The organism is Amycolatopsis sp. WAC 01376 (assembly GCF_003947415.1).
GTDB lineage: Bacteria > Actinomycetota > Actinomycetes > Mycobacteriales > Pseudonocardiaceae > Amycolatopsis.
On sequence record NZ_QHKL01000014.1, the window covers coordinates 115,343 to 156,438 of the forward strand.

The window sequence follows — 41,096 nt, forward strand, 5'->3', positions numbered from 1 at the left end:
GAGCCTGCTGCGCGACCAGCCCATCTTGTCCGCCTGCTCCCCCAGGCTGCTGGTGTTCCCCCGTCGCTCCGAGAGCGTGCTGAGTACCTCGTAGTCGGCCTCGGACAGACCCCGTTCAGCCAGGTCGCGGGCCGTTCCGGTCTTGACCGCGACCGTGATCCGGAGGAAAGCCCGCCATGCCCGTTCTTCATCGGCGGTGAGCCAGCGCACTGTCGTTGACATGTAAACAACCTAGCATCTAGGTTCGTTTCCATGTCAATGAAATCGACGCGCGTCCTTGTCCTGACGTGCAGCACCCGACCCGGGGCGCTGGGCCCGGCAGTGACGCGGTGGTGGCTCGACACGGTCGCCGAGCGGGCCATGGAGTCGGGCGCCGAGCTCGTGCCGGTGGCGCTCGGCGACCTCGCCCTGCCCTTTCTCGACGAAGAGGAGCACGCGTCCTCCGGGATCTACCGGCAGGAGCACACCAGGCGGTGGAGCGCGCTCGTCGACTCGGTGGACGCGATCGTCGCGGTCATGCCGGAATACAACTTCGGCATGCCGGCGACGCTGAAGAACGCACTGGACTACCTGAGCGCCGAATGGGCGTGGAAGCCGATCGGGTTCGTCAGCTACGGCAACACCTCGGCGGGCACGCGAGCCGTGCAGCACGCCAAGCAGATCGTGACCACGCTGCGGCTGGTCCCCCTCGGGGCCACCGTCGCGATCCGCATCGGCGAGGCGGTGACGGCGGGCCGACTGCGAGCGGACGCATCCCGGGACGAGGCGGGCGTCGCCCTGCTCGACGAACTCGTCCGTGTCGCCAACGCGCTGCGGCCGCTGCGCGAGCGGCTGCGCGACACGACGTCCGCAGGCCCGCTCGCGGGATCCCACGCGCGACGGCTGACCCCGGACGACGCCGAAGAAGTGGCCGTACTGCAGCGATGCTGCTGGGTGGACGAGGCCTTGCTCAACGACACCCTCGACATCCCGGCCCTGCACGAGTCTCTCGACGAGGTGCGAGAGTGGCTCGCCGGCTGGCACGTCACAGGCGTGTGGCTCGACGCGCGGCTGCTGGGGATGGTGCGGGCGCGTGCCGTCGACGGTGACTGGCATATCGGCAGGCTCGCCGTGGTGCCCGATCTGCGCGGCCGGGGACTCGGCCGCTGGCTGCTTCGCGGCGCCGAGTCCGTCGCGGGCGCGGACACGCGGCGGGTCCTGATGTTCACCGGCGCCAAAAGCACGCGCAACGTCGAACTCTACGAAAGTGAGGGCTACCGCCGGATTCCGGCGGCCGGACCGGAAGGGACCGTATGCCTCACCAAAGCCATGCCGCGGGAGGGATCACGGTGATCGACGCCTGTATGCGGGTCGCCGCGCGAGAAGGGCTGCACGCGGTCACGATGCGGGGCGGTGGCCGCCGAATCGGGACAGTGCCGACCCATCCCCCGTGAGAGCTACCCGGATCGTCCGCTCGCAGGTGATTCGCCGGCGTCGGCGCGCTTCTAGCGTTTCCAGTGCGTCGCCCAACCGTGCGGCCGTGGTTCTTCTGGAGGTCACCATGCACCCGAGCTCGATCGCGCCTGCGGATCACCAGCCTGGGCGAGCGAGCCGCATTCTGCGGTTCCCGCTCGTCTGGATGCTGGTCGGGATCGTCGGTGTCGGCGGGGTGTCGGCGCTGTCCTCGGGTGGGTCGCCGGTGCCGGCGGTCGTGGGCGCGATCGCCGCGGTTGCCGTCTACTGGGCGGTGATGCGCTACGTCGCGCGGCGAAGCACGCCGGAGATCGCGAGGGCACGGGCCGGGATCCTGGCGTTGCTCGGCATCGGGCTTGGCTTCATGTTCATCGCCGTTTCCATGCTCATGGTGATGACGGAGTTCTCGTTCACCTGGGCGTCCGGTAGCGCCGTGGCGACCGTCGTGAGCATCGCGGCGGTGCAACTCGGCGCGGCGGTGACCGAGGAACTGCTCTTCCGCGGCCTGTTGCTGCAGGGGCTGGAACGGCTGGGAGGCAGTTGGTTCGCGCTGACGAGCACCGCGGTGCTGTTCGGTGCCATCCACCTGGCCAACCCCGGCGCCTCGTTGTGGACCGGGTTCGCGATCGCCGTTGAGGCCGGTGTCCTGTTGGGCGCCACTTTCCTGTGGCTGCGCAGTATCTGGGCGGCCGTGGGCCTGCACTTCGCCTGGAACACCACCGTCGGGCTGCTCGGCCTCCCGGTCTCGGGTCACGCGTCGCCGGGTCTGCTGATCGCCGAACCGACGGGCCCGGAGTTGGTGACCGGCGGCCAGTTCGGCATCGAGGGGTCGATCGTTCCCGTCGCCGTGAGCCTGCTGCTCGCCGTGCCCATGCTCATCGCCGCTCACAAGCGCGGCGACCTCGTGCCCATGCGACGGCGCTAAGCTCGCCGAATGCTTGCCAGCGCGGCATCCCGCCTCGGTACCGCACTCAGCGGGTGGCGAGACCTCCCATCGTCCATAAAAGACAGTGTGTTGGCGGCGGTGGTGACCGTGCTGGCCTTCGCGCCGACCGTCGCCCACATCGGCCCGGAGATCGGCGATCTCCCCCGGCGCTCGACGGGCGGCATCGACGTGGTGGCCGGTGCGGCGCTGACGCTGGCGATGTGCCTGCCGCTCGCGGTACGCAGCCGCATGCCGGCCGTCTGCCTGTCGGTCATCGGTACCGCGTTCGCGATCGGCCAGGTCCTGAGCTACCCGGACACGTTCGGCAAGGTGGGGATTCTCCTCGCGTTGTACGCCGCCGGCGCGCACCTGGCGCGGTTCCGCCGGGGGCTTGCCGCGGTGCTGACCGCGAGCTATGCGGCGCTCACCGTGGCACTGCACAACCTTGGCTCACCGCAACGGTTTCCGGATTTTCTCGCGTTCTATCTCGTCTTGGTGGTGATCTGGCTGGCCGGCACCGGCATGCGTCGATGGCGCGCGGAAGAGGCTGAACGGAGACGGCTGGCGGCCGAGGTGGCCGCGGCCACCGAGCGGGCTCGTATCGCCCGGGACCTGCACGACGTGGTCACCCATCACGTGACCGCGATGGTGGTCCAGGCCGACGCGGCGCAGTTCCTGCTCGACTCCGCGCCGGAACGGACCGGCACCGGCCTGCGCGCCATCAGCGACACCGGACGCCGGGCGTTGACAGAGCTGCGGACCCTGCTCGGCATTCTCGAGGCGACCGGCGAGCCCAGGGCCGCGGACCGGACACCGGCCATGGGAAAGGTCGCCGATCTGGTCGAACAGGCCCGGCTGTCGGGTCAGCCCGTCGAGTGGACCGAGCAGGGCGAGCAACTACCGCGGTCCGTCGACGTGGAGCTGACCACCTACCGCGTGGTGCAGGAGGCGCTCACCAACGCGCTCAAGCACGCGACAGGAAACCCGACCAAGGTCCTGGTCCGGCACGGCAAGGACCACATCGAGGTCGAGGTGATCACCCTCGGTCCCGCGGTCGGCGACACGGCCACACCATCCGGCGGCCGAGGCCTGACAGGACTGCGGGAACGTGTGCGAATGTCCGGCGGGGACCTGGTTTCCGGTGCCCTGCCCGGCGACGGCGGCTTCCGTGTCTGGGCCATGATTCCTGGGAGCCCCACATGACCGAGCCGATCCGGGTGCTGATCTGCGAGGACCAGGAACTGGTGCGCACCGGGTACGTCACCATCTTCTCCGCACAGCCCGACATCGAGGTCGTCGGCGAGGCGGCCGACGGCCGCGCTGCGGTGGAGGCCGCGCGGCGGTTGCGCCCCGACGTGATCGTGATGGACATCCGCATGCCCGTCCTGGACGGCATCGAGGCGACCCGCCGGCTGACCGGCCCCGGCGTCGAAGCACCGATGAAGGTGCTGGTCGTCACCACGTTCAACGTCGACGAGTACGTGTACGAGGCACTTCGCGCCGGCGCCAGCGGTTTCCTCCTCAAAGACACGCCGCCGGCGCAGCTGGTCGACGGCGTCCGCACGATCGCCCGCGGCGAGTCCCTGCTGGCCCCCGCGGTCACCCGAAGCCTGATCGGCCACTTCGCCGAACGGCTCCGCCCCACCGACACCTCGCGCCCGGCGCGAGACACCGTCGTGCGGACACTGACGCCCCGCGAACTGGAAGTGCTCGAACACCTCGCCGCCGGCCTGTCCAACGCCGAAATCGCCGCGGAACTGGTGATCTCCTCCGAGACTGTGAAGACCTATGTGTCCCGAATCCTCACTAAACTCGACCTACGGGACCGCGTACAAGCAGTCGTCCTCGCCTACCGGATCGGCCTCGTGTCCAACACGGACTGAAACCCGCCCCGGAGAACGCGGAGGCCAGTTGTGCTTCTGCCGCGAGTCGTCCATCGAATCACGTGTGTCGTCCATCCAGTCACGCGAAACCGCCACCACCACCCCGTCGGAGGAGTCGGAACGCATCCTGCGCGGCCACGTCTCCGCCGCCCTGTTCGACTCGGGTCTGCTCCGGCATCGAGCTTGACGGTGCCGCAGTAGGGTCTTTGACGACCCGGCCGGCACCGGGGCCGGGGCTTCGACAAGGTCACCTCTCCGAGCCGGTTCGCCCCGAACTGCCCGACCGAGGAAGAGTTGACCCGTGAGCATCCCGGAAGGCCCGAACTGGGCCGAATTCGCCGTGAACCTCGGCGAACTGCTGTACGAGTTGCCGCCGACGGCGAAACTGATCATGCACGCGGAGGGCAACCGCTTCGTTCAGTTCTCGGCGGAGCAGGACCAGCAGCACCCCGACCTCGTCACCGATATCTACGCGGGATTGGTGAGCAACGAGTTCATCGACGAGCGGTGGCGAATGTCGCCCGTCGACCACGAGAACCTGGTCGCGGCCGGATGGACGCCGCCGTCCGATGGCCTTCCTGAATGGAACAGGAGCATTTTCGCGGGCGGCCCGGAAGGCTGCACCGAACTGGCGCGGCAGGTCACCACCGCGCTACAGACCGCGCTGCGCGTCACGCGGCCTGCCGACCTGGTGGTCGACGGCTGGGTCGACCGGTCCGACCGTGCCCTCACCCTGACCGGATTGGGGCTGGGGCCGGGAAAGATCAGCGAGAGCAACGCCCGCGCCATGGTCCACTACCACCTTCGGCGGGAGCGGCTCGGCGGCTCGACCAAGGGGATCAAGGCCGTCCGGATGGACACCGGCTGGGTGCTGCACTACCCGCCGGGCACCCCGGCCCCCGGCGAACCGGACGACTTCGGCGATCGGAACTTCTACGTCTCCGACGACCACCTCATCGAACGCCGCCCCCTCAACGCGGTCCCCGCCGCGTTCCAGGCAGACTTCGAACAGCGCTACCGCACCCGCAACGGCCTCCGCCTCGATGCCGGTTAGACCCGGAATCAACGGCACCCGGCCACCTCGGTGAGAGTCGGCCGGGCGCGGAAGTGGCCGGGAGCGGGACACGCTCCCGGCCACCGATCTGCTACTTGGGCAGGGTGTCAGTCCACTCGGCGTTGATATTGACGCCGGCGGGGTTCGCCACCTTGTACACCGCCCCGTCCATGGTGACGAAGACCGACGTCCCGTTCACCCGTCCGGTCGCCGGATCGACGACGAGCCGCTCGCCCGTTGGCAGCAACAGGCCGTGCCCGCCCGGCACCGTGCCGAGGTTTTCGACACCTGGATGGTTGGCGATCGCCCGGAAGGCCGCGGCCCGCACCTCCGGCGTGGCAGGCAGTGTGGACACCAATGAGATCAACGACTGGAAGCCGGCTTGCTCCCGGTCGCTCGCGGTGAACTCGCCCGCGCTCGTCCTGGCGTCGCTGCGCTCGTGGGCCTCGGCGATCCAGGCCTTCAACGCGTCCGGGTCCGTCGGCAGGGCACGCAACTGCTCGAGCGTCAGATCGACGGCGACCAGCGAGAACGGGGTGGCCGAACTCGCCTTCAACGGCATGACCTTGCCGCCCGTCTTCGCCCCCCGCATCCACAACTGACCGTCCGGCTTGATCCAGTACTCGTAGTCGGTCGAAGCGGCAGCGCCGTCCGCCTCGGCCACCTTCACATGCCAGTAGGTACCAGTGCTCTCGGGGGAACGCTCAGCGGCGGTGGCCGCGGCGAGCAGGATCTCCTGCCCACTGAACGTTTGTACCGGCGGACCGTCGACCGGTGCGGCCGGCATGACCGCGATCGCCACGGCGGCGGCCGCGGCCGCCGCCGTGAGCCCGGCCCCCGTGACCAGCCATCCGGTCCTCCGCCGGGCGGCCCGGCCACCGCGAATCCGGTTCTGGAGCTGGTGCCGACTGCGGTCGACCACGTCCTGGGACGGCTCCTCCGGGGTCAGCGCGGCGCGAAGCGTCTGCAGGTCATTCATCGAGTGCCTCCGGGGTGAGAACGAAGTTGAGCTTCTTGCGTGCACGGTTGAGCCGGGAACCCACCGTGCCGGAGGAGATACCGAGCGCCGCGGCCACTTCCTCGTACCCGAGCTGGCCGAGCGCCACGAGCAGCAGCACGTCCCGTTCCCCGGCGGACAGCCGCGACAGCGCGTTCGCGAGTTGGGGAAGCAGCCGCCGGGCGGCCACCGACGCGACCACCCTGCTCTCGTGCCCCTCGACCACTGGTGCGACGCTCACCCGTGCCAGCGCCCGATAGTGGCGAGCCTCTTTGCGGCGGTGCCTGGCCACCAGATTCGTGGCGATGCCGAACAGCCAGACCCGCACATCACCGCGTTCGGCGTCGAACGTGCCGCGCCGGTCGAACGCGACGAGGAACGTCTCCGCGGCGATGTCCTCCGCGGTCTGCGCGTCCAACCGGCCGGCCACATACCGGTAGATGGCCGCGAAGTAGCGATCGTGCACTTCGGTGAACAGTTCCGGGTCCTGCGGCAGCCGGGCGGCCAGGTCGGCCTCGGTCACCTGCTCGCCCGTTCCCGCTCTCATAGGTCCGCCTCTGACATGTGGATCCTTCCCGTCGACTGTCAGCTTTCACCACCACTTCGCCGCCGACCGGTTTCTTCTTCCCACCCAGCTGTGACGTGCCGCCCGTTCAGCGACACCGAAGCCGGACAGTGCCACGAATACCCGTGAGTCAACCGGTGGCCCTGCCCGCCGACACACCGGTCCGCCAAGCCGCGCAAGCGATGCGCGACAAGGACATCGGCGACGTCCTCGTCCTCGACGGCGACCGGCTCGCCGGGATCGTCACCGACCGCGACATCGTCATCAGGGCCGTCGCCGGCCAGGACAATCTCGCCGACTGCCGCCTCCGGGACGTATGCAGCTCCCAGGTCGTCACCGTCTCCCCGGACGAGGACGCCGACACCGCCATCTCCCGGATGGCGCGCAACGCGGTGCGACGCATCCCCGTCGTCGACAACGGACGCCCGATCGGCGTGTTGTCCCTCGGTGACGCCGCGATCGAACACGACCCGAACTCCGTGCTCAGCGAAATCAGCGCCGCCGAAGGCGACCGGTGACACCGGTCGCCTTCGGCGGGAGTCAGCCCGTTCCCCGCCGCGCGGCGAGGCGGCTCCTTCAGCCCAGAACCGTGATCAGTTCCCGGCAGGCCCGCTCACACCGTCGGCACGCCTGCGCACAGACCCGGCAATGCTCATGCTCGTGGCGTTCGCATTCGTCAGCGCAGCTTTTGCAGGCAGCCGCGCACGCTTCGAGGGTGTGGCGGACGGTGTCGATGTCGAACCCCGTATGCCGGGACAGCAGCCGTCCGGTGGTGTCGCAGAGATCGGCACAGTCGAGATTGCCGCGGATGCACCGGACCAGCCCGGCCGGATCCCGCTCGCTCAGGCAGGCGTCCGCGCACGCCGTACAGACCTGCGAGCAGGAAAAGCATTCCTCGATGCAGTGGACGAGAGCGGCGCGGTTCACCCGTCCGAGGTCCGCCGGGAAGGTATCGAGCATTTCGGCTGCCTGTGTCACGGTCACTCCTCCTTGAGCGCGGTCATCCTGTGTCCCCGCGGAAGTTCTCCAGCGCCTCGGGATGTCCTGGATTCGAGCGCGCCTTTTCAAGCCAAGGAGTGTCTGCTCTTGAAGGATCTTCCCGGCGTGACGCTCGACGAGACCGGCGACGGCGCCGCTCATCGATGGGCCACCGATCCGGCACTCGGCGGCGTTCCTGTTCAACTGGTCGAGTCGGTTCGTGAAGTGTTCGAAGATTCAGGACTCGCGGTGACTCGTCCCGCCGTCCGGGAAGTCGAGAGTGCGGAATACGGCGCATGCCGACTTGCTGTCGACGATCGAAGTATCGCGTTCCGTGTCGCCAAAACCACGCCTACCAAGGTCGGACAGTTCGTGACGATTTGGACGAGAGCCGACCCGGCCAGTGAGATCGCACCGTTCGATACCACTGACTCGATCAGCTCGATCGTGATCGCGGCCTTCACCAAGGATCATCGCGGGCTCTTCATATTCAACAGCCGGGAACTGGTGCGTCGCGGCATCATGTCGGTCGAAGGGAAAGGGGGCAAACGTGCGATGAGGGTCTACGCGCCTTGGGTTCAGGTGGAGTCCAAGCAGGCGGTTCGGACAAAGCGATGGCAAGCCGAACGGTTTGTTCAGATCCAGCCCAGGATTCCGTTTACCCCGGATCTACTACGACAGCTTCTGTAGGAGGATTGAGTCCATTCCGTCGCGCGTGGAGGACGGCTTGCCAGCGGGCTTCGATCTCCGTCTGTGAGGTGAGGGGGCGGAGGTCGGGATCGAACATCGACCCGAACTCGTGCAGGGTGGTCTTCCATGGGATCCCTACCGCGTGATCCAGGATCCGCATGAGGGTCAGCGGAGACAGCCGGAACGTTTCGTGTGCTCGGAGGAACTCGATCAGCTCGACGAGGTCGCATCCACGCTGGACCATCCGGTCGACCGCGCCTCCTACGGAATCCACGTGCCCAGCCTACGCCGCTAGACGGGCGGCTGGTCCGCTCGCAGGTTCTCGAGGATCGTGGTGGCGATGTCGGCGAACTGGTCGAGTTCTTCGGGCGTGAGCCGGTCGATGACAAGGCGCCGGACCTCCTGGGCGTGGCTCGGCGCGGCTTGCTTGAGCGCGGTGAGGCCTTTCGCCGTGATCACCGCCTCCATGCCGCGCGAGCCGCATCGTTCCCGCGTGACCAAGCCTCGCTTGCACATCCGGGTGAGCTGGTGGTGCATGCGGCTCTTCTCCCAGCCGGCCACCCGGCCGAGCTCGTAGGCGCGCATCCGCCCATCCGGCGCCTCGGACAGCAACGCGAGGACGGTGTAATCGGCGTTGGACAGGCCACTGCTGGCCTGGAGCTGCTGCTCGATGCGTGTCCGCAGCAGCTCCAGCATCTGAAAGGACACCCGCCACGCGCGGAGTTCGTGTCCGGTCAATCCCTGCTGCTTCATGGCGTCACTATATCCCGCGAGTTGACAAATCAACTCCCCGGCGTAGCCTTCGGTTGACACATCAACTCACTGCCATTCCACGCAGGAAGGCACACCATGACCGAACGACGTGACGATGGTGAGCGGATCGCTCCGCGAACCGGGCGGCGCGACTTTCTGAAGACGGCCACGGTGGCCGCCGCGGGAACGAGCTTGTTCGCGGCAGGCCCGGCCGCCGCTGCCGAGACACATGCCGGTGGACGGCCGCCGAAGGACAGCGGGCAGCGGGGACGCCGCTACGTCATCCGTGGCGGCGCGGTGATGTCCATGGATCCGAACGTCGGCAACTTCGCGACCGCCGACGTTCTGGTCGAGGGCAGCAAGATCGTCGAGATCCGGCCAGGCATCCACGCCCCGCACGCCGGCGTGATCGACGCGCGGGGGCGCATCGTGCTGCCGGGTTTCGTCGACACACACCACCACCTGTTCGAGACCGCGGAGCGTGCGTTTCTCGCCAACGGTCTGCTCCTCGACGATCACTCGGGCTCGCCGAGCGCGTACCCGAACTACGGTCAGCACATCCTGCAGGGGTTCGCGCGGGCCTACCGGCCGGAAGACGTCTACATCAACTCGTTGTTCGCAGGGCTTTCGCAGCTCGACACCGGTGTCACGACGGTGCTGGACGTGTCGCAGATCCATCACTCTCCAGAGCACACCGATGCGGCGATCCAGGCGCTTGTCGACACCGGGCGTCGTTCGGCGTTCGGGTTCTTCGAGGGCGACGGCCGCACGGGAGCCCGGTATCCACAGGACGCCTACCGCATCAAGGACCGGTGGTTCTCCTCGAGCGACCAACTGGTGAGCATGGTCATGGGCGGGGAGCTCCACCTCGGCCGTCAGGTGTACACCCGCGCATGGGCGATCGCCCGCGAGCTGGGTCTCAAGATCGCCGCGCACTCCGTCGGCTCGTGGGGCATGCGGCCGGTCTTCGACGACCTCGCCCATGGCGCCGCCGGGGTCGAGGTGGGGCCGGACAACCTGTTCATCCACATGACCGGCATGTCCGACCAGACCTGGCTACGGTTGCGGGACGCCGGTGCGCAGGTCTCGCTGGCCTTCCCGATCGAGATGAGCATGCGGCACGGCACGCCGCCCATCCTCAAGATGCAGCAACTCGGCATGGAGCCCTCACTGAGCTCCGACGTCGAGACGACGATGGCCGCGGACCCGTTCACACAGATGCGCTCCGCGATGACCATGCAGCGCATGATCGTCAATCAGCTGATCCTGGACCAAGGCGACCTCGTACCGCCGAACAACTGGCCGAAGCCGGCCCCGGGCACGCCCGACCTGCTCACGGTCCGCGATGTGCTGCGATACGCGACCGTCAATGGTGCCAAGCACCTCGGACTCGACGGCAAGACCGGTACCCTGACGCCTGGCAAGGAAGCCGACCTCGTCCTGCTCGACGCCACCGCGCTCAACGTGGCCCCGCTCAACAGCGTGCCGGGAGCGATCGTGTCGCTGATGGACCGCACCAACGTCGAGACGGTGATCGTCGCCGGCAAGGTGCGCAAGTGGAAAGGGCAACTGCTCGACGCGGACCTGGCCCGGTTGCGCCGGGAACTCGAAACCTCCCGCGATCACCTCTTCGCGGCGATGAACCTCACGCAGGACCTGTTCGCCTGGAGTTGAGAAGCCGGCGCAGCGAGGCCTCGGCTCCGGTGTGGTGTTCAGTGCGATCGAACACCGAAATGTCTGGCGGTCCCATTCAGCGGCACGCCAAAATGTCGTAAACGTCTGCGAAAAAAGAGAAACAAAGCCTTCGGGAACCGGGTCGGTGCCTATGCGTGCCGGTTGACGATGAGTCGTTTCAGGAAACTGCGGCGCCGGTGCGTCGAGCACTGCCATGATCTAGCCGACATCGGACACCGGATCCAGGGAGTTTCCATGATGAACCGGACAATCAGGCTCTTGGGCGTGGGCTCGCTCCTCATCGCAGGCGCCGCTGTCGCGGCACCAGGGGTAGCGACCGCCGCACCCACCGGGTGCTCGTCGCAGTACATCACGAACGGGACCGGCGCGGAGGCCACATGCACCGGCGGCACCGGTACCTTCCGGATCAGAATCGACTGCCGCAAGCCGGGACAATCCAACACCTACCCGCGGACCGGGATCTGGGCGCACCCGGGGCTGCAGAAGAGCACCATCTGGTGCTACTCCGGCGACCTGGCGTCCGGCAAGACCATCAACTACAACACCTGAGCACGCAGGTTCGGTATCCGCTCCCGGCGAAAAGCGTGCTGCCGCCGGGAGCGGCCGGTTATCGAGGAGTAAGGCGAACGTGTCGTGTCTCGGGCGAGACGGCGGTCTGGGCGACCCGACACGGCACTCGCGTGCTCAGACCCGGATCTCGTGTGTTCACAGACGTAACTCGCGTGTTTAGAGACGTAACTCGCGAGTGCGGCATTCAGTCACAGCCGCCCCAACGGTCACCAGGGACGCAGGCTTGCCCGGGTCGGCTGCCTCACCGCATCGAGCGCGGCCAGCAGCGGGGGTTCCGGTCGGCAACCGAGGAGCCGGACCTGTCGCACCGATGGTACGGCTTGCTCGCGGAACACACCCGTGATGTCCCCGCAGGTGCCGCAGGACGTCCCGTCCCAGGTTGCCAGGGCGAATTCGTCGACGTCGCGGGGACGTACCACCGCATCCGTGCGATGACCGACGTGGACGAATCCGTCGAGGTCGATGTCGACTTTTCCGGGCACGGTCGCATTCGGTCGCTGTCCGAGTACGACGACGTCGCACAGATCCTCTCCCCACCACGACTGCGATGGCGTGAGCGCGCTCAAGGAAATATTGCCCAGCCACGCCCGTTCGGTACCGAGGGCTTCGACAGGCAGCCGGCCGAGGAGATCGGCGAGCATTCCTGCCGGGGCGCAGCCGGCAAGCGTGAACCGCTCCCGCTGCCGGGGCGGCAGGTCGACGAACAGTCCTTCGCTTTCGGCGCACACCGCCAACGGGACGTCGTCCTCGGAATCATCGAAACCGATCTCGCCGCAAATGAGCCAACGCGGGCCAATCGGATGCGGCCACGTCCACCGCCGCCGTTCCGAGGAAAACCCGGCACCGGGGTTGGTCATCACCTCGCGACCCTACCGGCAGGAGACGCTCAGCCCAGCACCGTGCCCGAGTTCGCGGTGTTCCGGCTGCGCTTACGAGAGAACGCACCCAGGTCGATCTCCAGGCCGGTGTGCGGGGCCCGGAACCGGACGGGCGACGCGTCGTGGTCGACGCCGTTCTCCACCTGGTCGATCAACTCTGCCATCAGCTGCCCCACGACCGGCGCGTTCTTGAACTGGTTGCCGCTCGTTCCGATCGCGAGGTAAAAGCCGTCGAGTTCGGTGCGGTCGTAGATCGGAGTCCAATCGTCGGCGACGTCATAGACGCCCACCACGCCGCGCGCCCGGTTGGGCACCGCCAGGTCGGGCAACCGCCGCGCGGCCCGCGTCACCTGAGCCTCGAAGACCGCGGCCGTCGGGTGGATGTCGACGGCGTCGGGGTCGTCGGTCCACTGCATCGGATCGCACTCCGGTTCCGTTCCGCCGACGAGCAGGCCCGCTCCTCCTTCACCGCGGAAATAGGTGCCCAGATCCATGTCCGCCACCACGGGCCCCGAATAGCCCTCCTGGACCGGCACGTGCGCTACTTCCTGCCGCATCGGGCGCACACCGACCGTGAAGTCGGAACCCACGCCGGCCAGCCGATTCACCGCACCCGACCACGGACCGGCCGCGTTGACCACGACGGCACAGGGAATCCGGGTGCCGTCCGACAGTCGCACCGACGTCACGCGCCCGCCGGCCTTCTCCACCGCTGTCACCGTGCTGCGAAAGCGGAACTCCGCCCCACACGCCGAGGCCGCGGAGGCGAGATTCACGGCGGCGAGGCTCGGATCCGAGACGTAACCGGCATCCGGGGTGTACACGCCGCCGAGCGAGTGTTGCGCGTCCTCCCAGAATTTCTCGTCGTCGAGCCGCTTCGGCGGCCAATAGCGGCCGGCGTCGATACCTGGAACGCGCTCGGCCAAGGTCGCGCTGTCCCATTCTTCGTAGGGAACACCGATCGCATCGAACAACGGAAGCCACGACGTACGCGGAGCCGCCTCGACGTCCAGCATGACCAGCCCACTCTTGCGGAACATCGCGAGGTCGCCGACATCGTGCCCGAGGTGGCCCGCCCAGTCGAGCCAGCCGAAATGCGCCTCCCACGCCGTCGCCACACCGGCGGTGGTGGAGAAGTTGAACCGAACGATCGCACTCGATGCCGAGGTCGACCCCTGTCCGGCTCCTGGGGCTCGATCGAGCACGAGCACCCGGTGCCCCGCCCGCGCGAGCTCAAGGGCGATCGACGAACCGATCACGCCTGCCCCGATCACGACCACATCGGTATTCGGGCGCTTACCGGGCACGGCAGGTCCTGAGGTAGCTGAGGAACGAGGCCTGCAGACCGGTCACGTGCGTTTCGCGCAGGAGCGCGCTGGTGACGGCAGCGCCGCGAGCGGTCAGGCGGTGCAGGACGGTGGCCGCGTTCTTCGTGAGGCTCTGGTAGACGGCGAGGTCTCCGAGAAGCTCTCGGTCGTTGATGGTCAGGTGAAGCTTGGCGGCAGGCAGGCTGTCGCCCATTTCGTCGAGCAGCGCGAAGACCTGACTGTCTTCACTGACGACACCGGGGCTGCCCGCTCCGATGCTTTCGAAGAGAGTGCTTCCGGTGAGCCAGGTGTAGAGACTGAAGAGTCCGCCGTAGGAGTAGCCGAAGAGGCCGTGACCGCTCGCGGCCGTACCGTAATCGCGTTCGATCCGCGGGTGCAGTTCCGCGGTGAGGAAGCCCAGGAACGCATCGGCGCGAGTGTCGCGCAATTCGGCGAGGTAGGCGTCGGATTCCTCGCGGGTCCTCGCGCCCGCTCGAACTCCCATCTCCACGGCGTCGATGAGCTCCTTGGCGATGGGCTCGCCGGGTGGCACGAGGTCCCTGTTGCGCAGCCGATCCCAGTGCTGTGCGTCCTCGCCCGCGTAGCCGACGCTGACTTGGATGTAGGGCTGTATCTGTTGCATGGGGTCCGCCTGGGTGACGATGAGCGGAGCCGTCAAGCCCACGGCCCAGTTGCCGTCGAGCACATACACGGCAGGCACTCGCGTCGTGGCGGGGTCGTAGCCCGGCGGTGTGGTGACCCAGACGCCGTAGTCGTGCCCACCGCTGGAACGCAGCTCGAAATAGTCGGTGTCGGCGAAGCAGCCCTGCCATATCGTGCTCATCGAAGGTCCTTCACAATTCGGCCGGCCTTGAGAACGAGGACGGCATTGGCGGGATCAGCGAACAGCTCCGGGTCTTCCACCGGGTTGCCGTTCCACAACACGAGGTCAGCCTGCGCGCCGGGAGCGATGACCCCGACTTGGCCGGACAGGCCGAGGATCTCGGCGTTGGTCTTGGTGGCTGCCACGAGGGCTTCCATCGGCGTCTCGAGCTCTGCGCGCAACCTGAGCTCTTCGCCTCGGCGACCCTGGGCCGGGCCGATGAGATCGGAACCCAGCCCGATCCGCACCCCGGCCTCCTTGGCGACAGCGAGCGCTTCGGCCATCCGCTCACGAACACCCAGCACCCGATCGCGGGTCGACTCGCCGAGGCCGGCTCCGGCGGTGTCGTGCAGCAGTTGCTCGACGACGGCGAACGTGGGCACGAGGGCGACGTCGCGAGTGGCCATCAGGGTGGCCGTGGACTCGTCGAGGTCGGTGCCGTGCTCGACACAGCGCGCCCCGGCCTCGACCGCGTTCCGGATGCCGTCGTTGTTGTGGGCGTGAACCGTCACGTAGGTGCCCCGGGCCGCGGCTTCCTGGACGGCGACGGCGATCTCCTCGACGGTGAACTGGGTGTCGGTCAGCCGGTCGTGGGCGCCGACCACTCCGCCGGTCACGCAGAGCTTCAGGAAGGAGGCTCCGCGACGGAAGGCCTCGCGCACGTTGGCTCGCAGCTCGTCCGCGTTGCCGGACATCGTCGACAGGGCGCACAGACCGGGTAGGTGGTGGCTGCTCCACAGCTCGGTGGGTTCCCAGTCGGCGCCGTAGTAGCCGTGCCCACCGATCTGGCACTGAACCGGTCCGCACGACAGGACGCGTGGCCCCCTGACCTTGCCCTTCGCGATCGTCGTGACGAGTCCGCCGTCGACCCCGCCGGTGTCGCGAACGGTCGTGAAGCCGGCATCGAGCGTCGCGCCGGCCGTGGCGAAGATGTCCGCCGCGATCTCGGCGGCGCTTATCCCAAACGAGAACTGCGGCCCGATCGGGCTCGACAGGCCCAAGTGGACGTGAGCGTCGATCAGGCCGGGCGTCATCGTCAGCCCGTCGGCGTCAAGGCGCTCGCCGCGTGCGCCGGCTGCCCCGACCTGGGTGATATGCCCGTCTTCGATGCCGACGTCGACGTTGATCGGATCGCGGCCCGATCCGTCGACGACCGCCGCGCCGACTACCTGAACACGTCCCACGAGTCGTTCCCTCCACCGTTGCGAACCGACTGCGACCATGTGCGAGGCGACACGGTGTCGTCAGTGCTTCTTTTCCAATGGATAAACTACGGGAGTGATCTTGTCAAGCACGGAACGCAAAGGCGACGCACGCGAGCGTCTCCTGGCTCGGCTTCTCGACGCCTTCGACGAGGCACTTCCCTCACCGGAGGTGTCGCTCCGCGAGATCGCCGCCCGCGCCGAGACCAGCCACGCTCTCCTGCGATACCACTTCGGGTCACTTTCAGGCGTCTTGGCGGCCATGCTCACGGCACAGCGATCTCGGGACAACGAGGTGCTTTTCGAGGCCGCCCGGCAAGGCACCTTCGACGACTTCGTCGCGGCGATCTGGCGGACCTACACCAGGCCGGAGCAGCTGTCGCGTGTCCGCGGCTTCTTTCACGTCGTAGGGCTGGCCGCCTACAGCCCACAGGACTTTCGTGAGTTCATCGACTCGCTCGACGACCTGACCAAGATGCTGGCCTCGCTCGCGGAACGCGAAGGACTCGACGCCGAGGAAGCGCTGACCATGGCCACCGTCACCATCGCCGCGATCCGCGGCCTGCTCCTCCAAGAAGTCCTGACACCGGGGGCCCACTCGGAGGACGCGGTCGCCTTGATCCTGCGCATGAGCAAGAAGCGATCCGTTGGCCGGACACGCCCGGGGCCTTGAGCTTGCCAGGAAATTATTGAGCGGTAAGGCAAAGGTGGGAGGTTGCGAAAGCCACTTTCGCGACGCCTGAGGTCCCGAAAGTGGCTTTCGCGACACGGTCGCCCCACGGCCGTGAGCGAATCCCCGCCACCCGACACCTTGCCCTACCCCTCAATAGTCCGGCCGCGGTGGCTGGTCTCAGACGTCGAGCGAAGAGGCCGGGGACACCTCTTGGGAGTGAACGATGACGTCGAACCATTCGGCGAGCGAACCACCGGAGAGGTGGTGGACGTCATCGTCGGCGGGGTCGTAGGCAGGGCCGACCAAGCGGGTCTTCGCCGGTCGGCTCAGCCATGCCCGGACCGGTTCAGGGCTCGTGGCACGAAGATCCAGCAGATAGGCGTCCATGCCGGTACTTCCCAGTGTGGCCTCGGCGAACCCGGCCGGCGGCGCGGGGACGGCGTAGGACGCCGACCCGTGGTGAAAGGTCAGCCCCACCGAAAGGTGCCCGGAGCCGAAATGCTCCCTGAGGTAGCTGCCCGCACTGCGATGGACCTCCTGCGGCGCTTCGGTGGAGACGGCGCGCGTCCTGCCGTTCACCATATGCGCCATGCCACCCCAATAGACGATCTTGTGTCCGGTGTGTTCGTGCCACCGGATCGTATTCTCGGCCAGCAACCGTTCGATGTCGGCGAGATTGCCTGGCAGAGACGCCACCTCCGACGACATCCCGGCCATGTTGGCGATGCGGACCGGGTCTGCCGGGTTTCGCTCATTGTGGCGACGCATCCAGCCGACGACGTCAAGGAGCTCTCTGGTTCGCCAGAATGACCTGGCACCGGCCAGTAACGCTCGAGGGTCGCCGATTCCGGTCCGCACGTACTCGTCGAGCGCGATGCTCGTGATGTCGTCACCTTCGAGCACAAGAGAACGGAATCCCAGTTCCTCGACAAGAAACCTCACTATCCGCTGGGAAACAACGGAGAGCTCGCGGGTGTCGCGGGCCGAAACGCCGAGCACGACCAGATTCGAGTCACGCACCATTCCGCGCAGTGGCTCCAGATCGGCGAGTGGTCCTTCGGGATCGGAGATGACCAGGGGATGCGCGTACTGGCGGATCCACCGCGTCGGAGTGTCGGTCATCGATGTCGTCATGGGATCATTCTCATACCTGAACCTAGGTGGAGGTCCAGTATATTGAGGGGTAAGTCAACCGTGTCGTGGTGCCGGGCCAGTGTCGCTCCTGCGTACGCGTTCTGCTGGTAGTGCTTTCGCTACCGTCGGGTGTGATCCCTGGTGACAGTGGGCAAGGTCTCGCCCGAGACACGACACGTTTGCCTGCCCCCTCAATAAATCGTCGAGCTTGGGAACTTGCGGCGAGTACGGCAGATCAACCGATGCACCGGTGGCCGGGTCCCGTAACCCCGGCCACCGGCGCCGGAATGGCTCATGGCGTTGCGAGCGCCTCGGTCGGTGGCAGGCGGGCGGCGCGGATGGCCGGGTAGAGGCCGGCGAGCGCACCGATCACCAGTGTCGCGGCGACGCCGCCGAGCATCGCCCACGCCGGCACTACGGTCGGCCAGTTCTGGGTTGCCGCGTAGCCGCCAGTGGCCGCGACGCCGAGCAGCACCCCGCCGACACCGCCGAGTGCGGACAGCAGCAGTGACTCGGCCACGAACTGGAGCCGAACCTGCCCGCGGGTGGCGCCGAGTGAGCGGCGCAAGCCGATCTCGGCACGCCGCTCCAGCACGGAGATCACCATCGTGTTGGCCACCCCGACCCCGCCGACCAGTAACGCCACCGCACCGAGTCCCAGCAGCAAACCCGTGAACGCGCGGTCGGCCGCCTGTCGGGCGGCCAGCGCGTCGGACGGGCGGGACACCCGGACCTCGTTGGGCGCCTGAGGGTTCGCGGTCGCGGCGAGCACGCCGCGCATCGCTTCGACGGACTCGTCGGACGCTCGCGTGTAGACGGTCGTCGGGTGACCATCGAAGTCCAAATAGGACTCCGCGGCCTGCCAGCCGACCAGTGCGGCGGTGTCCAGCTTGGGCGCGAGCAGTGCCGTGTCGAGAATGCCGACCACGGTGAACCACTGGCCACCGAGATGGACCTGGACACCCTCGCGTGCCGAGCTGACGCCGAGCAGCGACGCGGCCTGCGAGCCGAGCACCACGGCCGGGTGTTCGGCAGTGGCCGCGTTCAGCCACGTGCCGTCGGCCACTGTCACGCCCACTGTCTCCGGCAGGTCGAGGTGTGCGGCCTGAACCGACAGGCCCCTGGTCTCGACCACCGGGATCCGGTCCGTGCGGTACACCTTCGTGTCCGGCACCTCGCCGAGCGCCGCCACCTGCTGTACCCGCTCGATGCGGCGGATCATGTCGACGGACTCGGCCGGCAGCGCGGAGGTGCCGCCCGTCATCGTGTTGCCGGGCGCGACGGTGAGCAGGTTCGTGCCGAGCGTGGCGAGTTGCCGGTCCAGCTCGGCGCGGCTCGACGACGACACCCCCACCACCGCGATCATCGCGGCGATCCCGATCGCGATGCCCAGCGCGGAAAGGAAAACCCGCAGTGGGCGGGTCCGCAGGCCGGCGCCTCCGACACGGAGCACGTCACGCGGGCGAAGGCGCGCTGGCGTCAGCATCACACCACCGCCCCGTCACGCAGCCGGATCTGGCTGGGCAAGCTGCCGGCGATCTCCCGGTCGTGCGTGATCACCAGGACCGTGGTGCCGCCCTCGTGCAGTTCCCACAGCAGGTCCAGCACGCCCGCACCGGAAGCGGAGTCCAGGTTCCCAGTCGGCTCGTCGGCCAGCAGCAGCGCCGGCTCGCCGACGACCGCTCGGGCGATCGCCACCCGCTGCCGCTCCCCACCGGACAACTCGTGCGGCCGGTGGTCGAGCCGTTCGGCGAGGCCGACGCGGATCAGCGCCGTCTCGGCCCGCCGCGCCCGTTCGCGGGCAGGCACGCCCCCGTACAGCAGGCCGTCCGCCACGTTGTCCACAGCGGACTGTCCGGGTGTGAGGTGGAACTGCTGGAACACGAACCCGATCCGGGTGGCCCGCAACGCGGACAGCTGCCGGTCGGTCAAGGCCGCGATGTCGTGGCCGTCGATCCGTACCGTGCCCGCCGACGGCCGGTCGAGTGTGCCGATCAGGTGCAACATGGTCGACTTGCCCGACCCGGACGGCCCGACGATCGCGACCAGCTCGCCGTACCCCACGGACAGCGACACGTCGCGCAGCGCGGCGACCCCGCCGTCGTAGGACTTGCCGACCCCGTCCAGTTCCACGACCGCCCCGCTCATGACGGCATCCCCACCGTCATGTCCTCGTCCAGCCCTTCGCCGGAGATCTCGACACGGCCGCCGGAGAACAGGCCGGTCTCCACCGCGACGATCTTGGTGGTCGTCCCGTTCGCGACCTCGACGCCGTACCCGCCCTCGGACCGCGCGAGCAGCGCGGCCACCGGCACGGTCAGCACGTTCTCTCGCCGCGAGGCGCTGAACACGACCTTCACGGCCGCCTCGTCGAGCCCGGCGAGCGCGTTCTGGTCGGCGACCGCGACGGTGACCTCGATGATGGTCGTCGCCTGGCTGCCGGGGGTCCCACTGGCGGGGACGAGGACGGTCGCGGTGCCGGTGATCGAGCCCGGCGTGGTCCTGTCGTCCGGCAGTATGACGGTCACCGGGGCGGCCTTCACCGCGAGCCGCTTGTCGGCCACGCCCAGTTCGACCGTGATCAGCCGCGCCGACCCGGTGTAGGAGAGCAGAGGCGCGTCCGGCGCGACGTCAGCGCCGACGGCCGCCTTATGGCCGTCCACCCGCACCGGCCCGGCCGCGTAGTGGATCCGGCCCTGCTCGATCGTGCCGGTCTCCGGCAGGCCGAGGTCCTTCTGCCACTTCTTCACCGCGGTGGCCGTCTGCACGGTGTATTTCCTGTCCGCCGTGAACCCGCGGTAGCCGAGCGCGGCGAGGTTGTTCTCGAACTGCTCCACGTCGGTGCCCTCGGTGTCCGGCCCGAGCGGACGATAAACCGGCAGCGTGCCGTACAGCAGCACGACCGACGTGTCGTCGACCCAGTAGATCGCCTGCCCACGCTCCACCGTGAGCCCGACGGCAGGCAACGCGGTCAACGTCCCGGCGAGCTTGCCGGTCACCTCGACCGGGGCGCCGTGGCCGAGCTCGCCGTTTTCGGTCCGCGTGTCGACAAGCGTCTGCCTGGTCACCTTCGCGGTCGCCGCGGGCAGGTCCTTGCCGGTCTCGGCAGGCTTCTCACCACCCCAGAAGCCGGTCGCGGCCGTGACCGCGGCTCCGGTGGCGAGCACGGCGACGAGCACGATCACCACCCGGCCGACCCCGCGCCGCCTCATTTGCCGCCCCCCATGATCACGAGACCCCCACCGCCGCCCGGCAGGTGCTCGCCGCATTTCTCGTGCCCCGTCTTGAGGCCGGGGTCGTTCGGGTCGGGCTCCTTACCGCTCTCGAACCGGCTGCGCCCCTCCGCGTCCGGGTCGGGGTAGTCCGGCATGCCGTTCTCCCGCATGCATTTGGCATACGCCTGGAACTTCTTCACATCCTCCGTGTTCATCTTCTCCGGCTCACCGCCGTTGGGCAGGTGGCTCTTGCACTTCTCTTGCGTCGGCTTCACCGCGTTCGGGTCGGTGCCGGGCGGGAAGCGCAGCTCCATCTCGCCGTTCTCGTCGAACGACGGGTCCTCGAAGTCCGGCACACCGTTCTCCCGCATGCACTGGGCGAACTTCAGCCCCGCCTGCTTGTCCTCCGCCGTGGCCGCGCCGGAATCGGTGGCCGACGAGCAGCCGGCGAGTCCGACGAGCAGCAACGACGCGAGCACGCACATAAGTCGTTTCATGCGCCGAAGTACAGCGAGCGTGATGTCACCCGGCCGTCTCCGGAAACGTTGACGCGGAAGTGACACGACCGTGCGCACCATGGACCGATGCGGATCTTGGTGGTCGAGGACGAGCCACTCCTCGCGGACGCGGTGGCCGAAGGGCTGCGGGCGGACACACACGCGGTGGACGTGGTGCACGACGGCGCCGCCGCGCTGGAGCGGGCCGGCGTCAACGACTATGACGTGGTGGTGCTCGACCGGGACCTGCCGGTCATCCATGGCGACGAGGTGTGCCGGATGCTCGTCGCCCGCGGCGGCGATACCCGGGTACTGATGCTGACCGCGGCCGCCGACGTCGACGACCGGGTCGCCGGCCTCGCCCTCGGCGCCGACGACTACCTGCCCAAGCCGTTCGCGTTCCGCGAACTGGCCGCGCGGGTGACCGCACTGGGCCGTCGCTCCGAGGCGGTCGCGCCGCCGGTGCTCGCCCGAGCGGGAATCCGGCTCGACCCGCACCGCCGCGAGGTGTATCGCGACGGCCGCTACGTCCCGCTGTCCCGAAAGGAGTTCGCGGTCCTTGCCGAACTGCTGCGCGCCGGCGGCGGCGCGGTGTCCACCGAGCAACTCCTGGAGAAGGCATGGGACGAGCACGCCGACCCCTTCACCCACACCGTGCGGATGGCGATCCTCAAGCTGCGCCGCAAACTCGGCGACCCACCCGTCATCGTGACCGAGCCGGGAGCGGGGTACCGCATTCCGTGAAACGTCTGACCATCCGGACCCGCCTGACGCTCGTGTACGGCGGTTTGTTCCTGCTCGCCGGCATCCTGTTGCTCGGTGCGACGTACGTGCTGGTGTCCAGGCAGCTGTCCAACCGCGAATCGACCACCGTGATCAAGGGCACTTTCACGCCAGAGGCCGACGCCCTGAACGAGGTCGCCGAGGAAACCCGGACCGACGCGCTCACGGCTCTGCTCGTCCAGGGCCGCGGCCAACTCGGCCTGGTCGCGGCCGCGGCGATCGCGATCGGCTGGCTCATCGCCGGCCGGATGCTGCAGCCGATCGACCGGATGACCCGGGCCGCGCGGCGCATCGCCGACTCCCCCGGCCGCGACCGCGGGCTGCACGAACGCATCGCCCTCGACGGGCCGCCGGACGAGGTCAAGCGGCTCGCGGACACGTTCGACCTGATGCTCGAACGGCTGGACCGCTCCTTCGACGGGCAGCGGCGGTTCATCGCCAACGCCTCCCACGAGCTACGCACCCCATTGACGCTCAACCGCACACTGCTCGAAGTCGCGGTGGAGCGTCGCGATGCCTCGGTGGAGGTCCGCCAACTCGGCGAGACACTCCTGGAGATCAACGGCAGACACGAGCGGCTGATCGACGGCCTGCTCACACTGGCCAAATCGGACCGCGAGCTGGGCGAACTGTCCTATGTGGACCTAGCGGACGTCGTGTCGCACGTGGCCGAACAGCATCCGGCCGTGACCGCGTCCGCCGACGAAGCACCGACCATGGGCAACGCGGTCCTCCTTGAACGACTCGTGCAGAACCTGGTGGAGAACGGCGTGCGCTACAACGTGCCGGACGGCTGGGTCAGGGTCACCAGTGACACCCGACCGGACGGGCTGGTCGAGCTGGTGGTCACCAATACAGGGCCGGTAATGCCGCCTTATGAGCTGCCAGGCCTGTTCGAGCCGTTCCGGCGGCTCACGACGGACCGGCAGGCCGCCCGGATGGGTGCCGGGCTCGGCCTGTCGATCGTGCGTACGGTGGCCGACGCCCACGGCGGCCACGTGTACGCACAGCCTCGTGACGGCGGCGGCCTGATCGTGACGGTCACTCTGCCGGTGGCCGGTCCCCCGCAGAACCAGGCCACCGGAGCCGTAACCGGCCAAGACCTCCGCTCTTCGGCTTGAGAGCACCGGATCATGGCCAGTCTCGCCGCTCGGGCGAGTCCGGTCAGTCGTCGAGGGCGTCGAGTACGCGTCCGAGGTCGACGAACTTGAAGTTCGTGGCATCCCGGCCCGGCTCTCCCGGCTTGTCGTCACCGTCCTGGACGACGAGCAGGCCATTCGGGTACTTGCTTCCGAGTGGCTCGTTGAGGACGGCGGCGCCGTCGCTTTCCTCGGTGCCGTCGAGGGTCGCGGACGCGGCGGTCACCCGGAAGCCGCCTTCGTACTCGTTGTCGTCGCCGAGTTCGCGGTCGTAGGCGGCGAAGGTGTTGTCCCCCTGGCTGGAAGCGAGCAGGTATCCGTCACCGTCTTTCTGCTTGAGCAGGGTGAGGCCTTCGACGTCGGCCGACAGGCGTGTGCCACCGTAGCCAGGGTTGGGTCCGGGTACGCATTCCTCGGTCGCCTCGTCGTAGGTTCCGGGGATGCCGTATTCGCGGACCTTGTCGATGAGCTTCGGAGTGCCTTCGAGGTCGGCGTCCACCCGCCAGATACCGACATCCTCCTGCCCGGCATAGAGGGTGCCGGTCGCGGGATCGACGACCATACCTTCGACCTGGGGCAGTTCACCCGGTTCACCGCACGGACTCCACGACTTGCCGTTCGGCAGCCTGAACTCGGACGGCAACGCGAGAGTGCGCACCTTGCGGTAGGAGACCGTGCCTCCGGCGCCTGCGGTCAACTCCAGCAGGCTGAGAACGGTGCGTTCCCGCTGGCTCACCACCGCATACGAGCGGCCGCTGGAGGGATCGGTCCACGTGGCGAGGCCATAAGCGGTGCGCTGCTCGTTGATCTCCTCCTGCGACGAGGAGAAGATCGCCGGCGCCGAGGGATCGGTGACGTCGGCGAGAGGAGCACCGGAGTTGCCGCCGTCGATGCGGTAGATCCGCAGCCGGTCACGGCCGCGATCACTGGCGACGGCCAGATCGCTCACACCGGAGGCGACCTTCATACGGTGCACGAGGTCGACGTTGTTGAACCGGCCGGGGGCATCATCCGGGCCGGGCGCTTTCGGCGCCGGTACCGACTGCACTTCGCGGCCGTCAAGGTTGTATACGCGCAGACCGCCCTCCTTGACCGTGGCGACGACGAGGCTGCGATCCGGAGCCGCAGGGTTACGCCAGATCGCCGGGTCGTCAGCGTCCGCGTTGCCGCCTGCTTCGTCGTCGTACACGGCAGGGGTTTCGGTCGTCGGCTTCACGCTGGGCAGAGCATCAGCGGCCACGGCCGAAGGGGGCAAGATCGTGGCGAATGCCGTGATCAGCACGAGACCGCCGACTACGACGCGGACTCTGGAGGCCTGAGCCATCAAAGTGTTCCTTCCCTGGAGCGAATCGGACAGCCCACTATGAAGTCACCGAGTGACAAGTTACCCGAAAGTAACGGCACACCCAGGTGACCAGGACATGAACAAGGCCTATGCGGGCGATAACCGGCACACAGGTGGCCACAAGGGCAGGAACTACCGCCCTTGTGACGGAACAACCGTCCGACCGCTCGTGGTCGCGGAGTGGGACGCTCCGAGTTCAGCGAAAACCGGACAACAACGAGTCGAGGCAGACCATGCGCAAGATTTTCGCAGCGATCGCGCTATTCGCGGGCTGTCTGACCATCGGGGCGGCACCGGCGAACGCCACCCAGGCCCGCGCGACGGCGCTGGCGGACTGCCATACGGCGAACGTGCAGTTCAACTTCGACAACTGGGGCTCCACAGGTGGCTTCCATGCCTACTGCGGCCAAGCCCGACATGTCTGGGCCGTCACCGCGTTCTACGACTCCGCCGGAGCACAGATCGCGGGCGGCAGCGGCTACAGCCTTGTCCCCGCTGACGGTCAGTGGCACTGGTTGTACGCGAACACCAGCTGGGGAGGCCTCTGGAAGCCGGTGTACACCGGCTGCATCTGGATCACCCAGGACAACCCCTCCCCCGGCGGCACATTTCTGTACAACTACTGCAAGAACATCTAGCCCACTCACGGCCATCCGCGGCGACAAAGCACTGACTCCTTGGTCGGCGATCGCGATCGCGTTCGCGCGAAGGGATCGAACAGGGCTACGCATGAAACCGGAAACTCTCCACTCCTCATCGAGTGCCACCGGCAGGTTCCGGAACCCGAGAGGCACCCGACGGTGGTCGTGCTCAACGACGAACAAAGAAACGTGCCTGCCTAGGTCATCGGGGCGACCGGCCGTCCGACCGGAGCATGACTACCGGTCGGACAGCTCGGTACCTCCTGTAGCGAGCTCGACACGGGCCGGGCACCACGCGACCGACCCATGCGGCTGCCTCAATGGTCCAGACCAGCTGCCATCGACCTCGACGACCGTCCCGGGAGTGCTCAGTCCCGCTTCAGGTCACCGGTTTGGCTGGTCGAAGCTCGTCATGCACTGTCTGGTTGTCCGATGGAGCCCGTATCAGGGGCTGCCTGGTACGGGTGGTCGGGCCGGGTGACCCAACCGGTTGTAGCGGTCTCCTTGACCTCGACCCACACCGGACACCAGGTCGCCGGCGCGGCACCGGGGGCATGCCGGACAACGTCGTCGAACAGCCAGTGCGACGCAATCGCCACCAGCACCCCAGGCGACGCGGCGAGCGCAGCCTTCAACGGGGGCGCCTCGCACAGCCGGAAAGTCAGCGTCACCGAGGACGACGAGACGCCGTGCTCGTCGTAACCGACCTCCCCGGCGTGCAAAGCGATCCGCAGCCGGATCCGCTGCGCCTCGGGATGGGTGTGGTTGTGCACCCGCAGCCGCGTCACCAACACGGGTAGCGCCGCCTCGATGAACGCCGCCTTGTCCACATCCCGCGGTACGAGCACCAACAACCCATCTCCGCGATCCTCCCGGTAACAGTCCTTCCACGCTGTCCCCGTCGCGGCGAACGCCGCCTCCATGACGCCGTAGAGCCCATCGCGTACCGCACGCTGATCCGGTCCCGTCCGCCACCGCTCCCCGAACCCTTCCACATCCGCCACTACGATCAAGTGGTTCCGCGAACCCCTCCCCGCAACCGGCTCGCCCTTCCGGGCGATCAGGCTCTTAACCAGCCGAGCAAGGTTCGACAGGGGAGCTGACCAGCGCTTTCCCGGCCACTCTGCTGGATTCGGGGTCGTTCGAGTCCAGTGCGGCGAGCGGCCATGGGGTGCGGCGCCGAGTTTCTCGGCGAGTTCCTCGGCGTCGGCAGGGTCGATCTCCGGGCCGCGGCGGCCGAGCAGCTCGACGCTTTCCTCGCGTTTGAACACCGCCAGCTCCAGCGGGCGCGCGATACCCGCCCAATCGGAGTTCCGTGAGGTGATCAGGATTTCGCCGGGCCCGTTGCGCGGAAAGAACGGCAGCACGGTATCCGGGCTTTCCGCGGCGTCGATCCACCAGACGAGGTCGTAATCCTGCAGATGCCGATAGATGTACTCGGCGGCCATCTGGGTCTTGCCGATACCACCGAGACCGTGCAGCGCCGAAGGGAGCACGGCGGTGGTGCCACTGCTCAATCGCTTGGTGAGCTGGTCCAGCAATTCGTCGCGACCGGTGAAGTTCGGATTGCGCGGGGGGACGTTCCCGAAGACCAGCGGCGGATCATCGGCCAGCCGGTCGGGAAAGCGCCGGGAGGTTTCCGACGCCGAAGGATGCACAATCCGGGTCGTCGGCTCGTTCGCTTCGGGCTCACTGAGATAAGACGAGCGTCCCTGTGACACAGGTGTCAAGGCAGGTGAATGTTCGGCTGTCTCAGGCATCTATGCGCTCACAGTCTTTTTGATGTCTTTATCGGTTGGACACGGGCACGAAGGGCATGCTCTCGTACCGCATTCCGCATCCTGTCGGCCTGGGACAGGTACGGGCCGGACAGCGCACGCATGAGCGCGCTCTCCAGTTCCACATCGGCCGGGGACTCGAGGGTGAGCACCGGGTCCGATGTGTGGTTCCGGGTCGGCGATGGCGTCTCGGAGGTAACCGAGCAACCTGATCCGGTCACCGAAATACGTGGCGACCACTCGGACGACCTCGGCCGTTTCCGACCGCCGCGCGCCGCCGAGCAGCAATTCCCGGACTGCCTCGGGAAAGCGAAGACCCCACTTGTGTCCCAAGTGGATTTCCCTTTCCTGGGTCCGGGAGCGTACATGAGCCACGAAAGTAAAAGTTCGAGGAGGTGCTCCAGTCCCGCTTCCGGCACGAACCCATGTCTCACCAGCTTCGCCACGTCAAGACGGACCGGTACCGCTGCGAGTAACTGCGCCAAGCGTAGCGCCGGCCGCGACGCCAAACTGCGGAATCTGTGCACTCTTTCGGCGGGCGACAAAGTTACCGGCCGGTCGGCGGAATCGGACTGGCAAATCCGTTCCGAGGCGAGCACGACCGTTCCTTTCACAGCGGTCTCGTTTTCGCCGATCATCGGCCCTGTCCACCAAGCTGGCCTTCGCGGCCACGGGTTCGTCAGGTCCGGCCAGCGCTCTTTCCTCGATCGGGCGACAAACCACCGCCGTCCGGTCTCCGTGGTCCGGATGGCGGTCGCCACTTTGTCGAGGACCACATTGTCGTGTCGCCGCGAGGCCGTCCCCCGTTTCAACGTTTTCAGCGCGCGGAAGTACACCTGTGACGGGGACCACGACTCCGCATGTCCCGGACAGCGGCTCCCCGACGGGTGCGGGCTCGGCGCTCGCACGCCGCGACGTGCTGGCCGGCCCCACGATGTCCGCGACATCGGTCCAGTCCATGTCCTCGAATTCGACCCGACTGACCCCCTGTGGCAGACCGGCCTTCCGCTGCTCCGCCACCGAGGCGGAACGCGAGTCGGACACACCGCCCGGCCCGTCCATGTCACCGCACCGTCAGTCGTTGCCAAAGGGCGTCCACCAGCCGCGGCCAAGCCTCCTGATCCGGCTGGTACGCGCCAGACGTCGCCAGATAAACGGCGTCGAGCAGTCTGTCGGTCGGGAGACCACCTTCCGCCTTGCTCCGTTCGGCGAACTCGCGGATGAGCCTGTCCCGGTGTTCTCCGTTCTCACCGACCAGATGACTCGCCACGATCGCCGCGAGCTGGTCGTGATCCGGGTTCTCGATCCGCAACTGCAGACAGCGACGCAGGAACGCCGGCGGGAACTCCCGCTCCCCGTTGCTGGTCATGATGACGATCGGGAAGGCATGGCAAGCGATCCGGCCGTCACGGACCACGGCGGTGCGCTGCGGATCCGCGCTCCCGCTCGTCGATCTAGGTACATGAAGGACCCCTTCGCAAGGAAGGGGTCCTTCATGTACCTGGGAAAGGCGTGAAGGGCGAGTGCTATTGGGGCTCAAGGTGGCGTTCGGATCCCCCGCACTCGCGGCCATTTGCACCACATTGGCGGTTTCGCGTGACTGATGGGACAGCATCTGTGATCCGACGGACGACACACGTGACCGGATGGACGGCACGCGTGTCGTCCATCCGGACATCTCACAGGCTTCAAGTCGCTCCGGCGGGGTACCCATGCGGTGCCACTCACAACAGGAGGACGCCGTGAGCGAAGTCAGTCGTGTCGTCGACGTGCCGCCGGACGCCGTTTTCGCCGTGCTCGCCGACGGCTGGTCGTACGCGAGCTGGGTCGTCGGCAGCTCCCATATCCGTGATGTCGACGAGGACTGGCCTGCTGTCGGTTCGCGGATCCACCACAGCGTCGGACCGTGGCCCTTGCACATCCAGGACGTCACGGTCGTGAAGGCGGTCGAGCCCGGCGTTTCCCTGTCGCTGGAGGCGAGGGGCTGGCCGCTCGGCGCGGCGGCGGTCGAGGTCACGCTCCTCCCCCACGGCGAAGCCAAGACCGAGGTCCGGATGCGGGAAAGCGTCGTGCGTGGTCCCGCCAAGGTGCTGCCCGAGGCGGTTCAGGCGCTCGTCGCCAAGCCGCGCAACACCGAGGCCCTCGCCCGCTTGGCGGATCTGGCGACCGGGAAGTACACCGGCCGCAAGGGCGCTCAGCGGTAGACCGCCCGGTTCGCCGCGGCGATCACCGCCGCGTACCCCTTGCCGAGCACTCCCGCCCTGGCCAGCGCGGCGCGGGCCGCGTTGGCGCCGGGGCCGCCATGGACCGCGCCTCCCGGATGCGCCGACGCGCCCGCGAGGAACAACCGGTCCACCGGCGTGTCCGCGCGGCCGAGGCCGGGGACGGGGCGGAAGAACAACTGCTGGTGAATGGCCGTGGTGCCGCCGCTGATCGCGCCCCCGACCAGGCCGGGATCGTGGGCCGCCAGTTCGAGCGGGCCCTGCACGTACCGGCCCTGGATCAGGTCGGTGAACCCCGGCGCGTTCGCCTCGACCGTCTTTTCGATCCGCGTGACCTGCCGGTCGAGCGCCTCCCGGTTCTCCATCAGCCCGCGGGGAACGTGGGTGTACGCCCACGCCGCCTCGGTCCCGGGCGGCGACCGGTGCGAATCACTCGTCGTCATCTGCCCGAACAGCAGGAACGGATTCCGCGGGCTCCGGCCGCGGACCAGGTCGCCGCCGAACGCCGACAGACCGTCCAGATCCGCTCCGAGGTGGATCGTGCCCGCCCCGCGAGCACCTTCGGCCGTCCACGGGACGGGACCGGACAACGCCCAATCCACCTTCACCGTGGCACTGTCCCATTGAAACCGGCCGAGATCGGCGAGCAGCCGCGAGGGAAGCCAATCCCGCTGGACCATCTCGCCGTACAACGTCGGCGCCGGGACGTCCGCGAGCACCGCCTTGCGGGCCCGGATCGGGTTGCCGTCACCGTCTCGCACGCCCATCGCCCGTCCGCCCGCGACGAGCACTTCCGTTGCGGGACAACGGCATCGGATCTCGCCGCCGCGGGCGGCCAGCCGTCGCACCAGTGCCGCGATCAGCTCACCGGCTCCGCCGGCAGGCACCGGAAAGCCGACGTCCTGCCCGACCATCGCGAGCAGCCAGCCGAAGACCGCGCTGCCCGCGTTGTCCACGGAAATATCGCTGTGCGCGGCGTTCCCGGCCAACAGCAATCGAGCACCCTCGCCGTCGAAATGCTCTTCTCCCAACCGGCGGGCGGGCAACGTGAGCATCCGAGCCAGCCGCAGCGCTTCCGCGGTCCCCGTCCGCCGCAGCAGCCGCACGGCCGGGCGCACCGGCGGGAACGGCGTGAACAACGCGTTCAGCAGCGGCTCGCGAAGGTCCTGCCACTGCGCGAACAAACTCCGCCACGCGGCGCCGTCGCCCGGCGCGAACTCGTCGGCCGACGCCGCCGTCCGCTCGATGTCCCGTGAGAGCACCGCGCACCGATCGTCGGGCAGGACGTGCGCGAGTACTTCGGGAGCGTGCCGCCAGGTCAACCCATGGTCCTCGAGTCGCAGTCCCCGCATCACCGGCGATACCGCGGTGAGCGGGAAGAACGCGCTGCAGAGGTCGTTCCGGAACCCGGGCGCGGTGACTTCGTCGGTCCGCACCGCGCCGCCCGGCTTCTCCGCATGCTCCAGCACGAGGACCGACCAGCCTTCGTCGGCAAGGAGGTTCGCCGCGACCAGGCCGTTGTGGCCGGCGCCGATGACGACCGCGTCGAAGACTTCCGTGCTCATCCGAGCCTCCCGATCGTCAGGATTGCGATTGGTGGCTGGGCTTGCCACGGGCGAGCGAGCGAAGCCGGCGCAGCAAGCCGTGCTCCCGCGGTGGGGAGAGCGGCGGACTCGCGGCACCTTTACCCGACCGGAGTCCGGCGACCAGTTCCGCGACCACACTGGCGGCGTCGTACCGAGGTTTCCAGCCCAGCACGTTCTCGGCGAGCGTGGTGTCCACGAGCGGCGTGCGGTCGGCGAGATCCAGCCAACCGGGGTGCAGTGGGAAGGCGCCCGTCCGCCAGGCGGCGTGCGCGGCCACCCGGACGAGTGATCGCGGCGCCGGGACGCGAACGCCTCCGAGGAGGCCGGCCAGCGCGTCGGCGGCGAGCACACCCGGGGCGGCGAGATTCACCGCACCGGTGAAACGCTGATCGAGCACCAGCCGGATCGCTTCGGCGACGTCGGCGCTGTGCACCGCCTGCGCCCGCAGGTCCGCCCACAGCGGGACAGGCAGCCATCGGCGGCCCACGACACCGGCGGGTACGGCCGGGCCCAGCAGCCAGCGCTCGAACTCCCCCGCCGCCTGTCGCTGCAGGATCGCGCACGGCCGCAACCTCGCCACACCGGTCCCCGGATGGGTCTCCTCGAACCGGTCGAGCAACGCCTCCAGCCCGGCTTTACCCCTGCTGTAGGCACTGCTCGCGACGCCGTCGCATGGCCAATCCTCGGTGACCTTCTTCCACCGCGGCGCCGGCCCGTAGGCGGCGACGGACGACAGGACGACCAGATGCGGCACCCCGGCCGACGCCACCGCGGCGAGCACGTTGCGGGTCCCGTGGTCGTTGGTCCGCCACATCGGCGGATCCGCGCGCTCCGGTGAGATCGCCCAAGCGAGATGGACGACCGCGTCCGCTCCCTCCACCAGCTCGGTCAGCTTCGCGCGGCCGACGTCTTCCCCGAGGTCCATGGCCGACCAGCCCGCCGCGCGATACGGCTCGGCCGTGGTGTCGGGCAGCCGTCTCGCCACGCCGATCAGGTCGTCGTCGCCGGATTCGAGGGCGTGGAGCAGTGCCGTCCCGACGTTTCCGGTCGCCCCGGTGATCACAATGCGCACAGCCTGCGCTTACCCGGCCGGGTGATCGCGGAAACCTGGCAGCCCGACGTCTCCCGCTCGCAAGGCGTAGCGCCGCTCGGCGTAGGCGAGGTCGTCCCGCCAGAGACGCGCGGACGCACGGCGCATCAGTGGCCGCAAAGCCGGTGCGATCCGGGCGGCCTTCGCGAAACCGGGCCGGTCGGAGGTGGCTATCGTCGCCTCGATCACGGCGGTGCGCGGCCGTCCGTCGGGACCGTTCCCGAGCGGGGTGGCGTGGGTTTCGACCACGCTGCCCGCGCCTTCGCCGTCGACGATGGTCATCAGCACCGTGCGGGGCTCGGGGCAGGTGAACTCGGCGATCACCGGCACGCCCAGTTTCCCGGCGAGCCGGAAGGTCACTTCGACGACGAACTTGTCCTCGGCGTCGGTGACGTCGTTCCCTTGTGGAGCCGACAGCACCTTCAGCCGGGTGAACGAGTACGGATGGAACCACGCGCCGTGCCAAGGATCGAGCCGGTTCGCGACGACGTCCACCGGTTCGCAGGTCCCGGTCAGCGTCGCGACCGCGTCGATGGTGACGTCGCCTCGCGGACGGACCGGCACGATCGGCCGTTCCGTGGGGCTTTCGTCACCGAAGCGGTCGAGGCGAACCCAGGCGAGCACTCCGTCGTCATAGGACGGCAACCGCGACCAGCCCGGCCGCTCCGGCCCGACCCGCAATCCGTGCCACCGGCAGACCAACTCTCCACAGTGGACACGAGCCTGATCGAGCGGAGCGCCCAGATGCGGGCAGGCACCCGGACCGATGACCAGATCACCGTCCGGACCACGCCAGGCCACCAGTTCCCGGCCGCCGGCGCGCAAACCCAACGGCTGATCCGCGCCGATCTCACGACTGGCCGCGACGACGAACCAGTTGCCGGCCGGACGCGCGTCGGCGCGTTTGACCGCGGCGTCGATCAGCGCGGGGCCGCATTCGCGGTAAGTCGGTTCCTGCCGGGCCCAAGCAGGTTCCCGGAACGGCTGGACCGGCCATTTCGCCGGCCAGCGCTCGACCACCTGCCGCCTGAGATCCACCGGAAGCCCTCTCTGCCGCGCGTCGTCCTCCAGCCATCCTCAGGCACTTGAAGCGATCCCGCAACGGTTCAGGCTTTGAAGTGAGCGGTGGCGGCATCCAGCGCGGCGGTCAAGTCGTTGACCCAGGGTGCGCCACGAACGTCGAGCCCTTCCCAGCCGGGACCGGCGACGACGACCTCGGTTCCCTGCCGCCGCAGACGCTCGCGCAACAGGACGTCGACGGTGCCGGCGGACATCGACCACAGCACCACCAGCACCGGATCCAGTTTGAACGCCAGGCCCGCCATCGTCTCCGCGGGCACCAGTTGACCGAGGTAGAGAGCGGGAACACCGATCTCCAGCAGCGACGCGCGGAGAACTTCGACCGGCAGGCTGTGCCGCTCGTCCGGGCAACAGGCGATGAGCACCCCGCGTTCGGTGGGCACGGTGGCGAACCGGGCGACATAGCGTTGCAGCGCCAGGGAAACCTCGGTGGTGAGCGCCCATTCCGACTCGAAGCACACGTCACCTCCGGCCCAGCGGCGCCCGAGGCGGCGCAAGATCGGCAGCAACACGTCGGCCCACGTCGCCGCCGCGCCGATCGCATCGAGAGTCTCGTCCAGCAGCGCGGCGATGGCAGCGAACTCTAGGTCTTCCGCGGCCTGCTCGAGTTCGCCGACCAGCCTGTCGACGGGGACGTCCGGCACCGTCTCGCCGGAACCGGAGAACGCGGCCGCGGCGGCCTCGCGGGCGGGAATCCCCCGGTCGATCAGCCGCTGCATATGTTGCAGCTTGCGAACGTCCGCGTCCGAGTAACGGCGGTGACGCCCATCGGCCCGCAACGTGGGGCCGACGCCGTACCGCGAGGCCCAGGTCCGGAGCGTGACCGGCGAGACGCCCAGCACCTCGGCGACCTTGCCGGGGGTCCACGAACCGCCGGCTCGGGGGCCGCCAGGGCCGCTCATCTCGTCGACGTCCATCCGTTCCACTTTTCCGGTGCCCGCTCACCGGGCCGACTGCGGGCAGCTTACGAGGTCACCGGACGTGGGCAGGCGCATACCGTCACCGGAACGAACGAAACGCCCGACGGCGCCACAGCGAGGACCGGGAAGGGACCGGTCCGCACCAGGCACCGCCGGGCGTCCGGAGCCGGGCACGAGGGGCGCCGGGCTCCTGAGAGTGGCGGGGACCGGGCCACTCTCGTCCGCAAGACGGTCTTCTTCGATCCGCGAGCGATCCGGGTTTGAGCCGGGAAATCCCGGGAAATCCCAGGACTTCCTTGCCCTACAGGCGATACCGCTCGAGTTGCGGGCGCGCCGCCGGATCTAGTAGACAAGGTACACCAGGCGTGAATCGGTTATGAAACGAAATCACCGGATCGGCGGAGGGAAGGCGGATGGCGTCGACCATGGCGGCGGGAACGGCGCCGTCGAAGGAGGCGCCGTCGGGCTGGCTGGACGCCTTGGGCGGGCGTTGTCTCGCCGAAGCACACGGTTTCGTCGAAGCACGGGCCGCCGAGCAGTTCTCCGGCCGTGGCGAGGGTGAACTCGCGGAAACCGTCCTCCCCGAGTTCCTCGCCGGAGGGAAGTTCCTCCGGCCGATGTTCGCCTATGTCGGCTGGCGGTGCGGAGGCCCGGAATCGGACGCCGCCCTGCGGGCCGCGTCGAGCTTGGAACTACTCCACTGTTTCGCGCTGGCGCAGGACGACGTCATGGACGCCTCGACGCTGCGGCGGGGGCGTCCCGCGCTGCACGTGCGGTTCGCGCGGTGGCATGCCGAACAGGGGTGGAGTGGCTCCGCCGACCGGTTCGGCGAATCCGCGGCGACGCTCGCCGGCGATCTCTTCCTGGTCTGGTCGGAGCAGATGCTCCGGGAATCCGGTTTGGACGCGGAAACGCTGTCGCACGGCTGGCCGAGGTACGACGCGATGCGCGCGGAACTGGCGGTCGGGCAGCTGGCCGACCTCGTGAACGACGCCCGGACGCTTCCCGGCTGGGACGCGCTGCTCGACGTGCTGCGCCGGAAGTCCGGCAACTACACCGTCCGCAGGCCGCTGGAGTTCGGCGCGGCGCTGGCGGGCTGCGGTCCGGACGTCATGGCCGCCCTCGCCGAGTACGGCGGCCTGATCGGCGAGGCTTTCCAGTTCAAGGACGACCTGCTCGGCGTCTTCGGTGACCCCGCGGTCACCGGTAAACCCGCCGGCCAGGACCTCCGCGACCGCAAGGCATCCAGCGTCGTGGTGCTCGCCGTGGAGATGGCCGACCGGCGGCAGCGCGACGAACTCGCCGAACTGCTGAACCTGACCACGGTGGACGACGACGCCGTGTCCCGCTGGCGCGAGTTGATCACCGCGACCGGGGCACGCGAACGCCTCGGCGAACTCATCCGGGAACGCGCCGACAAGGCGCAAGCGGTGATCGACCCTGCCGTCGTCCCGCGACAGGCCGCGGACGCGTTGGCCGTCCTCGCCACCCGGTGCACGGAGCGCGACCAGTGAAAACGGTACCCGGACGGACGGACCGGATCGTCGTGGTGGGAGCGGGGTTGTCGGGGCTGGCGGCGGCGCTGCACCTGGCGGGCCGCGGGCGCGAGGTCACCGTCCTCGAACGTGACCCCGGCCCCGGTGGCCGCGCGGGCCGCGTCGAACGCGAGGGCTATCTGCTCGACACCGGCCCGACGGTGCTCACCATGCCGTCGATCCTGCGGGACACCTTCGGCGCGGTGGGCGCCGAGCTGGCCGAGGAACTACCGCTCACCCGGCTCGACCCGGCCTACCTGGCACAGTTCGCCGACGGCAGCACCCTGCCCGTGCACACCGACGCCGCGGCGATGACGGACGCGGTACGCACGTTCGCCGGGCCCGCCGAGGCAGCGGGGTACCTTCGGCTGCGCGACTGGCTGACCCGGCTCTACCGCACCGAGTTCGGCCGGTTCATCGACTCGAACATCGACTCACCGCTCGGCATGCTCAACCCGGATCTGGCCCGCCTGGTGGCACTGGGCGGATTCCGGCGGCTCGACCCGAAGATCGGGTCTTTCCTGTCCGACGAGCGGCTGAAGCGGGTGTTCACCTTCCAAGCGCTCTACGCGGGCGAGTCGCCGATGCGAGCGCTGGCGCTGTACGCGGTCATCTCCTATATGGACACCGTCGGCGGCGTGTACTTCCCGCCCGGCGGGGTCGCGGCACTCCCCCAGGCGCTCGCCCGGGTCGCCGCCGAGAACGGCGTCACCTTCCACTACGGCGACCCCGTGCACACGCTCGAACGCGAAGGCAGCCGTGTCCACGCGGTCCGCACCGCCGCCGGCGAACGCCATCCGTGCGACGCCGTCGTCCTGACGACCGAGTTACCCGAGAGCTACCGGCTGCTCGGCCGAATCCCGAAGCGGCCGGTTCCGCTGCGACCCGCACCGTCGGCGCTGATCCTGCACGCCGGTGGCCCCGACACCCGGCCCGACGCCGGGCACCACACCATCTCCTTCGGACACGGGTGGCGCTCGACCTTCGACGAACTCATCACCACCGGCCGCCGTATGAGCGACCCGTCCCTGTTGATCACCCGGCCGACCGCGACCGATCCGGACCTCGCACCGCCGGGCCGTCAGCTCTACTCGATCCTCGCGCCGGTCCCGAATCTCGACCGGGGGCCCGCGGACTGGGCCGCCGATGCCGGACCGTACGCGGAGGAGATCCTCGCCGTCGCACGGCAGCGACTACTGCCGGACTTCGAACCCGAGTTCACCGAGGTCATCAGCCCCGCGGACTGGGCCGGCCGCGGACTCGTGGCCGGAACCCCGTTCGGCTACGCCCACTCGTTCGTCCAAACCGGGCCGTTCCGCCCTCGGAACCTTCCGCGTGGCACCGAAAACGTCGTCCTCGCCGGAGGCGCGACGGTGCCGGGAGTGGGCGTGCCGACCGTGCTGATCTCCGGCAGACTGGCCGCCGACCGGATCACCGGCGTGCCCGGACGCCGCTCGCGCGTCCTCGACCTGGCCACGGAGGCGAGCCGATGACCCGACGCGAACTCGACGCCGCCGAAATCCACGATCCGAGTCTGCGAGCCGCGTACAGCTGGTGCCGCGACGTCAACGCCCGGCACGGCCGGACGTACTTCCTGGCGACCCGCATGCTGACGCCCGCGCAACGGCCCGCCGTCCACGCGCTCTACGGTTTCGCGCGGTGGCTGGACGACATCGTCGACGAGCCCGACGCGGACGCCACACCGGAGTCCCTTGCCGCGAGACTGTCCGAAGTGGAGGATCGGTTGCTCGCCGACCTGACCGCGGGTACGAGTGACGATCCCCTGCTGACGGCGGTGATCGACACGGCGGTCAGGTACGAGCTGGAGGAGCCGCTCTTCCGCGACTTCTTCACGTCGATGCGGATGGATCTGAGCGTCACCGACTACGCCACCAGGGACGACCTCGACGATTACGTGCGCGGTTCGGCGGAGGTGATCGGCCTGCAGGTGCTCCCGATCCTCGGCGCGGTCGCTCCCCGTGACGAGGCGGCACCGCGAGCCGCCGCGCTCGGCAAAGCCTTCCAGCTGACCAACTTCCTCCGCGACGTCGCCGAGGACTTCGAGCGCGGACGGGTCTATCTGCCCGCCGACGAGCTCAAGGAACACGACGTCGACCGCGAACGGCTGTCCTGGTGCGCGGAACACGGCCGATCCGACAACCGCGTCCGGGCCGCGATCAAGGAACAGATCGCGGTGACCCGGCGCGTCTACACCGAAGCACGACCGGGAATCGCGATGCTGCATCCGGTCTCACGCCCCTGTGTGGCCACCGCCGCGACCCTGTACGGAGAGATCCTCGACCGGATCGAGGACGCGGACCACGACGTCTTCGCCGGCCGGGCGAAGGTGTCCCGGCGCCGTCGGCTCGGGGTCGCCTGCGGCGCGCTCGCTCGTTCGCAGTGGGCTCGGACCCGGCATCGCGCCCCTGCTCCCCCGTCGGCGGTGGGCTGAGTGGGCAAGGTCGAATACCTGGTCGTATTGGCGGCCTGCGTCCTGGTGACGCTGCCGCTGGAGATCGCAGGCGCCCGCGTCTACCGGCAGCCGAAACGCCTCGCCAGCGCGCTGCTCCCGGTGGCCTTCGTCTTCCTGGTCTGGGACGCGCTGGCGATCGCGGGCGAGGTCTGGAATTACGCGCCGGAGTTCGTCACCGGCATCCGCGCGCCGTTTTCGCTTCCGCTGGAAGAGATCCTGTTCTTCATCGTGATCCCGATCTGCGGAGTGCTGACCTACGAAGCGGTCCAGCTCACCCTCGCCGCGGTCCGGCGGCGAGGGAAACAGGCGGTCCGGCGATGATTCCTTGGGGTTACACCGTTCCGGCCGTCGCCTCGGTGGTCGTGGTCGTACTGTTCGAGCTCGCCGTGCTGAAGACCGGGCTGTTCCGCAAACCCGCCTACTGGCTCACGATGGCGATCGTCACCGGTTTCCAGATCCCCGTCGATGGGTGGCTGACCAAGTTGTCCGCACCGATCGTCCGCTACGCGCCCGAGCACATCACCGGCTGGCGGTTCCCCTGGGACATCCCGGTCGAAGACTTCCTCTTCGGCTTCGCGATGGTGACCGCCGTACTGCTGCTGTGGGAACGAGCCCGCTCACGAGAGGAGGCGCGATGAACGCCATGGCGCGAGACGGTTTGCCGCGCGAGACCGTGCCTTCGGCCTTCGACACCGAAGCCCGGTTCTACGACCGTCTCGTCGGCGCGAATCCCGGCTACCACGAGCATTTGCGCCTTTCCGCCCGGCGGCTCGCCGCTCCTGGACCGCGGGTGCTGGACGCCGGTTGTGGAACCGGCGCGTCCACGGCGGCCCTCCTGTCCGTGCTGCCGAACGCCCGGATCACCGCCTTCGACGCGTCCGGCGAAATGCTGGAGAGAGCCCGGAGCAAGGCTTGGCCCGACAGCGTCGAATTCGTGCACACACCGGTCGAGGAACTGGCCGGGATCCACGGGCCGTTCGACGGGATCCTGGCGGCGTACCTGCTGCGCAACCTCACCGACCCGACCACGCAGCTGCGCCGGCTTCGCGAGCTGCTCCGGCCGGGCGGCCGGATCGCCGTGCATGAGTACTCCGTCCGCGATTCCCGGCGCGCCCGCTGGGTCTGGAACGCCGTCTGCGCGGGCGTGATCATCCCGCTCGGGAAGCTCACCACCGGTGACGCCATGCTCTACCGTCATCTTCGCCGCAGTGTCCTGGAGTTCGACGGGATCACCTTGCTCGCCCGGCGTCTCACCGACGCCGGCTTCACCGACGTCCACACCGCGACCGTCGGCGGCTGGCAGCGGGACATCGTGCACACCGTCGTCGGCACCGCACCCTCGGAGACGGCGTGACCCGCCCCCGGGACCGCCGCCGCGTCACCCGGCAGGCTCCGCCGGGCCTGGCCGACGCCGGACTGCTCGGACGGCGTCCTGCCGCCGCGATCGTGGGCGGCGGCATCGCCGGGCTCACCGCGGCGACCGGACTGGCCGAACGCGGTGTCGCCGTCACCGTCTTCGAACGCGAGGACCACCTCGGCGGGCGTGTCGGCGGCTGGCGGGAACGGCTCCCGGACGGCACCGCCGTGACCATGAGCCGGGGTTTCCACGCGTTCTTCCGCCAGTACTACAACCTGCGCGCCCTGCTCGCGCGCACCGATCCGCGGCTGGACCGGCTCACCCCGCTGACCGACTACCCGCTGCTGGACGCGCACGGCCGCATCGACACCTTCGCCGGACTTCCGCGCACCCCGCCGTGGAACGCGGTGGCGTTCGCTTGGCGTAGCCCGACCTTCACCCGCAAAGATCTGCTGCACCTCAGTAGCCGCGAGGCCCTGCCGCTGGCGACGGTCAGCGTGCCGGAGATCTATCACCGGCTCGACCGCACCGACGCCTCGACCTTCCTCGACGCGATCAACTTCCCGCCCGCCGCCAAGCATCTCGCGTTCGAGGTCTTCTCCCGCAGCTTCTTCGCCGACCCGCACGACCTGTCGGCCGCGGAGCTGGCGACCATGTTCCACCTGTATTTCCTGGGCTCCAGCGAAGGTCTGGTCTTCGACGTCCCGACCGAGCCGTTCCCCCAAGCCCTCTGGGACCCGCTCGCGAGCTACCTCGCCGGCCGCCGCGCCGACATCCGCACCGGCACGACGGTGACCGGACTCGGCCGGGCCCCGGAAGGTTTCGCGATCGAGGCAGACGGCCGGACGGAGAACTTCGACGGCGTGGTCCTCGCCTGCGACGTCGCCGGGCTGCGCGAAATCGTCGCCGCTTCACCGGATATCGGCACCGAGGCCTGGCGAGCCGACGTCGGCGGTTTACGTACCGCCCCGCCCTTCCTGGTCCGGCGGCTCTGGCTCGACCGCCCGGTCGAGCCACACCGTTCGCCGTTCCTCGGCACCGGAAGCATCCCGCCGCTCGACAACATCAGCCTGCTCGACCGGTACGAGGGAGAAGCCCGGCGCTGGGCCGCCCGCACCGGCGGATCGGTCGTCGAACTGCACGCCTACGCGGCCGCCACCGAGAATTCGAGCGGGTTGGAAAAGGCACTGGAAAGCCGCCTCCACGAGATCTATCCGGAGACCCGGGACGTCCGCGTCGTCGGCGACATCACGTTGTGGCGCGAAGACTGCCCGCTGTTCGGAGTCGGCGACTTCGCCCGACGGCCCACGGTGGAAACCCCCGACCCCGCCCTCGCACTCGCGGGCGACGGCATCCGGATCGACCTCCCGGTCGCCCTCATGGAACGCGCGGCCGCCACCGGCTGGACCGCGGCGAACACCCTTCTCGGGCGCTGGGGCCTCGCCGGGCACCCGATCCGCTCGGTCCCCAACCACGGACGGATCCGCCTGCTGAACCGCCTGGCCGCCTCGAAGTCCGGGCATCTTCGCAATTAGTCGGCTACTTGCTTTTTGTTCGCACCTCCAGATCACCCGTCAGTGGTAAATGTGCACGCTGATTGTTGCTTAGTAACTGTTCAGGCCCCTTGTTCGCTATTTGTGCCGCTGTGGGATGATCTTGTTGTGGGAGAAGGGGTTCGGCCGTCGTATGACGAGCTTGCGGCGTTGGTCGCCGCGCAGGCGGTCGAGCTTGCTCGTGCCCGTGAGGAGATCACTCAGCTGCGGGGCGAGGTCGCTGAGCTGAAGCGTCGTCTGGGG

At 68.6% G+C, this 41,096-nt stretch carries 42 protein-coding genes (1 of these 42 cut by a window edge); 21 read left to right on the forward strand and 21 right to left on the reverse strand.

The genetic code is table 11. The features are described from left to right. Window positions 1-222 carry the beginning of a MarR family winged helix-turn-helix transcriptional regulator gene (locus DMH03_RS41025; RefSeq protein WP_125797382.1) on the reverse strand. The gene continues 246 nt to the left of window position 1, outside the view, so only the first 222 of its 468 coding nucleotides appear in the window; its start codon is at window positions 220-222; its stop codon lies off the left edge, out of view. 36 nt (window positions 223-258) lie between these two features. Here DMH03_RS41025 and DMH03_RS41030 point away from each other — a divergent pair, with 36 nt between their 5' ends. The 5 genes from DMH03_RS41030 (at window position 259) to DMH03_RS41050 (ending at window position 5,314) form a co-directional block, all read left to right on the forward strand. After that, complete coding sequence (locus DMH03_RS41030; protein WP_199749232.1) at window positions 259-1,332, forward strand: GNAT family N-acetyltransferase; 1,074 nt, start codon at window positions 259-261, stop codon at window positions 1,330-1,332. A 187-nt stretch (window positions 1,333-1,519) separates the two neighbouring features. Then, window positions 1,520-2,377, forward strand: a complete 858-nt coding sequence (locus DMH03_RS41035) for a CPBP family intramembrane glutamic endopeptidase (protein WP_233611923.1) — start codon at window positions 1,520-1,522, stop codon at window positions 2,375-2,377. Between the two features lie 87 nt (window positions 2,378-2,464). After that, window positions 2,465-3,580, forward strand: a complete 1,116-nt coding sequence (locus DMH03_RS41040; protein ID WP_233611926.1) for a sensor histidine kinase — start codon at window positions 2,465-2,467, stop codon at window positions 3,578-3,580. Beyond that, entirely contained in the window at window positions 3,577-4,260 is a 684-nt protein-coding gene (locus tag DMH03_RS41045) for a response regulator transcription factor (protein ID WP_125797385.1), read from the forward strand. The genes DMH03_RS41040 and DMH03_RS41045 overlap by 4 nt, the downstream gene beginning before the upstream one ends. Before the next feature lie 301 nt (window positions 4,261-4,561). Beyond that, a complete protein-coding gene (locus DMH03_RS41050; protein ID WP_125797386.1) occupies window positions 4,562-5,314 on the forward strand; it encodes a hypothetical protein in 753 nt (250 codons plus the stop codon). Window positions 5,315-5,405: 91 nt separating this feature from the next. On the opposite strand, the gene DMH03_RS41055 is transcribed toward DMH03_RS41050, so the two are convergent. After that, window positions 5,406-6,293, reverse strand: coding sequence for a CU044_5270 family protein (locus DMH03_RS41055; RefSeq protein WP_125797387.1), 888 nt, complete (start codon window positions 6,291-6,293; stop codon window positions 5,406-5,408). Next, window positions 6,286-6,858, reverse strand: a complete 573-nt coding sequence (locus DMH03_RS41060; RefSeq protein WP_199749223.1) for an RNA polymerase sigma factor — start codon at window positions 6,856-6,858, stop codon at window positions 6,286-6,288. Before DMH03_RS41060 ends, DMH03_RS41055 begins: the two co-directional genes overlap by 8 nt. Window positions 6,859-7,001: 143 nt before the next feature. On the opposite strand from DMH03_RS41060, the gene DMH03_RS41065 reads away from it, so the two are divergent. Continuing rightward, on the forward strand, window positions 7,002-7,394 hold the full coding sequence (locus DMH03_RS41065; protein ID WP_233611928.1) for a CBS domain-containing protein: 393 nt from the start codon (window positions 7,002-7,004) through the stop codon (window positions 7,392-7,394). A gap of 58 nt (window positions 7,395-7,452) precedes the next feature. Here the strand turns inward: DMH03_RS41065 and DMH03_RS41070 are convergent, their stop codons facing one another. After that, window positions 7,453-7,854 carry a four-helix bundle copper-binding protein gene (locus DMH03_RS41070; protein WP_125797388.1) on the reverse strand — a complete coding sequence of 134 codons (402 nt, stop codon included), beginning with the start codon at window positions 7,852-7,854 and terminating at the stop codon, window positions 7,453-7,455. Window positions 7,855-7,962: 108 nt separating this feature from the next. Here DMH03_RS41070 and DMH03_RS41075 point away from each other — a divergent pair, with 108 nt between their 5' ends. After that, complete coding sequence (locus DMH03_RS41075) at window positions 7,963-8,544, forward strand: MepB family protein (RefSeq protein ID WP_199749224.1); 582 nt, start codon at window positions 7,963-7,965, stop codon at window positions 8,542-8,544. A gap of 291 nt (window positions 8,545-8,835) precedes the next feature. Here DMH03_RS41075 and DMH03_RS41080 read toward each other — a convergent pair whose 3' ends face one another. Beyond that, complete coding sequence (locus tag DMH03_RS41080) at window positions 8,836-9,297, reverse strand: MarR family winged helix-turn-helix transcriptional regulator (RefSeq protein WP_199749225.1); 462 nt, start codon at window positions 9,295-9,297, stop codon at window positions 8,836-8,838. Between the two features lie 96 nt (window positions 9,298-9,393). On the opposite strand from DMH03_RS41080, the gene DMH03_RS41085 reads away from it, so the two are divergent. Then, window positions 9,394-10,971, forward strand: a complete 1,578-nt coding sequence (locus DMH03_RS41085; protein ID WP_125797389.1) for an amidohydrolase family protein — start codon at window positions 9,394-9,396, stop codon at window positions 10,969-10,971. Between the two features lie 255 nt (window positions 10,972-11,226). Further along, window positions 11,227-11,541 carry a hypothetical protein gene (locus DMH03_RS41090; protein WP_125797390.1) on the forward strand — a complete coding sequence of 105 codons (315 nt, stop codon included), beginning with the start codon at window positions 11,227-11,229 and terminating at the stop codon, window positions 11,539-11,541. Between the two features lie 227 nt (window positions 11,542-11,768). On the opposite strand, the gene DMH03_RS41095 is transcribed toward DMH03_RS41090, so the two are convergent. The 4 genes from DMH03_RS41095 to DMH03_RS41110 are packed head-to-tail and all read right to left on the reverse strand — an operon-like array spanning window position 11,769 to window position 15,814. Beyond that, window positions 11,769-12,422, reverse strand: coding sequence for a hypothetical protein (locus tag DMH03_RS41095; protein ID WP_125797391.1), 654 nt, complete (start codon window positions 12,420-12,422; stop codon window positions 11,769-11,771). A 26-nt stretch (window positions 12,423-12,448) separates the two neighbouring features. Beyond that, a complete protein-coding gene (locus DMH03_RS41100; protein WP_199749226.1) occupies window positions 12,449-13,747 on the reverse strand; it encodes an FAD-binding oxidoreductase in 1,299 nt (432 codons plus the stop codon). Then, window positions 13,737-14,591 carry an alpha/beta hydrolase gene (locus DMH03_RS41105; RefSeq protein ID WP_125797392.1) on the reverse strand — a complete coding sequence of 285 codons (855 nt, stop codon included), beginning with the start codon at window positions 14,589-14,591 and terminating at the stop codon, window positions 13,737-13,739. The genes DMH03_RS41100 and DMH03_RS41105 overlap by 11 nt, the downstream gene beginning before the upstream one ends. Continuing rightward, on the reverse strand, window positions 14,588-15,814 hold the full coding sequence (locus DMH03_RS41110) for an amidohydrolase family protein (protein ID WP_125797393.1): 1,227 nt from the start codon (window positions 15,812-15,814) through the stop codon (window positions 14,588-14,590). The genes DMH03_RS41105 and DMH03_RS41110 overlap by 4 nt, the downstream gene beginning before the upstream one ends. Window positions 15,815-15,908: 94 nt before the next feature. On the opposite strand from DMH03_RS41110, the gene DMH03_RS41115 reads away from it, so the two are divergent. Further along, entirely contained in the window at window positions 15,909-16,505 is a 597-nt protein-coding gene (locus DMH03_RS41115; protein WP_125797394.1) for a TetR/AcrR family transcriptional regulator, read from the forward strand. A 177-nt stretch (window positions 16,506-16,682) separates the two neighbouring features. Here DMH03_RS41115 and DMH03_RS41120 read toward each other — a convergent pair whose 3' ends face one another. The 5 genes from DMH03_RS41120 to DMH03_RS41140 all read right to left on the reverse strand — a co-directional run bounded on the left by DMH03_RS41120 (window position 16,683) and on the right by DMH03_RS41140 (window position 21,351). After that, complete coding sequence (locus DMH03_RS41120; protein WP_199749227.1) at window positions 16,683-17,639, reverse strand: erythromycin esterase family protein; 957 nt, start codon at window positions 17,637-17,639, stop codon at window positions 16,683-16,685. Window positions 17,640-17,931: 292 nt separating this feature from the next. After that, window positions 17,932-19,125: an ABC transporter permease gene (locus DMH03_RS41125; RefSeq protein ID WP_125797395.1), complete on the reverse strand. Its 1,194-nt coding sequence runs from the start codon at window positions 19,123-19,125 to the stop codon at window positions 17,932-17,934. Continuing rightward, window positions 19,125-19,787, reverse strand: a complete 663-nt coding sequence (locus tag DMH03_RS41130) for an ABC transporter ATP-binding protein (RefSeq protein ID WP_125797396.1) — start codon at window positions 19,785-19,787, stop codon at window positions 19,125-19,127. Before DMH03_RS41130 ends, DMH03_RS41125 begins: the two co-directional genes overlap by 1 nt. After that, window positions 19,784-20,851 (reverse strand): peptidoglycan-binding protein, encoded by a 1,068-nt coding sequence (locus DMH03_RS41135; RefSeq protein WP_125797397.1) that lies wholly within the window; start codon window positions 20,849-20,851, stop codon window positions 19,784-19,786. Before DMH03_RS41135 ends, DMH03_RS41130 begins: the two co-directional genes overlap by 4 nt. Next, window positions 20,848-21,351 (reverse strand): hypothetical protein, encoded by a 504-nt coding sequence (locus tag DMH03_RS41140; RefSeq protein WP_125797398.1) that lies wholly within the window; start codon window positions 21,349-21,351, stop codon window positions 20,848-20,850. The genes DMH03_RS41135 and DMH03_RS41140 overlap by 4 nt, the downstream gene beginning before the upstream one ends. An 87-nt stretch (window positions 21,352-21,438) precedes the next feature. On the opposite strand from DMH03_RS41140, the gene DMH03_RS41145 reads away from it, so the two are divergent. Both DMH03_RS41145 and DMH03_RS41150 read left to right on the forward strand, forming a co-directional pair. After that, window positions 21,439-22,095 carry a response regulator transcription factor gene (locus DMH03_RS41145; RefSeq protein WP_125797399.1) on the forward strand — a complete coding sequence of 219 codons (657 nt, stop codon included), beginning with the start codon at window positions 21,439-21,441 and terminating at the stop codon, window positions 22,093-22,095. Beyond that, entirely contained in the window at window positions 22,092-23,255 is a 1,164-nt protein-coding gene (locus DMH03_RS41150; RefSeq protein WP_125797400.1) for a HAMP domain-containing sensor histidine kinase, read from the forward strand. The genes DMH03_RS41145 and DMH03_RS41150 overlap by 4 nt, the downstream gene beginning before the upstream one ends. Window positions 23,256-23,298: 43 nt before the next feature. Here DMH03_RS41150 and DMH03_RS41155 read toward each other — a convergent pair whose 3' ends face one another. Then, window positions 23,299-24,597, reverse strand: a complete 1,299-nt coding sequence (locus DMH03_RS41155; RefSeq protein WP_125797401.1) for a phytase — start codon at window positions 24,595-24,597, stop codon at window positions 23,299-23,301. A 254-nt stretch (window positions 24,598-24,851) separates the two neighbouring features. Between DMH03_RS41155 and DMH03_RS41160 the strand changes: the two genes are divergently transcribed. Continuing rightward, window positions 24,852-25,256, forward strand: a complete 405-nt coding sequence (locus DMH03_RS41160) for a hypothetical protein (RefSeq protein WP_125797402.1) — start codon at window positions 24,852-24,854, stop codon at window positions 25,254-25,256. Between the two features lie 413 nt (window positions 25,257-25,669). On the opposite strand, the gene DMH03_RS42820 is transcribed toward DMH03_RS41160, so the two are convergent. After that, the gene (locus tag DMH03_RS42820; protein ID WP_233611929.1) at window positions 25,670-26,980 is read right to left on the reverse strand and encodes a hypothetical protein; all 1,311 of its coding nucleotides are present in this window, start codon (window positions 26,978-26,980) and stop codon (window positions 25,670-25,672) included. 1,120 nt (window positions 26,981-28,100) lie between these two features. Further along, complete coding sequence (locus tag DMH03_RS41175; RefSeq protein ID WP_233611931.1) at window positions 28,101-28,406, reverse strand: hypothetical protein; 306 nt, start codon at window positions 28,404-28,406, stop codon at window positions 28,101-28,103. A gap of 373 nt (window positions 28,407-28,779) precedes the next feature. On the opposite strand from DMH03_RS41175, the gene DMH03_RS41180 reads away from it, so the two are divergent. Beyond that, window positions 28,780-29,241 (forward strand): SRPBCC family protein, encoded by a 462-nt coding sequence (locus DMH03_RS41180; RefSeq protein WP_125797403.1) that lies wholly within the window; start codon window positions 28,780-28,782, stop codon window positions 29,239-29,241. Here DMH03_RS41180 and DMH03_RS41185 read toward each other — a convergent pair. From DMH03_RS41185 to DMH03_RS41200, 4 genes are all read right to left on the reverse strand, one after another. Then, window positions 29,232-30,824 (reverse strand): NAD(P)/FAD-dependent oxidoreductase, encoded by a 1,593-nt coding sequence (locus DMH03_RS41185; RefSeq protein ID WP_125797404.1) that lies wholly within the window; start codon window positions 30,822-30,824, stop codon window positions 29,232-29,234. The two genes, DMH03_RS41180 and DMH03_RS41185, sit on opposite strands and share 10 nt — an antisense overlap. Window positions 30,825-30,840: 16 nt before the next feature. After that, complete coding sequence (locus DMH03_RS41190) at window positions 30,841-31,917, reverse strand: NAD-dependent epimerase/dehydratase family protein (protein WP_125797405.1); 1,077 nt, start codon at window positions 31,915-31,917, stop codon at window positions 30,841-30,843. A gap of 9 nt (window positions 31,918-31,926) precedes the next feature. Beyond that, complete coding sequence (locus tag DMH03_RS41195) at window positions 31,927-32,973, reverse strand: DUF5914 domain-containing protein (RefSeq protein WP_199749228.1); 1,047 nt, start codon at window positions 32,971-32,973, stop codon at window positions 31,927-31,929. A 68-nt stretch (window positions 32,974-33,041) separates the two neighbouring features. Continuing rightward, window positions 33,042-33,932, reverse strand: a complete 891-nt coding sequence (locus tag DMH03_RS41200) for a MerR family transcriptional regulator (protein WP_125797407.1) — start codon at window positions 33,930-33,932, stop codon at window positions 33,042-33,044. A gap of 416 nt (window positions 33,933-34,348) precedes the next feature. Here DMH03_RS41200 and DMH03_RS41205 point away from each other — a divergent pair, with 416 nt between their 5' ends. The 7 genes from DMH03_RS41205 to DMH03_RS41235 are packed head-to-tail and all read left to right on the forward strand — an operon-like array spanning window position 34,349 to window position 40,835. After that, window positions 34,349-35,449, forward strand: a complete 1,101-nt coding sequence (locus tag DMH03_RS41205) for a polyprenyl synthetase family protein (protein ID WP_125797408.1) — start codon at window positions 34,349-34,351, stop codon at window positions 35,447-35,449. Continuing rightward, window positions 35,446-36,963, forward strand: coding sequence for a phytoene desaturase family protein (crtI, locus tag DMH03_RS41210; protein WP_125797409.1), 1,518 nt, complete (start codon window positions 35,446-35,448; stop codon window positions 36,961-36,963). The genes DMH03_RS41205 and crtI overlap by 4 nt, the downstream gene beginning before the upstream one ends. Further along, a complete protein-coding gene (locus tag DMH03_RS41215; protein ID WP_125797410.1) occupies window positions 36,960-37,922 on the forward strand; it encodes a phytoene/squalene synthase family protein in 963 nt (320 codons plus the stop codon). The genes crtI and DMH03_RS41215 overlap by 4 nt, the downstream gene beginning before the upstream one ends. Further along, window positions 37,923-38,264, forward strand: a complete 342-nt coding sequence (locus tag DMH03_RS41220) for a lycopene cyclase domain-containing protein (RefSeq protein WP_125797411.1) — start codon at window positions 37,923-37,925, stop codon at window positions 38,262-38,264. After that, the gene (locus DMH03_RS41225; RefSeq protein ID WP_125797412.1) at window positions 38,261-38,581 is read left to right on the forward strand and encodes a lycopene cyclase domain-containing protein; all 321 of its coding nucleotides are present in this window, start codon (window positions 38,261-38,263) and stop codon (window positions 38,579-38,581) included. The genes DMH03_RS41220 and DMH03_RS41225 overlap by 4 nt, the downstream gene beginning before the upstream one ends. Beyond that, window positions 38,578-39,297 (forward strand): class I SAM-dependent methyltransferase, encoded by a 720-nt coding sequence (locus DMH03_RS41230; protein WP_125797413.1) that lies wholly within the window; start codon window positions 38,578-38,580, stop codon window positions 39,295-39,297. The genes DMH03_RS41225 and DMH03_RS41230 overlap by 4 nt, the downstream gene beginning before the upstream one ends. After that, window positions 39,294-40,835, forward strand: coding sequence for an FAD-dependent oxidoreductase (locus DMH03_RS41235; RefSeq protein ID WP_125797414.1), 1,542 nt, complete (start codon window positions 39,294-39,296; stop codon window positions 40,833-40,835). Before DMH03_RS41230 ends, DMH03_RS41235 begins: the two co-directional genes overlap by 4 nt. The last annotated feature ends 261 nt before the right edge of the window (window positions 40,836-41,096 follow it).

Excerpts from the sequence above, each read along its gene's own strand:
- DMH03_RS41030 (WP_199749232.1), top strand. The coding sequence starts at position 259 with ATGAAATCGACGCGCGTCCTTGTCCTGACGTGCAGCACCCGACCCGGG.
- DMH03_RS41045 (WP_125797385.1), top strand. The coding sequence starts at position 3,577 with ATGACCGAGCCGATCCGGGTGCTGATCTGCGAGGACCAGGAACTGGTG.
- DMH03_RS41055 (WP_125797387.1), bottom strand. The coding sequence starts at position 6,293 with ATGAATGACCTGCAGACGCTTCGCGCCGCGCTGACCCCGGAGGAGCCG.
- DMH03_RS41060 (WP_199749223.1), bottom strand. The coding sequence starts at position 6,858 with ATGAGAGCGGGAACGGGCGAGCAGGTGACCGAGGCCGACCTGGCCGCC.
- DMH03_RS41080 (WP_199749225.1), bottom strand. The coding sequence starts at position 9,297 with ATGAAGCAGCAGGGATTGACCGGACACGAACTCCGCGCGTGGCGGGTG.
- DMH03_RS41085 (WP_125797389.1), top strand. The coding sequence starts at position 9,394 with ATGACCGAACGACGTGACGATGGTGAGCGGATCGCTCCGCGAACCGGG.
- DMH03_RS41090 (WP_125797390.1), top strand. The coding sequence starts at position 11,227 with ATGATGAACCGGACAATCAGGCTCTTGGGCGTGGGCTCGCTCCTCATC.
- DMH03_RS41105 (WP_125797392.1), bottom strand. The coding sequence starts at position 14,591 with ATGAGCACGATATGGCAGGGCTGCTTCGCCGACACCGACTATTTCGAG.
- DMH03_RS41120 (WP_199749227.1), bottom strand. The coding sequence starts at position 17,639 with ATGACGACATCGATGACCGACACTCCGACGCGGTGGATCCGCCAGTAC.
- DMH03_RS41125 (WP_125797395.1), bottom strand. The coding sequence starts at position 19,125 with ATGCTGACGCCAGCGCGCCTTCGCCCGCGTGACGTGCTCCGTGTCGGA.
- DMH03_RS41130 (WP_125797396.1), bottom strand. The coding sequence starts at position 19,787 with ATGAGCGGGGCGGTCGTGGAACTGGACGGGGTCGGCAAGTCCTACGAC.
- DMH03_RS41135 (WP_125797397.1), bottom strand. The coding sequence starts at position 20,851 with ATGAGGCGGCGCGGGGTCGGCCGGGTGGTGATCGTGCTCGTCGCCGTG.
- DMH03_RS41140 (WP_125797398.1), bottom strand. The coding sequence starts at position 21,351 with ATGAAACGACTTATGTGCGTGCTCGCGTCGTTGCTGCTCGTCGGACTC.
- DMH03_RS41145 (WP_125797399.1), top strand. The coding sequence starts at position 21,439 with ATGCGGATCTTGGTGGTCGAGGACGAGCCACTCCTCGCGGACGCGGTG.
- DMH03_RS41155 (WP_125797401.1), bottom strand. The coding sequence starts at position 24,597 with ATGGCTCAGGCCTCCAGAGTCCGCGTCGTAGTCGGCGGTCTCGTGCTG.
- DMH03_RS41160 (WP_125797402.1), top strand. The coding sequence starts at position 24,852 with ATGCGCAAGATTTTCGCAGCGATCGCGCTATTCGCGGGCTGTCTGACC.
- DMH03_RS41175 (WP_233611931.1), bottom strand. The coding sequence starts at position 28,406 with ATGACCAGCAACGGGGAGCGGGAGTTCCCGCCGGCGTTCCTGCGTCGC.
- DMH03_RS41185 (WP_125797404.1), bottom strand. The coding sequence starts at position 30,824 with ATGAGCACGGAAGTCTTCGACGCGGTCGTCATCGGCGCCGGCCACAAC.
- DMH03_RS41200 (WP_125797407.1), bottom strand. The coding sequence starts at position 33,932 with ATGGACGTCGACGAGATGAGCGGCCCTGGCGGCCCCCGAGCCGGCGGT.
- DMH03_RS41205 (WP_125797408.1), top strand. The coding sequence starts at position 34,349 with ATGGCGTCGACCATGGCGGCGGGAACGGCGCCGTCGAAGGAGGCGCCG.
- DMH03_RS41215 (WP_125797410.1), top strand. The coding sequence starts at position 36,960 with ATGACCCGACGCGAACTCGACGCCGCCGAAATCCACGATCCGAGTCTG.
- DMH03_RS41225 (WP_125797412.1), top strand. The coding sequence starts at position 38,261 with ATGATTCCTTGGGGTTACACCGTTCCGGCCGTCGCCTCGGTGGTCGTG.
- DMH03_RS41230 (WP_125797413.1), top strand. The coding sequence starts at position 38,578 with ATGAACGCCATGGCGCGAGACGGTTTGCCGCGCGAGACCGTGCCTTCG.